Annotated in this window: 69 protein-coding genes and 1 tRNA gene (1 of these 70 cut by a window edge); 50 read left to right on the forward strand and 20 right to left on the reverse strand. The window is 59.9% G+C overall.

The annotated features are described in order from the left end of the window. The first annotated feature begins 53 nt into the window (after window positions 1-53). Window positions 54-1,280: a PBSX family phage terminase large subunit gene (locus P5689_RS01265; protein ID WP_285531814.1), complete on the forward strand. Its 1,227-nt coding sequence runs from the start codon at window positions 54-56 to the stop codon at window positions 1,278-1,280. Between the two features lie 92 nt (window positions 1,281-1,372). Here the strand turns inward: P5689_RS01265 and P5689_RS01270 are convergent, their stop codons facing one another. Then, entirely contained in the window at window positions 1,373-1,588 is a 216-nt protein-coding gene (locus P5689_RS01270) for a hypothetical protein (RefSeq protein WP_285531550.1), read from the reverse strand. Between the two features lie 86 nt (window positions 1,589-1,674). Between P5689_RS01270 and P5689_RS01275 the strand changes: the two genes are divergently transcribed. From P5689_RS01275 to P5689_RS01355, 17 genes are all read left to right on the forward strand, one after another. Beyond that, window positions 1,675-2,706 carry a DUF1073 domain-containing protein gene (locus P5689_RS01275; protein ID WP_285533779.1) on the forward strand — a complete coding sequence of 344 codons (1,032 nt, stop codon included), beginning with the start codon at window positions 1,675-1,677 and terminating at the stop codon, window positions 2,704-2,706. Further along, window positions 2,703-2,879, forward strand: coding sequence for a hypothetical protein (locus P5689_RS01280; RefSeq protein WP_285531815.1), 177 nt, complete (start codon window positions 2,703-2,705; stop codon window positions 2,877-2,879). The genes P5689_RS01275 and P5689_RS01280 overlap by 4 nt, the downstream gene beginning before the upstream one ends. Next, window positions 2,876-3,310 carry a hypothetical protein gene (locus P5689_RS01285; RefSeq protein WP_285531816.1) on the forward strand — a complete coding sequence of 145 codons (435 nt, stop codon included), beginning with the start codon at window positions 2,876-2,878 and terminating at the stop codon, window positions 3,308-3,310. The genes P5689_RS01280 and P5689_RS01285 overlap by 4 nt, the downstream gene beginning before the upstream one ends. Window positions 3,311-3,473: 163 nt before the next feature. Then, window positions 3,474-3,695 (forward strand): hypothetical protein, encoded by a 222-nt coding sequence (locus P5689_RS01290; RefSeq protein ID WP_285531817.1) that lies wholly within the window; start codon window positions 3,474-3,476, stop codon window positions 3,693-3,695. Further along, window positions 3,695-4,858 carry a DUF2213 domain-containing protein gene (locus tag P5689_RS01295; protein ID WP_285531548.1) on the forward strand — a complete coding sequence of 388 codons (1,164 nt, stop codon included), beginning with the start codon at window positions 3,695-3,697 and terminating at the stop codon, window positions 4,856-4,858. Before P5689_RS01290 ends, P5689_RS01295 begins: the two co-directional genes overlap by 1 nt. Before the next feature lie 12 nt (window positions 4,859-4,870). After that, window positions 4,871-5,383 (forward strand): hypothetical protein, encoded by a 513-nt coding sequence (locus tag P5689_RS01300; RefSeq protein WP_285531806.1) that lies wholly within the window; start codon window positions 4,871-4,873, stop codon window positions 5,381-5,383. Then, a complete protein-coding gene (locus P5689_RS01305) occupies window positions 5,383-6,027 on the forward strand; it encodes a hypothetical protein (protein ID WP_285531818.1) in 645 nt (214 codons plus the stop codon). Before P5689_RS01300 ends, P5689_RS01305 begins: the two co-directional genes overlap by 1 nt. Then, window positions 6,024-6,428, forward strand: coding sequence for a hypothetical protein (locus tag P5689_RS01310; protein WP_285531819.1), 405 nt, complete (start codon window positions 6,024-6,026; stop codon window positions 6,426-6,428). Before P5689_RS01305 ends, P5689_RS01310 begins: the two co-directional genes overlap by 4 nt. A gap of 2 nt (window positions 6,429-6,430) precedes the next feature. Beyond that, entirely contained in the window at window positions 6,431-6,856 is a 426-nt protein-coding gene (locus P5689_RS01315) for a hypothetical protein (protein ID WP_285531544.1), read from the forward strand. Next, entirely contained in the window at window positions 6,853-7,296 is a 444-nt protein-coding gene (locus P5689_RS01320; RefSeq protein ID WP_285531543.1) for a DUF4054 domain-containing protein, read from the forward strand. The genes P5689_RS01315 and P5689_RS01320 overlap by 4 nt, the downstream gene beginning before the upstream one ends. Before the next feature lie 154 nt (window positions 7,297-7,450). Next, window positions 7,451-7,798 carry a hypothetical protein gene (locus P5689_RS01325; RefSeq protein ID WP_285531820.1) on the forward strand — a complete coding sequence of 116 codons (348 nt, stop codon included), beginning with the start codon at window positions 7,451-7,453 and terminating at the stop codon, window positions 7,796-7,798. After that, on the forward strand, window positions 7,791-8,180 hold the full coding sequence (locus tag P5689_RS01330) for a hypothetical protein (protein WP_285531821.1): 390 nt from the start codon (window positions 7,791-7,793) through the stop codon (window positions 8,178-8,180). The genes P5689_RS01325 and P5689_RS01330 overlap by 8 nt, the downstream gene beginning before the upstream one ends. Continuing rightward, window positions 8,129-8,704 (forward strand): LIC_12616 family protein, encoded by a 576-nt coding sequence (locus P5689_RS01335; protein WP_285531822.1) that lies wholly within the window; start codon window positions 8,129-8,131, stop codon window positions 8,702-8,704. The genes P5689_RS01330 and P5689_RS01335 overlap by 52 nt, the downstream gene beginning before the upstream one ends. Window positions 8,705-8,710: 6 nt before the next feature. Next, window positions 8,711-9,862, forward strand: coding sequence for a DUF3383 family protein (locus P5689_RS01340; RefSeq protein ID WP_285531823.1), 1,152 nt, complete (start codon window positions 8,711-8,713; stop codon window positions 9,860-9,862). Beyond that, window positions 9,862-10,293: a phage tail fiber protein gene (locus P5689_RS01345; RefSeq protein ID WP_285531824.1), complete on the forward strand. Its 432-nt coding sequence runs from the start codon at window positions 9,862-9,864 to the stop codon at window positions 10,291-10,293. The genes P5689_RS01340 and P5689_RS01345 overlap by 1 nt, the downstream gene beginning before the upstream one ends. Then, complete coding sequence (locus P5689_RS01350; protein WP_285531826.1) at window positions 10,293-10,760, forward strand: phage tail assembly chaperone; 468 nt, start codon at window positions 10,293-10,295, stop codon at window positions 10,758-10,760. The genes P5689_RS01345 and P5689_RS01350 overlap by 1 nt, the downstream gene beginning before the upstream one ends. 2 nt (window positions 10,761-10,762) lie before the next feature. Further along, on the forward strand, window positions 10,763-10,894 hold the full coding sequence (locus tag P5689_RS01355; protein WP_285531827.1) for a hypothetical protein: 132 nt from the start codon (window positions 10,763-10,765) through the stop codon (window positions 10,892-10,894). A 30-nt stretch (window positions 10,895-10,924) separates the two neighbouring features. Here P5689_RS01355 and P5689_RS01360 read toward each other — a convergent pair whose 3' ends face one another. Beyond that, window positions 10,925-11,251 (reverse strand): hypothetical protein, encoded by a 327-nt coding sequence (locus tag P5689_RS01360; protein WP_285531828.1) that lies wholly within the window; start codon window positions 11,249-11,251, stop codon window positions 10,925-10,927. Between the two features lie 58 nt (window positions 11,252-11,309). Then, complete coding sequence (locus P5689_RS01365) at window positions 11,310-12,437, reverse strand: zinc ribbon domain-containing protein (protein WP_285531829.1); 1,128 nt, start codon at window positions 12,435-12,437, stop codon at window positions 11,310-11,312. Window positions 12,438-12,689: 252 nt separating this feature from the next. Between P5689_RS01365 and P5689_RS01370 the strand changes: the two genes are divergently transcribed. Together P5689_RS01370 and P5689_RS01375 are read left to right on the forward strand one after the other, a co-directional pair. Beyond that, a complete protein-coding gene (locus P5689_RS01370; RefSeq protein ID WP_285531830.1) occupies window positions 12,690-13,628 on the forward strand; it encodes a KilA-N domain-containing protein in 939 nt (312 codons plus the stop codon). Continuing rightward, entirely contained in the window at window positions 13,625-13,870 is a 246-nt protein-coding gene (locus tag P5689_RS01375) for a hypothetical protein (protein ID WP_285531831.1), read from the forward strand. The genes P5689_RS01370 and P5689_RS01375 overlap by 4 nt, the downstream gene beginning before the upstream one ends. A gap of 515 nt (window positions 13,871-14,385) precedes the next feature. On the opposite strand, the gene P5689_RS01380 is transcribed toward P5689_RS01375, so the two are convergent. Then, window positions 14,386-14,865 (reverse strand): hypothetical protein, encoded by a 480-nt coding sequence (locus tag P5689_RS01380; protein WP_285531832.1) that lies wholly within the window; start codon window positions 14,863-14,865, stop codon window positions 14,386-14,388. A 596-nt stretch (window positions 14,866-15,461) separates the two neighbouring features. After that, window positions 15,462-15,593, reverse strand: a complete 132-nt coding sequence (locus P5689_RS01385; RefSeq protein ID WP_255345446.1) for a hypothetical protein — start codon at window positions 15,591-15,593, stop codon at window positions 15,462-15,464. Window positions 15,594-15,895: 302 nt separating this feature from the next. On the opposite strand from P5689_RS01385, the gene P5689_RS01390 reads away from it, so the two are divergent. From P5689_RS01390 to P5689_RS01490, 21 genes are all read left to right on the forward strand, one after another. After that, window positions 15,896-16,408: a Panacea domain-containing protein gene (locus P5689_RS01390; RefSeq protein WP_285531833.1), complete on the forward strand. Its 513-nt coding sequence runs from the start codon at window positions 15,896-15,898 to the stop codon at window positions 16,406-16,408. A gap of 3 nt (window positions 16,409-16,411) precedes the next feature. Further along, window positions 16,412-16,798 carry a hypothetical protein gene (locus P5689_RS01395; RefSeq protein WP_285531834.1) on the forward strand — a complete coding sequence of 129 codons (387 nt, stop codon included), beginning with the start codon at window positions 16,412-16,414 and terminating at the stop codon, window positions 16,796-16,798. Between the two features lie 122 nt (window positions 16,799-16,920). Beyond that, window positions 16,921-19,074 (forward strand): hypothetical protein, encoded by a 2,154-nt coding sequence (locus tag P5689_RS01400; protein WP_285531835.1) that lies wholly within the window; start codon window positions 16,921-16,923, stop codon window positions 19,072-19,074. Beyond that, on the forward strand, window positions 19,074-19,829 hold the full coding sequence (locus tag P5689_RS01405) for a hypothetical protein (protein WP_285531836.1): 756 nt from the start codon (window positions 19,074-19,076) through the stop codon (window positions 19,827-19,829). The genes P5689_RS01400 and P5689_RS01405 overlap by 1 nt, the downstream gene beginning before the upstream one ends. Beyond that, on the forward strand, window positions 19,829-20,122 hold the full coding sequence (locus P5689_RS01410; protein WP_285531837.1) for a phage baseplate plug protein: 294 nt from the start codon (window positions 19,829-19,831) through the stop codon (window positions 20,120-20,122). Before P5689_RS01405 ends, P5689_RS01410 begins: the two co-directional genes overlap by 1 nt. Then, a complete protein-coding gene (locus P5689_RS01415) occupies window positions 20,122-21,156 on the forward strand; it encodes a hypothetical protein (protein WP_285531838.1) in 1,035 nt (344 codons plus the stop codon). The genes P5689_RS01410 and P5689_RS01415 overlap by 1 nt, the downstream gene beginning before the upstream one ends. Beyond that, the gene (locus tag P5689_RS01420; RefSeq protein ID WP_285531839.1) at window positions 21,153-21,791 is read left to right on the forward strand and encodes a Gp138 family membrane-puncturing spike protein; all 639 of its coding nucleotides are present in this window, start codon (window positions 21,153-21,155) and stop codon (window positions 21,789-21,791) included. Before P5689_RS01415 ends, P5689_RS01420 begins: the two co-directional genes overlap by 4 nt. An 84-nt stretch (window positions 21,792-21,875) precedes the next feature. Next, window positions 21,876-22,229, forward strand: coding sequence for a hypothetical protein (locus tag P5689_RS01425; RefSeq protein WP_285531840.1), 354 nt, complete (start codon window positions 21,876-21,878; stop codon window positions 22,227-22,229). After that, entirely contained in the window at window positions 22,216-23,442 is a 1,227-nt protein-coding gene (locus P5689_RS01430) for a baseplate J/gp47 family protein (RefSeq protein ID WP_285531842.1), read from the forward strand. Before P5689_RS01425 ends, P5689_RS01430 begins: the two co-directional genes overlap by 14 nt. Window positions 23,443-23,446: 4 nt before the next feature. After that, complete coding sequence (locus P5689_RS01435; RefSeq protein ID WP_285531843.1) at window positions 23,447-24,025, forward strand: DUF2612 domain-containing protein; 579 nt, start codon at window positions 23,447-23,449, stop codon at window positions 24,023-24,025. A gap of 24 nt (window positions 24,026-24,049) precedes the next feature. Beyond that, a complete protein-coding gene (locus tag P5689_RS01440; RefSeq protein WP_285531844.1) occupies window positions 24,050-25,885 on the forward strand; it encodes a hypothetical protein in 1,836 nt (611 codons plus the stop codon). Beyond that, window positions 25,882-26,106, forward strand: a complete 225-nt coding sequence (locus P5689_RS01445; RefSeq protein ID WP_285531845.1) for a hypothetical protein — start codon at window positions 25,882-25,884, stop codon at window positions 26,104-26,106. The genes P5689_RS01440 and P5689_RS01445 overlap by 4 nt, the downstream gene beginning before the upstream one ends. 6 nt (window positions 26,107-26,112) lie before the next feature. Further along, entirely contained in the window at window positions 26,113-26,628 is a 516-nt protein-coding gene (locus P5689_RS01450; protein ID WP_285531846.1) for a hypothetical protein, read from the forward strand. After that, on the forward strand, window positions 26,625-28,388 hold the full coding sequence (locus tag P5689_RS01455; RefSeq protein WP_285531847.1) for a hypothetical protein: 1,764 nt from the start codon (window positions 26,625-26,627) through the stop codon (window positions 28,386-28,388). The genes P5689_RS01450 and P5689_RS01455 overlap by 4 nt, the downstream gene beginning before the upstream one ends. Before the next feature lie 85 nt (window positions 28,389-28,473). Continuing rightward, window positions 28,474-28,764 carry a hypothetical protein gene (locus P5689_RS01460; protein WP_285531848.1) on the forward strand — a complete coding sequence of 97 codons (291 nt, stop codon included), beginning with the start codon at window positions 28,474-28,476 and terminating at the stop codon, window positions 28,762-28,764. Further along, window positions 28,761-29,252, forward strand: a complete 492-nt coding sequence (locus tag P5689_RS01465) for a lysozyme (protein ID WP_285531849.1) — start codon at window positions 28,761-28,763, stop codon at window positions 29,250-29,252. Before P5689_RS01460 ends, P5689_RS01465 begins: the two co-directional genes overlap by 4 nt. Further along, a complete protein-coding gene (locus tag P5689_RS01470; RefSeq protein WP_285531850.1) occupies window positions 29,249-29,479 on the forward strand; it encodes a hypothetical protein in 231 nt (76 codons plus the stop codon). The genes P5689_RS01465 and P5689_RS01470 overlap by 4 nt, the downstream gene beginning before the upstream one ends. Before the next feature lie 87 nt (window positions 29,480-29,566). Further along, a complete protein-coding gene (locus tag P5689_RS01475; RefSeq protein WP_285531851.1) occupies window positions 29,567-29,776 on the forward strand; it encodes a hypothetical protein in 210 nt (69 codons plus the stop codon). After that, window positions 29,769-30,101 (forward strand): hypothetical protein, encoded by a 333-nt coding sequence (locus P5689_RS01480; protein WP_285531852.1) that lies wholly within the window; start codon window positions 29,769-29,771, stop codon window positions 30,099-30,101. Before P5689_RS01475 ends, P5689_RS01480 begins: the two co-directional genes overlap by 8 nt. After that, entirely contained in the window at window positions 30,098-30,346 is a 249-nt protein-coding gene (locus P5689_RS01485; RefSeq protein WP_285531853.1) for a hypothetical protein, read from the forward strand. The genes P5689_RS01480 and P5689_RS01485 overlap by 4 nt, the downstream gene beginning before the upstream one ends. Then, on the forward strand, window positions 30,343-30,531 hold the full coding sequence (locus tag P5689_RS01490) for a hypothetical protein (protein ID WP_285531854.1): 189 nt from the start codon (window positions 30,343-30,345) through the stop codon (window positions 30,529-30,531). The genes P5689_RS01485 and P5689_RS01490 overlap by 4 nt, the downstream gene beginning before the upstream one ends. 56 nt (window positions 30,532-30,587) lie before the next feature. On the opposite strand, the gene P5689_RS01495 is transcribed toward P5689_RS01490, so the two are convergent. The 4 genes from P5689_RS01495 to P5689_RS01510 form a co-directional block, all read right to left on the reverse strand. After that, entirely contained in the window at window positions 30,588-31,094 is a 507-nt protein-coding gene (locus P5689_RS01495) for a hypothetical protein (RefSeq protein ID WP_285531855.1), read from the reverse strand. Window positions 31,095-31,594: 500 nt separating this feature from the next. Continuing rightward, window positions 31,595-31,669: transfer RNA gene (locus P5689_RS01500), tRNA-Val, on the reverse strand. Between the two features lie 66 nt (window positions 31,670-31,735). Further along, on the reverse strand, window positions 31,736-33,622 hold the full coding sequence (locus tag P5689_RS01505) for a hypothetical protein (RefSeq protein ID WP_285531856.1): 1,887 nt from the start codon (window positions 33,620-33,622) through the stop codon (window positions 31,736-31,738). Window positions 33,623-33,670: 48 nt separating this feature from the next. Further along, window positions 33,671-34,600 (reverse strand): mitochondrial fission ELM1 family protein, encoded by a 930-nt coding sequence (locus P5689_RS01510; RefSeq protein ID WP_285531857.1) that lies wholly within the window; start codon window positions 34,598-34,600, stop codon window positions 33,671-33,673. Between the two features lie 45 nt (window positions 34,601-34,645). Between P5689_RS01510 and P5689_RS01515 the strand changes: the two genes are divergently transcribed. Genes P5689_RS01515 through P5689_RS01525 form a run of 3 tightly spaced genes read left to right on the forward strand, consistent with a single transcriptional unit; the run spans window position 34,646 to window position 38,018 of the window. Then, window positions 34,646-35,770, forward strand: coding sequence for a DEAD/DEAH box helicase (locus P5689_RS01515; RefSeq protein WP_285531858.1), 1,125 nt, complete (start codon window positions 34,646-34,648; stop codon window positions 35,768-35,770). Window positions 35,771-35,817: 47 nt separating this feature from the next. Further along, complete coding sequence (argE, locus tag P5689_RS01520; RefSeq protein ID WP_285531859.1) at window positions 35,818-36,993, forward strand: acetylornithine deacetylase; 1,176 nt, start codon at window positions 35,818-35,820, stop codon at window positions 36,991-36,993. Further along, entirely contained in the window at window positions 36,990-38,018 is a 1,029-nt protein-coding gene (locus P5689_RS01525; RefSeq protein ID WP_035443851.1) for a succinylglutamate desuccinylase/aspartoacylase family protein, read from the forward strand. The genes argE and P5689_RS01525 overlap by 4 nt, the downstream gene beginning before the upstream one ends. A gap of 132 nt (window positions 38,019-38,150) precedes the next feature. Here the strand turns inward: P5689_RS01525 and glyA are convergent, their stop codons facing one another. Next, the gene (glyA, locus tag P5689_RS01530; protein WP_035443852.1) at window positions 38,151-39,458 is read right to left on the reverse strand and encodes a serine hydroxymethyltransferase; all 1,308 of its coding nucleotides are present in this window, start codon (window positions 39,456-39,458) and stop codon (window positions 38,151-38,153) included. A gap of 123 nt (window positions 39,459-39,581) precedes the next feature. Between glyA and P5689_RS01535 the strand changes: the two genes are divergently transcribed. The 3 genes from P5689_RS01535 to P5689_RS01545 are packed head-to-tail and all read left to right on the forward strand — an operon-like array spanning window position 39,582 to window position 42,411. Beyond that, window positions 39,582-41,045 carry an APC family permease gene (locus P5689_RS01535; protein WP_023979219.1) on the forward strand — a complete coding sequence of 488 codons (1,464 nt, stop codon included), beginning with the start codon at window positions 39,582-39,584 and terminating at the stop codon, window positions 41,043-41,045. After that, on the forward strand, window positions 41,042-42,040 hold the full coding sequence (hemB, locus tag P5689_RS01540) for a porphobilinogen synthase (RefSeq protein WP_285531860.1): 999 nt from the start codon (window positions 41,042-41,044) through the stop codon (window positions 42,038-42,040). Before P5689_RS01535 ends, hemB begins: the two co-directional genes overlap by 4 nt. Window positions 42,041-42,084: 44 nt before the next feature. Continuing rightward, window positions 42,085-42,411, forward strand: coding sequence for a YraN family protein (locus tag P5689_RS01545; RefSeq protein ID WP_023979217.1), 327 nt, complete (start codon window positions 42,085-42,087; stop codon window positions 42,409-42,411). A 256-nt stretch (window positions 42,412-42,667) separates the two neighbouring features. Here P5689_RS01545 and P5689_RS01550 read toward each other — a convergent pair whose 3' ends face one another. The 10 genes from P5689_RS01550 to purB form a co-directional block, all read right to left on the reverse strand. Beyond that, a complete protein-coding gene (locus P5689_RS01550) occupies window positions 42,668-42,976 on the reverse strand; it encodes a hypothetical protein (RefSeq protein WP_081866649.1) in 309 nt (102 codons plus the stop codon). Between the two features lie 165 nt (window positions 42,977-43,141). Beyond that, window positions 43,142-43,477 (reverse strand): Grx4 family monothiol glutaredoxin, encoded by a 336-nt coding sequence (grxD, locus tag P5689_RS01555; RefSeq protein WP_023979215.1) that lies wholly within the window; start codon window positions 43,475-43,477, stop codon window positions 43,142-43,144. Window positions 43,478-43,549: 72 nt separating this feature from the next. After that, a complete protein-coding gene (locus P5689_RS01560; RefSeq protein WP_031241086.1) occupies window positions 43,550-43,780 on the reverse strand; it encodes a BolA family protein in 231 nt (76 codons plus the stop codon). 3 nt (window positions 43,781-43,783) lie between these two features. After that, a complete protein-coding gene (gene purL, locus P5689_RS01565; RefSeq protein WP_122049954.1) occupies window positions 43,784-45,982 on the reverse strand; it encodes a phosphoribosylformylglycinamidine synthase subunit PurL in 2,199 nt (732 codons plus the stop codon). Further along, window positions 45,979-46,680 carry a phosphoribosylformylglycinamidine synthase subunit PurQ gene (gene purQ / locus P5689_RS01570; protein WP_285531862.1) on the reverse strand — a complete coding sequence of 234 codons (702 nt, stop codon included), beginning with the start codon at window positions 46,678-46,680 and terminating at the stop codon, window positions 45,979-45,981. Before purQ ends, purL begins: the two co-directional genes overlap by 4 nt. Then, a complete protein-coding gene (locus P5689_RS01575) occupies window positions 46,677-47,078 on the reverse strand; it encodes a Rap1a/Tai family immunity protein (protein ID WP_285531863.1) in 402 nt (133 codons plus the stop codon). The genes purQ and P5689_RS01575 overlap by 4 nt, the downstream gene beginning before the upstream one ends. Continuing rightward, window positions 47,075-47,317: a phosphoribosylformylglycinamidine synthase subunit PurS gene (gene purS / locus P5689_RS01580; RefSeq protein WP_122039588.1), complete on the reverse strand. Its 243-nt coding sequence runs from the start codon at window positions 47,315-47,317 to the stop codon at window positions 47,075-47,077. Before purS ends, P5689_RS01575 begins: the two co-directional genes overlap by 4 nt. Beyond that, on the reverse strand, window positions 47,314-48,078 hold the full coding sequence (gene purC / locus P5689_RS01585) for a phosphoribosylaminoimidazolesuccinocarboxamide synthase (protein WP_025886165.1): 765 nt from the start codon (window positions 48,076-48,078) through the stop codon (window positions 47,314-47,316). Before purC ends, purS begins: the two co-directional genes overlap by 4 nt. 110 nt (window positions 48,079-48,188) lie before the next feature. Then, the gene (locus tag P5689_RS01590) at window positions 48,189-49,577 is read right to left on the reverse strand and encodes a sugar porter family MFS transporter (RefSeq protein ID WP_023979207.1); all 1,389 of its coding nucleotides are present in this window, start codon (window positions 49,575-49,577) and stop codon (window positions 48,189-48,191) included. 98 nt (window positions 49,578-49,675) lie between these two features. Beyond that, window positions 49,676-51,007, reverse strand: coding sequence for an adenylosuccinate lyase (gene purB, locus P5689_RS01595; protein WP_285531864.1), 1,332 nt, complete (start codon window positions 51,005-51,007; stop codon window positions 49,676-49,678). A 182-nt stretch (window positions 51,008-51,189) separates the two neighbouring features. Here purB and P5689_RS01600 point away from each other — a divergent pair, with 182 nt between their 5' ends. The 3 genes in view from P5689_RS01600 to P5689_RS01610 are tightly spaced (each overlapping or abutting the next) and all read left to right on the forward strand, a layout consistent with a single transcriptional unit that may run on beyond the window. Then, window positions 51,190-51,786 (forward strand): TerC family protein, encoded by a 597-nt coding sequence (locus P5689_RS01600; protein WP_285531865.1) that lies wholly within the window; start codon window positions 51,190-51,192, stop codon window positions 51,784-51,786. Then, window positions 51,773-53,731 (forward strand): lytic transglycosylase domain-containing protein, encoded by a 1,959-nt coding sequence (locus tag P5689_RS01605; RefSeq protein ID WP_285531866.1) that lies wholly within the window; start codon window positions 51,773-51,775, stop codon window positions 53,729-53,731. The genes P5689_RS01600 and P5689_RS01605 overlap by 14 nt, the downstream gene beginning before the upstream one ends. Then, window positions 53,724-54,172 carry the 5' portion of a CinA family protein gene (locus P5689_RS01610; RefSeq protein ID WP_285531867.1) on the forward strand. The gene runs 61 nt beyond the window's last position, so only the first 449 of its 510 coding nucleotides appear in the window; its start codon is at window positions 53,724-53,726; the stop codon falls past the right edge of the window. The genes P5689_RS01605 and P5689_RS01610 overlap by 8 nt, the downstream gene beginning before the upstream one ends.

The raw sequence follows: 54,172 nt of genomic DNA on the forward strand, positions 1-54,172 counted from the left end.
TGGAGCGCCGTTGCAGATGCCGACGCTGGTGATTGCGCCTTTCCAATCAAGAGATGAGCCAGACGAGAATTGAAATCCCGCCTGCGTTCGGTGATTTTGGGCGCGGGTACCGTTACCGGGTCTGGTATGGTGGGCGCGGCTCTTCCAAATCCTGGACCGTTTCGCGTGTTCTTGTGGCGCCGGCTGCAACCCGACCGATCCGGGTGCTGTGCGTTCGCGAGTTTCAGAACTCCATCAATGATTTAGTCAAGCGGCTCTTGGCCGACCAGATCGAAGCTCTGGGACTGACGCCATGGTTCAAGGTGCAGGAAACAAGCATCTCATCCAAGGCGGGTGCAGAGTTTCTGTTCAAGGGCCTTGCCCGCAATATCCAGGGCATCAAGTCCACAGAAGGCGTAGATATCTGCTGGGTCGAGGAAGGTCAGACCGTCAGCCAGTCGTCGCTCGATATCCTGATCCCGACCATTCGTAAGGCCGGGTCCGAACTCTGGTTCACCTACAATCCAGAGCACGACGACGACCCCATGCACCGGCTTATGCTGATGCTGCAGGACGAGGGCGGCGCTCTGGTCCGCAAGGTCGGCTGGCAGGATAACCCGTGGTTTCCGCCTGAACTGAACGCCGAACGGCAACTGCTGCTCAGGCACGACCCGGAGGCTTACGAGCACGTCTGGGAAGGTGAATGCAGGACGATCAGCGAAGCGGTTGTGTTCCGGCACCGCGTGTCGTTTGAGGAATTTGAGACGCCGGATAACGCCCGGTTCTACTTCGGGGCTGACTGGGGATTTTCACAAGATCCAACGGCGCTCATCCGGGCATTCATCGATGATGACGTGCTCTATGTCGATCAGGAAGCGTTCGGCCTCGGTGTAGAGATGGATGAGTTGCCCACCTTGTTCGACCGGGTGCCGGGCTCGCGTGACTGGCCGATCCTGGCCGATTGCGCGAGGCCAGAGACGATCAGCTACATGGCGAACCGGCATCGCTTTCGCATCATGCCAGCCGAGAAATGGAAAGGCTGTGTTGAGGACGGCATCGAGCGCATCAAAGCGTTCCGCAAGATCGTGGTGCACCCACGCTGCGAGCAGATCGCCAAGGAATTCCGAATGTATTCCTACAAGGTCGACCCGCGAGATGCGCGCCTGATCCTGCCTAAGCTCGAAGACAAGTGGAACCACGGCATCGATGCCCTGCGCTATGCCCTCTCGCCCCTGATCCAGAACCGCCGCAAGGCTCCCGACTTCTCCGCATTTAACGCCCTACCCAACCGCAGACGATAGGCCCATCCATGGCAGCTTGGTTCACCCGCAAGGCCGCAACTCCGGCTGTGCGAGTAGAGCCGCGTCCTACCGATAGGAAAGAGCCACGCATTTCATTCGCAAGGTTTGCGCAGGATGCCGATCTTGCCGAACTGGCGCGGGTTGAGGCGGCCACGCGGTCGTTCCAGCCGTACCAGCCTCCGGCTGGCGTGCGTGGTGCTGCACTCGCGATGGATGACGCCATGTCCCTCCCCGCCGGGTTCGGCGCGTGGGCGGGCGAGAACATTGGCATCATTGAAGGCTACATTGCGGACGGCCTGAGTTTCCAAGGCTATCCGTATCTTGCCCAGATGATGCAGCGGGCCGAGTTCCGTAAGCCGGTCGATGTGCTGGCCAGGAGTGCACCCGCGAGTGGATCAGGTTCCGCAGCAAGAAGCAGACGGCCTCGCCGGGCGACGATAAAGCCGCAGCCAAGCGCATCTCCGAGATCGAGACGGCCTTCAAATCGTTCCACATCCGCGAGGTAATCCGCGAGCAGATCCGGCATGGCCTCGGCTACGGCATCGGCCACGTATGGGCTGACGTCGGAGATCTTGGTTACGGCGCGCTGGATCAGGAAAAGCCCCTGCGCGTCAACAAGAACGGCATGGCTCAGGGCGCTCTTCGCAGATTTGCGAACGTTGAGCCGATCTGGACGACCCCGGCCAATTACAACGCCGACACGCCGCTGCGTGATGACTTCTACAAGCCATCCGTCTGGTGGGTTCAGGGATCGCGGGTCCATTCGTCCCGCATGAAGAGCCTGGTTCCCTTCCCCGTTTCTCAGATGCTGGCGCCCGCCTTCAACTTCGGCGGCCTGTCGCTCACGCAGCAACTCAAAACCTACGTTCACAACTTCCTGCGCCTGCGCAACAGCGTGTCGAGCATTGCAGCCAACTTCTCGAAGCTGGTCCTACTGACGGACATGTTCGGGAACATGGCCACGCCGGAACGCTCCGACTTTGGCGATATCAACCCGAGTTCTGTGACGGGAAGAGCGAACTTCCTCCAAGGGGTATCGGATGGGCAGGATACGTTCGTCGCCGACAAGACCAGCGAGGACGTCAAGATCCTCGCCACCCCGCTTGGTGGCCTGAACGAACTACTTGCACAGGCCATGGAGGCCATGGCGTCGATCCCCGGCATCCCGCTGGTGAAGCTGTTCGGCATCCAGCCAACCGGCCTCAACGCCTCGTCTGACGGCGAAATCCGCGTCTTCTACGACGAGATAGCGGCATGGCAGGCGGACCAGATCGAGCCGACGCTGCGGTGGATGTTCAACCTCGTTCAGATCCATCTCTGGGCGATATCGATCCGGACATCGATTACGAGTTTGTCCACCTCTGGCAGATGGACGAGAAGCAGGCTGCCGAGGTCGAGAAGCTTAAGTCCGACACCGACGCCGTGAACATCGTCTCGGGCAAGATATCGCCTGACGAGGCCCGCGAACGCGAGGCGACGGACGACACCAGCATCTATCGCAACGTGAACCTGACCGGCCCTGCCCCAGAAAAGCCTGAAGACGATCTGGATGACGGCAGCATGTCGGGTCTGCTGAGCAAGGCGGAGGGCGAAGAGTGACGAAACTCCGGTGCGACAGCGCGAAAGGGCGAACACTCGCCCCGCAGCGCCCGAACGCCGGAGTGGAAGCCGCTTATCGCAAGGCCCTGACTGATCTGGTCGAGGAAATGGCGGCGAGCGTCGATTACTGGGTCAAGGCGAACTACCGCAAGATTGTGCCGCAGGTGGCGCAGGACGCCTCTCCTGCCTCGGTGCTTCAGGGCATCATGAACAAGCTCACAGCGCGGTGGCGGACCCGGTTTAACGAGGTCGCCGACGAACTGGCCCGTCGCTTCGTGAAGCAGGCTCAGAGCCACGCTGACCGGCAACTGAGCCTGGACCTGCAACGCAACGGGTTTGCGATCAAGTTCAAGCCGTCAGCAGGCTATGCGCCGAACAAGCGGCCGTTATCGGCGGCGGAAAATGTGGCTGCTGATCAAGTCGATTCCTGAGCAATACCTCGCCAGGACGTTGGCCAAGCCGTTTATAGCGATCGGCCTTGCGCTGGCGGCGATCTCGGCACCCTGACGGCGGATCTCGAAGCAGCGATACGGCATCACGCATCGACGCGCAGCCTTCATCGCCCGCGACCAGAACCGCAAGGTTGGCGAGGCCATGACCCGCACCCGTCAGATGGGGCTCGGCATCACAGAGGCTATCTGGCAGCACTCACACGGCGGCAAGCATCCGCGAGAGAGCCACGTCAAGGCCGGTCGCGACAAGCTGCGCTACCGGCTCGACAAGGGCGCCTACATTGACGGGCAGTGGATTTTCCCCGGCTCCGAGCCGAATTGCCGGTGTGTCTCCAAGCCGATCATCCCAGGATTTGATGACTGATGACAAAGCAGGTCATGGCCTTCGACCGATCCGTTCGACGGGTCGATGATGACGGCCATCTACACGTCGAGCGGTGCATCCTCAGTGCGGCTGTAGTCTCGCCCTACTGGGGCAGCGAGATCAAGGACGCCGAACGCCTCGGGCTCAAGCCTGACGTGCTGTATCAGGTCTATCGCGATGCCGATGCCCTGCGTGATGCCGCAGCGAGCATGAACGGCAAGCCACTGATCGAGATCCACCAGCCGATCAGTGCCGACGCTCACCCCCGCGAAATCACGGTGGGCGCAGTCAACAACGTCTCATTCAATGCCCCCGACCTGATCGGCGAACTGTCGATCTGGGACGGTGACGCAATCGCACGAATTCAGGACGGCTCGAAGCGCAGCGTATCCGCTGGATATGCCTACGATATCGTCCCTGAGAGCGGGACCATCAACGGGCAGGAATACAGCCTAAAGATGGTCAACATCCGCTTCAACCATCTCGCCCTGGTCGAGAAACCCCGCGTTGACACCGCCATCATTGGCGACAGCGCATCCCCAACATTGGAGAGAAAGAGCATGGCTGGACACAAGCCCATGTCACCGGCGGCGAAGGTTTCAGCCGCTCTGAAGGCCGGTCGCCTCGCACTCGATGCCTCGGAAGAGGATGTGAAGAAGTGCATGGACGAGGAAGAGGACGACCGCAAGGAAGCCGAGGACGAGGAAGAAGAGGACAAGGACCGCAAGGCCGAAGACTCTGACGACACGGACGATGACGACGACGATGCCATGGACGAGGAAGAGGACGACAAGGACGACCGCAAGGCCGCCGATGCTGCCCCTCGGATGATCTCGCTTGCCGACGCCCGCCGCATGGCTCGTGACGAAGCCGCCCGCGCCGTGGCCAAGCAGGAACAGAAGGCCGCAGCCCTGCGCGTGGCTCTCGATGCCGTTCGCCCGGTCGTTGGCGACGTGCATGGCATGGACAGCGCCGCTTCAGTCTATCGCTATGCGCTCGCCGATCAGGGCGTGGCCTTTGACGGCGTTTCCGATGCCTCTGGTCTGGCCGCGATCTGGCGTGTCGTCACGCAGCGTCAGGCATCCCCTCGCCGCATCGCCGCCGACAGCGCCGTTGCCACTGATTCCCCGATCGCGGGCAAGTCTGCTCGCATCAAGGCATAAGGAGCCTGACCGATGGGTTTCCCCAACAAGATCAATTACAACTGGGCGGTCGGCTTCCCTGGCGGGATCGCCTCGGCCAATCCCCGACGCTCGGCCATTCCCGGCTCGCTCGGTTTCCGCGCTGGTTCGGCTGGCGTAGCGGTCGGCGCGTTCGGATGGGTGCAGGCTGACGGTGTGACCGTGCTGAACAAGCCGGTCGGCTCCGAAGCTCCCACGGGCTTCGTTCTGCGCGATCAGCAGGCTCTCATCACAGCCTATCTGGCCGAGAGCACCATGCTCCTGCCGAGCGGCTTCAACGTGCAGCTCATGTCGGGTGGCGATTACTTCGCCGTTGCCTCCACCGCAGCCACAGCAGGTCAGGCCGTCTATGCCTCGACCACTGACGGCAGCCTTCAGACGGGCGCGGCTGGCACGGTTCCGAGCGGCACCGTCGCCACAGGCTTCGTCGTCACGCAGGGCGGCGCTGCTGGCGCAACCATCATCATCTCCGGCGCCGTTGCGCCGATCTCCGGGAGCAACGAATAATGGCATCGTTTCGCGCTGAGGCCCCTCGCCTTGCGATGGATTGGGGCATCAACCTTCGCGGCGTCACGCACTACACCGACGAGAAGGGCGTGGCGCTCGACGCTGCTCCCGTGTTCGGTGCCGTAACCGCCCCGAACAGCGGCATCCCGGCGATCCTGAACACGACCGTCGATCCGCAGCTTATCCGCCAGCTCATCACTCCGACCAAATCCGAAGAGATTTACGGTTCGGAAAAGAAGGGCGACCGGACCAACAAGACCGTCATGTTCCCGGTCATCGAGTCCTCGGGTTACGCCGTGGCCTATGGTGACTACGAGCAGGGCGGCGACAGCAGCGCGAACGCCAATTGGGTGTCGCGTCAGTCCTTCCACTTCCAGACCTGGGCCAAGTACGGCGACCTTGAGTCGGAGATGATGGGAACGGCAAGCATCCCGTGGGTGGCTGAGCAGCGCACGGCGGGCGTATCGGTTCTCGCCAAGCAGCAGAACCTCATCAACTTGTTCGGCGTCTCCGGCCTGGAGAACTACGGTGCGTTGAATGATCCGGCCCTGCCTGCGGCTATCACCGCATCGGTCAGAGAGCGGACAGCAACACGGCATGGACCAGCACGAGCGACCCGAACGCCGTCTATCAGGACTTCGTGAATCTGTTCGCGGCGCTCAACAAGGCGCTGATGGGCAACATCGACAATCAGACGCGGCTCAAGGTAGTTGTGCCGTCCGAATTGTCGCAGGTCATGAACTACGCCAACACCTACGGCGTCACCTTGGCTGCTCTCATCAAGCAGTCCTGGCCGAACATGGAGATCGTGTTCCTGCCGGAAGCAGGCGTCACCATGTCGGGCGGCTACACCAGCGCCAATGTCATGCAGATGTTCGCGCCCGAGATCGACGGGGTTGAAACGGTCTCGACCGCCTTCACCGAGAAGCTGACGATGCACCGTATCGAGCAGTATTCGACCAATGCACGCCAGAAGATGAGCCGTGGCGGATGGGGCACGATCTGGAAGCGTCCCATGGCTGTTGCACAGATGGTGGGGATCTGATCATGGCTGATACCGTCACTGTTCTCTGCCGCCTTCCCCATGGCCTGGAACTCCGCATTGCTCCTGATGGTGATGTGGAGCGGCGTGCCAAACTCAGCGCCGATGACAAGCCCGACCGCAGCCCGGTCGGCTACGTCCAGAGCGTCACCGTCAACGGCGCCAACCGTGCGCCGGACTACCATCCCAAGGACAATGTCCTGCTGGGTCGTGTCGGGCGCACGCAGGTCGAGAAATCCTTTTGGGATAAGTGGCTCGCCCAGCACAAGGACAGCGACCTTGTGAAGAACCATTGCGTCTTTGCGGAAGTGACCGAGCGTGCAGCCGATGCGAAGGCCCGCGAGTTTGCGACCGAAAAGACCGGGTTCGAGGGCGTCAGTCCTGAGGATCTGAAGCGCAAGGGCATGGAAGCGGAGACCGCGACCCGATGACCGACACCGTGCCGCAACCGGGCGTTGTCACGTTCGACTATGCGGCGTGGTCAGCGGCCTATCATGAGTTGGCATCCTCGGTAACAGAGGCAGCCGCTCAGGCCCGGTTCGATATGGCAACCGCCATTCTCGACAACAGCGCCTACAGCCCCGAGCCTGACGTAACCAAGCGAACGCGGCTGCTCTACCTGCTGACCGCGCATATCGCGTTCCTGTTCCTGCCCCAGTCTCAGGGCGGGCGCGGGGCCGATAGCGTCGGGCGGCTGGCCTCGGCCACCCGTGGCAGCGTCTCGGTCTCGTTCGATGCCGGTTCGACAGCAGCCAATCAGTCATGGTTCGCCCAGACGCAATATGGCCTCATGTTCTGGCAGGCGACCATCTATCTCCGACAGATGCGGTTCATCCCCGGACGCTCCGCACGCGCAAGGATCTGGCCCTGATGGCAAAGCAGGTACTCAGGGGCGGCGACAAGCTGCGCAAGGCGTTGGACGACCTAGCCAAGAAGGTGGCGCGTGGCGGTACTGTCGAGGCGGGGTTCATCGACGGTCGGACATACTCCGACGCCGCCAAAACCCCAGTCGCGCAGGTTGCGCAATGGAACGAGTTTGGAACCTCGACCTCACCCCCTCGTCCTTTCATGCGGCAAACGATCAACGATCACCAAGACGGCTGGGTAAGGCTCTCGCGACCTCGCTCAAAGCGACAGATTATGACGTGCATCGATCCTTGGATTTCGTGGGCGAAATAATCGATGACCAGATCAGGACCAGCATCAGAGAAGGTAGCTTCGCGCCGATCTCGGAGAGAACCCTTGAAGCCCGTCTGGCGTCCTCCAAACGCACAGGCACACTCAAGTCGGTGAACATGGAGACTGCATGCAAGCCGCTCGTGGACACGGGGCTCATGCTTGGCTCAGTCAGCCACGAGGTGTCTGATGATTGACGTGTTCGGCATCGCCTCTGGCGCGCTGGGGATCGTCAACCCGGCCACAACCGTCACGGTGAAGTGCTCGGACGGGAAAACGATTGAGCCTGATGGGTCGGTCACGCTCAAGACGTTCACCCTTGCCGTTGAGGCCGACATTCAGGCCGTCTCGGCGGGTGATCTTGAGCATGTGGCCAGCATCAACCAGCAGGCTGATATGCGCGCCGTCTATATCCGGGGCGGCCTCAAGGGGCTTTCCCGCCCGCTGCAAGTTGGCGGCGATCTTCTCAATTTCTACGGCTCTGACTGGCTCGTAACGCAGCCGGTCGAGGAATGGGGTTTCGGCGAATGGTCCAAAGTGATTGTGACCCGGCAGACAGCGGCCCCCTCTCCCATGTGACGCTCTCCCCGACCGATCGCGAGATAAACACCGCGCTCCGGTCCTGGCTCCTGACGGTCGTGCCGAATGGTGTGGAGGTCAGGCAGGGACAGCTTAACCGGGTGGCAGCCCCGCCCGGCCCCTTCATCGTTTTCACGCCTCTCTTTCGCCGGCGCATCGCCACCAACGCATCACGCTACACCAGCACGACGCGCGAAGTGGTCGAGCCGATGGAGTGCACGGTCCAGATATCGGCCTTCGGTTCGGTATCTGGCGAGGCCGTGCAGCGTGTCGTGGCCCTCTGGCGGGACATGTACGCTGCAGACTGGCTCCGCAACGCCACAGGCGGCGTCATGGCCCCTCTCTACGCCTCTGAGCCGCGTCAGACCGGCTTCATCAACAGCGACAAGCAATACGAGGACAACTGGACGGCAGACCTGAAATTCCAGGTCAATTTCACCGTCTCGATTCCTCAGCAATTTGCAGAGTCCATCACCGTCGATCTCCGCGAGGTCGATGCTTCTTTCCCCTCACCCAAGGAGTGAACGCCCGTGGCGGTCGGAACACCTATCTCCCTCGTCGTGTCGGTCGTGCCGGGCACAATCCCGGCGAACGGCACCCTCGATTTCCTCAATGGCCTCGTAATCACTGCCGACATAGCCGCAGTCCCTAACGGAACTACGAAGGTATTTCATGACCTTGCAAGCGTCGGCGTAACATTCGGCACCAGTTCGAATGAATACAAAATCGCTGAAGCGTATTTCGTGGGATACGATAATGCGTTCCAATTTCCTGCCACCCTCTACTTCGCAGGATATGGCCCGGACTCGACTCCGGCATCGTTCATGTCGTCCGACGCTATCATGTCTCTCCCCTGGACGGGGTTTACGACCGCTTACGAGCCAGACCTTGCGACGAAGCAGGCATTCGCTACATGGACGGGGGCTCAGAATGCCAAATACTGGTACGTCCCCTGGGACACGGATGCGACGGCAACGACGCAGGGCAGCACGGCGAGTTTTGGCGCGTGGCTGGTCGCGCAGGACCTCACCGGCACTTCTCCCGTTTACATGGACCCGGCTGCGGCGGGCGCTTTTCTGGGCTGGATGGCTGCCCTGAACTTCGATCAGGTGAACGGGCGTCAGAACCTCGCCTTTACCTCGAATGGCCAGGTCACGCCCGCCACCTACAGCGCGGCAACGGCGCAGATTCTGCTCGCCAACGGATACAACTGGTATGGCCAGTTCAGCGGGCGCGCCGGGTCGTTCAACTGGGTCTATAACGGCAGCGTCTCCGGTGCCTTCCTCTGGGCCGACAGCTACATCAACCAGATCTGGATCAATGCCCTACTCCAGTATGCCGACGCCTCGACCCTGACGAATTTCGGCAACGTGCCGTTCAATACGCAGGGCGATGCGATCATTTCTGCCGGCCGCAAGTCGGTCATCAGTCAGGCGCTCAGCTACGGTGCGATTCAGACCGGCGTTGCGATCAGCGACAGCCAGAAGCTCGCCATCAATCGGTTCTTCGGCGTGGATAGTGCCGCGGACTCAGTGGTGAACCAGGGCTATTACGAGCAGCCCGGCGCTTCCACGGCTACGTCTGTCAACCGTGCAGCACGCACCATTCCGGCGTCGAAATTCGCCTACGCGGACGGCCAGTCCGTCCAAATGATCACCCTTCTGTCCCGTGAGGTCATCTGATGTCCTTTATCACTTCGGCTGACGCCATCTTTATGCTCACGGTGCAGACGCTGTTCAACGCGCCGGTTCGTCTCGAAAACTGGTCGGCAGATCGTGCGTGGGAGGCCGCCGCGATCGAGCAGGCCGAAACCCGCATGTCGATCGACGGCAGGCTCAACGCTGGCTGGGTGCCGAACCCGGTCGAAATGACGCTGGGCCTTCAGCCGAATTCCGATAGCTGCATCATGTTCGAGGGCATCTCTACGTCTCAAGCTGGCGCGCGTACCCTTTACAGCCTAGGCGGCGAGATCACGCTTCCGGGGCTGGGGCGCAAATACACGCTCGTGACCGGCTACCTCGTGTCGGCCTCGCCCCTGCCGAGTGCCGGGCGCCTGCTCGAAGAGCGCCAGTTCACCATTCGTTGGGAGCGGGTCTATCCCGTTGGTATCTGATGGCTCTGCGCGAGACGACCTACACGATTCCTGACGGCGAAGATGCGGGCAAGGTGTTCGTGATCACCCGTATGCCCGCCATGCAGGCAGACAGATGGGCGCGGCATCTGGTCAAGGCACTGACGCGGGCGGGTATGGCCCTGCCCCCGGATGCGATGGAGATCGGGCTGTCAGGTCTGGGGGGCATGGCTCAGGCCATGTTCGGCCAGCTTGAGAACGAGGCCGCAGACAACGCGCTGGATGCCCTCATGGCGACTGTGAAGATCCAGCGCGACCCGGCAAACCCGGCCTCGCGTGGTCAGATCATCGATGCCGATCTGGATGATCCCGAGACGCTCCCCCGCCTGCAAGCGGAGGCGTTCCGGATGCACCTGGGTTTTTTCAAAGCCGCCGCGTACCTCATTTCCCCGCTCGTGCAAATGCTGGTGCCTCAGGCGGCAAGCGACAAACCCCAGCCCGCTGCGTGAACGTGTCCCGCCCGATCGCCTATGTGGTCGGGTCGGGCCTTGCCACGCTGCACGAACTCAGCACCATCTACGACACTGAGGGCATGCTTGACCTCATGGAGATCGGGATGGTGCGGGATTATAACGGAGGGTGAAGATGCAATCTGAGAAACGTCAGATCGGCGTCAATCCAAGCGCCGCGTTTTGGCAAGAGCTTGCCAGTCTATGTCCAGACTTTGCGCCGCTTTCTGAAGATCGACCGCAAGCTTTCCTGCTGCTGCCGGCGTTAGAGAAACCCGAACCACTGTTGCAAGGTCAGTGCCACCAAGAGCCCCGCAAGGGCAATCGAGCACTACTCCTCCTTCGGGGGTAAAGGCGACCTGCATTGTCTGGTCGAAATCGAACGCTATGACCGGTTGCCCAGATGCGGCCCGGTCGTAGATGTCTTGCAGCTTCTTCTCAGTTTCGTCGCTCATTTCCCGATGACAGCGCACCGGATCGAGTCCCGTCAATCACCCCTCAATTCAGATACTTCACCACCACGAAGGTCGAGGCGACCGTCTGCGCGACCTACTTGGCGTACACTATCAGTCTGAAGGTTGGTGCAGTTTCCATCGTACCTAATGCGCTTTGATACTGAGTAGGTTCATCGCCTATGAATACCCCTTGCCTGCCAAGTTGAAGATGCCCTGGGCTTTTCAGCACCACGCCTGTCGACCCGGGAAGTATGGGAAGGACAAGCACAGCTCCCTCATTCAACCACTGTATATGTGCGTTTGAGGCAACCTGCATTGCGTAACAATTCCCCTTGAATGCATATGGGTCATTTGTTGTGCTAAAATTTATTGGCTCACTTTCCCTGATGCCCGAAGAGCATATCTTACTCATAAAACCGCCTACGTCTGGGATTTTCTCGGATTGATACGAATTCCCGCCATCTGTTCGAATGAAATGCACTCCCTTTCCTGGATAGATTTTTCCAAACTTTCCGCCTGGCATGCATCTCACCCATGTCTCAACCTTGCCAACGCTCAGGCAGATACCTTTTGCTGACAGGGATCGAAGTGCCTTATTTGCCTCATTGCACGGCGCCATATCGGTAATATCATCAGGATCTTGTACCGTGCAGGCCCCGGAATTCTGCTCCACAGAGCGAATATTGTCGTGGTTTATAATATAATCGGCGCCACTTATGGGTTGACTGTCGGGCGACTGACGTTGGGCATTGTTGGATGATCCGCTCTCAGACGCTAATGCTGGTTGATTCCTGTCGGCATTGTCTGCGGGTGATTCATCCCGCTGCGGCGAAACAACGTTTCCAGAAGGAGCCAAGCTCCATAAGATCACTGCGATAATTGAGACGCATGAAGCGACTTCGAGGAAGCTGCCTCTTCCCGTTGAAAATCTCGTATTCTTGTGTCCGCACCCCGGGCAGTATCTGGCACCACTTGAAATGGGTCGATTGCAAGCCTCACAGGGGGTTAAATCGAAATGAGTTTTGCCGTTCAGATATTTCTTATTCTGGCTACTCAGCACTTCAAGGAAAAGGAGTGCTGGAGGTAGGAAAAAACAAAGTAAGGTCCATCCTCTCTGAGAACGGCCTTTTCTCAGCGCCGCCCTCCCTCCGGCCACACCCGCCAAGATGGCAACGAGCAACCCGATTATAGGTAGAACTGCGTAATTCCCAAAATCGCCCATCTTATCCCCATGTGCACGCTGAACCGTGGGGATGGGTTTATAACAGAATTCGGCTTTTAGTCTTGGGATTCCGCCTCAAGACCTCTCTGGATAAGGCGTCGTATCGCTTCTGGGCGACTGATCGCATTAGCCTCTGCCCACCGATCGACAAGATCGGATTGTTGGCGCTCCATCTTCAAATGCTGCGCAACCGTATCTTTCCGAGGTCTACCACGGCCCCTCGATTTTTCTGTATCTATTATTGACGCTGCCATGAATAAACTGTATCTAAAAATCAGGCCGGAGGGAAGCGGGAACTTCCAACCGGCCCTAACCACCAGCAAGGGGATGCATCCCATGTCGGCAGCTAAGAAGCTGATTAGCACAAATTCTACCTCGCTCACCATACTCACGACCGCCATCCGTCAGGACGCCCAAGGGCGCTACTGCCTGAACGACTGCCACAAGGCGTCGGGCAACGAAGCCTCGAAGCGCCCAGGCGTGTGGATGGATAACGCACAAACTAAGGCACTTATTACCGAACTGACCGATGCAGGAATTCCTGCATCGCCTTCCGAGACCGATGCGGGAATTCCCACATCGCCCGTTTCCTCGATCAAAGGCGGCACGAACCAAGGCACCTACGTCGCCAAGGAACTTGTCTACGCCTATGCGATGTGGATTAGCCCGGCGTTTCACCTGAAGGTCATCCGAGCATTCGACGCGATGATGCAGGTTTCTTCTACGGTGGAAGCAACCCCCGTCCTCCCCAAAACCTACGCCCAAGCCCTCCTTGCGGCGGCCCATGCTGAGCAGGAGCGTGAGCGCCTCGCGGGGGAGAACGCGGTTCTCGCACCAAAAGCTGAAGCCCTGGACAAGCTTGCAACACTCGATGGGGTGCATAACCTTCGCAGCGCGGCTCAACAGTGCGGCTGGCCTGAGAAGATCTTCATTTCTCGACTGATGGAGCTCAAGTGGCTCTACTCTCACACCGTCAGCGGTCGGAAGCTCGCTTATGCTGACAAGGTGAAGGCCGGACTGATCGAGGTGAAAAACGTCGAGGTCAAGCGGACCGGCTACGTCGAAGGCGTGGGACAACCGATGATCACGCAGAAAGGCCTCTCTCAGCTTCGCATTCTGCTCGGCACTTACATCGCGCCCGGCAAGAGTGCCCCCGTCCCTTTCTCCCGCCCGAAGGAGGCAGCGTCATGAGCGCGCTGACCTCTGAGAGCGGCGAGGACTTCGCCCGCATTTGGGGGAAGGTTATCACCTCGCTGCCGAACTGGATGGCCGGACTGGAAAGCGACCTCAGGGAAGTGCATCTGGCTCGCCAAGGCATCCCGACCAAGCGCAGGGCTCTTTCCGAGAACGCGATAAAAGCGCTGACCGCGCTCTATCAAGAGTATGGCGACGGGTCTGCGCGGGCGGATGGGGAGAGGCGCGCACTCGCCTAACGGTTGCCCCACCCCGTTCCTCACGCTATCGTGAGGCGTCTGTGGTAGACATTCGCCCCCGTGTCATCCGCGGGGGCGTCTTACTATGGCGCGGCGTGACCGAGGCAGTTCCCCAACAGCCTTGAGGTTTCTCCGCTAATTGGGAGCGTAGCCCGCTTTTCACCGCCCAGGCTTACTGCGACGCAGTGAAGAGTCACGGTGTGGCCACAAAAGGTTTTTCTCTCACCTGCGAACGCCGTGCACCATCCTCGATTCATAATCTCCGGAAGAGATGTCTCGACATCCCGTAAGGTGATCTTGGAGCTAAAATCGATCAGCGGCACAGCGCGCTCTGCAAATATCGAACCCGCGGTTTCTCCTGTGAGACGCGGGCCGTCATCTATCGTATCCCAACACAGGAAATATCCTTGACCACCCTGCGTGGGGGAACAAGCACGTACAGACACATCGCGCTCATCTAGTCTGTACTCGCGAGAAACAGTGTCCAGCAGGTTCAAATCGATTTCCTCAAAGGATTATGCGATTTCTCGCTGTAGGCGGACGTTCACGCTGCGGATCGTCTCAGCTTGCAGCAAATCCGAAGCAAGCATCTTACCGTTTTGCACCATCCATTTCGTAACGGCCGACCATTCCCATAGCGGCATCGACGATGTGACCCGAAAGGCCGGTGCTGGAAACCCCGATCCGCGCTTGTCAGCCGCATATAGGCTTATCGCCGCCTTGGTCATCCCTGACCGCTGCGCAATCTCGGTGAGACTGACCAAAGGGTCTGGTTCAACGCGGTTTATGGTAGCCCCTGCTGCTCTGACGTCCGCCATGGCGGATTCAATGGCTTGCTCAAGGCTCGGCGCTTCACGCGCAAAGTCTAGTATGATGTGGCCTTTTTGGAACGAAACGGTCGCGTCATCGCAGCCGCCGTCATAAAAGCGACTTTCAAAGTCCTCGGCGGTCCTATCGAGACCAGATGCGACGATGCTAAATTCAAACGTCTCCATCACTGACCTCCCTGCTTACATGCGGGCAGCGGTCAACCGCCCTTTTAATCTGTCTTGCATGTGCCTCAGCATTGCGTGGAGTGCCATTCACGCCAACCTGGCAGCCGTCACGATCTGCATGGGCACAGAACAGCCGTCCCCAGTGCCCTCTAGGGTGATCGCAACGCCAGCCCATAGCTTCCGCATACTGAACCGCAGCCTCGACTTCCTTTATCGAATGCCTCGGTCGCTTAGATGAGCAATTAGCATTACTCATCAGGCGTCGCCTTCTTTATCCGATGTGTAAACATCTGTCAACAGGATTGCACCATACATGACATCAAGGATGTATCATCCTGACAGGCGCGACAGCGTAGTCAATGGGGTGGAGGACCACCGCAGGAGACGATACGTGCTTCGACCGAAGATAAGACATGAGTGTTGAGGCTAAGGCAATCAAACATCAAGCGAAGCTATAGAGATGAGCTCACCAAATTGGGCGAGCTCAAACCCTCAGTTCGTCGGGTTCTCGGGCGCATCCGGAAGCGGCGCATTCTCGCCCGGCTTGGGCTCAGGTGCCGGATGGCTGGGGTCGTATGTCGGTGTTGGTTTCGAGGTCATTTGGGCTTTCCTCCGTCCTCGGGATGATCGGGGTGTTCAGGCGCGTCGTCCTGCTGCGGGCTCGTGTCGGGATACGGCTCAAACGGCTCGTCGCTCCCCGGCTTGGCTGGGTTCGGCTTGTTTGTCATCGTCGTTTTCCAGAGGTGAGATGACTCAAGGCAGGCGGGGCGCAGGAGTTGCGTAAATCGCGCCCCCAGAATCCCTTTGTTTCCAATGCGACCCCGATTTACCCAGGCCAGAGCAGCAAATTCATTTGCCAAAATGGAAACATACGCCCATATCAGCGATAGATCGGAAACAAGCGACGCGGCCCTCGACGTGCGAGGTGTGTTCGCGTTTGTGCGAACGCCGATCCCGTTTGAACCCTAGCCGGAGGAAAGAGCATGTCCAACGTGTTCAACCATAATCCCCGCGTGAAGGGGGGTGTGTGATGCCAAATTACAGTCCGATTGCAGTAGCCAATGCTTTCCTTGAGCGAAGCTTTGACGACGGCAAATCAATATCTCCGATGAAGCTTCAGAAATTAGTTTTTCTGGCTCATGGATATTACCTTGGCGCAAAGGGCGAGCCTCTTGTCGAGGAAGAATTTCAGGCATGGCCCTATGGTCCAGTGTCTCAATCTCTCTACCGTGAATTTAAGCAGTTCGGCGGCGGCCCGATCACGCAGCTTGGCACTGAAGTCTGTTTCACGGATGACGAAGAATTTGATTATAGACCTGTTGCCACGCCGGAGGATGAATTTGCCCAGCGCGTAATCGGCTTTGTTTGGGATAAATATAAGGACTGGAAAGCTACGGAACTCTCGGATCTTTCCCATCAAAGCGGCTGGGCATGGGAGCGGGTCAGGCGGCGTAATCCGGGGCAAAGAAGCATTGATATTCCCAACCCAGATATCAAGACTGATTTTGAGAGCCTTGTAACCAAGAAAGCCGGATCTGAATAAGGCATGGAAGACTTCGATTTCGTTGCTGCTGACAAGCCGAAGGCCACTTCAAAATCAGCGAAAGAGCGAAGTCTCTTCATGGCGGAGCATGACGAAGCCAATCATAAGAACCATCCTAATTCGGTGTACTTCCCCTTAGGTCGCTCATTCATATCATGGCATTCCGACAATGGTATCGCCGTCTTGGCGCTCATCATTCTCATAGTGCTCTGCATTCTGTCATTTTTTACCGAGCTCTTGGCGACGTGTACACCGAACAAGGAATGGGCCGATGGCTTTCTGAAGGTAATTGGTCAAGGCATTATAGCCACCGCAGGCGCGTTGGTGGGAGCCGGTGGCTCTGTATCGACTCAGATCCGTCCTAGTGCGCAGCGCAAACCGCCACGCTAAATTATACTCCCACCCTTCTCCTTGCCCCGCTTGACCAAACTCCCTACTGTGATCTGGTCTGATGCCAGACTGACGCCCCCATGGTTCGCCCTGGGGGCTTTTTTCGTTTTGGAGCCCTGAAAATGTCCATTATCGATCGCCTCGTCATTCAGCTTGGGATGGACACAAAGGGGTTCTCAGGCGAGGCGCGCAAATCGGTCGAGCAGTTGCGCGAGGTCGAGAAGCAGGCTCAGGCCACCGGGTCGGGCATGGAGCGCGATGGGGTCAAGGCCGCGTCGTTCTTCTCGGGCGTTCGGCGCGAGGCGCTGGCTATGTTCGCCGTGTTCACGGGCGGGAAGAGCCTGAAGGCTTTCGTGACCGATACTGCGCAGGCCAATGCGCAACTTGGCTACATGGCCCGCAATCTGAACATGGACCCATCGCAGCTTTACCGGCTTGAGGCGGCGGCAAAGGCGGCAGGGGGCAGCTTTGGAGAAGTGGCGCAGTCCTTTGGCTCTCTCCAGCAGCGTCTTACCGACCCTAAGCAATGGGGAGAAATCACTAACGCCTTCTCGCAGTTGGGCGTAACCGACTTTCTCGATAAAAAAGGGAACATCAACGCTGATCTCCCGGCCCTTCTAAACCGTGGCATCCGTGCGCAGCATGACTCCACCGCCAAGGCGATTGCCTTGATGGACCAACTGGGGCTTGGCTCAGGTATCAAAAACCAGGCCCTGATGGGAGAGGCAGAGTTCTCGAGGTTTCAAACCGATCAGCACAAAATGAGCACTCCCAGCTCAGGAGATCTCAAGAACCTCGCCGCGCTCAATCAGTCTATTTTAAAACTGAAGGAAGAGAACGACCAACTCGCGACCTCACTTGCGGGGCAGCTCTCACCTGAGCTTCAAAGGGTTATCGACCAGTTCACGAAGTGGGAGCAAGAGAACCCCGGGCCTGCAAAGTTTATCGCTGGTATTACGGCGGCTGTTGATGAGCTTGGGAAGTCATTTGGGGGGCTGGGGAATATCCTTACTGGCTTGGCGAGCTTGGCAATCGCCAGGAAGCTGTTTGGCGGTGACAAAAAGAAGCTTGCAGAACTCTTGGAGCAGGTAAAGAAACTCAAGGAAGAGATTGCGAAGGGCGCGCCTGCTGAAGCCGCAAAAAAAGGGATTCCGACTGGCAAGACTCAGCCGATGGGGTCAACCTACCTCGAGAAAGGTTGGCTCAGCAGATCTCTTCCAGAGGCACCGAAAGCCGCAACGCCTTGGGGTCTCGTCGCTGTAGCCGCCTCGGAAATCATGAAGCCGCAGTCCACCAACGATGGCGAGGCCAAGCTGCTGGAGCAAATGCGGGCAGAGGGCCGGACTGGCGTACATGCTCGCGGACTCGCCAGCCAATCACCCCTCTTCGATCTGTTCGCTCAGCGCGTGGCGCTCAGGGAAAGCGGGGGCGATTATAACAAGATTGGCGGCTACAACGATGCGTACTCTGGGAAATACCAGATGGGCACAAGCGCGATCAAAGACGCTGCTAACTGGCTGCGAGAGCCCGTGCCGACACGGGAAGCATTTCTTGCAGACCACGAGATGCAGGAGCGATTCTTCCGAGCATTTACCGATAGCAATAACGCCATTCTAAGCTCGAGCAGCGATGCCTACGGAAAACTTGGCGACCTCCAGCGATTTGCCGCGCTTGGATACGCGCACAACCAGGGTGCCGGCGGTGCTGCCGATTGGCTGAAGACTGGGGCAAGCCGCCGCGATGGCTTCGGGACTGACGCGCAAGAGTATGCGATAGATATTCTGAAAGCTGGCTCTGATAAGTTGGCGCAGGACGCTCCCCCAAACGGGGGGGCGCAGACCGTCCTGCGATATGACGCCCCCAAGGCCGAGCAGGAAACCGCGATTAAACGTCTCGCAGCCGGTGTGGATGCTCATCTGCGCGGCCAAAAGCCTGCCGTGAGTCTCGGCCGCGAAGATATAGCGATGCTCCTCCAGCGCCGCGACCAGCCGCAGAGCGTCAGTCCGCAAGCTGACGCGATCAAGGCTTGGCGTGATCAACAGGCGCAGGCAGTGCAGTCGATCGGGACGGGCGACGTGCCAAGAATGGCCGCCTCAGTTACCGCAGGTTCAAGTCCTGGCTCTGTTTCAAACACCACGACAACGAACCACAACGCCTCATTTAACGGGGACGTGGTGATCCACACCAACGCAACGGACGCTCAGGGCATGGCTCGCGATGCAGTGCCCCAGCTTCGCAAGCAGCTATCATCCAACAATATGGCGGGATTACAGTGATGGCGTTTCCAACAATTCCCCTGCCAGACGTGTGGGACGTGCCGGTTATGGTGGGCGTCCCTGCCCTGCTAGGTCAATCGATCGGAAATGGCGTCACTGCCTCAATTTCCAATCTGCTTGGCCAAGAGGTCGCGAATATCCAGATTGCGAACGCTTTCAAGGATTGGGGCATATTCAGGAGCAACGAAGCCGTTCTTACGGCGGCTCACGTTCTCGGCGTCGAATATGAGATGCGCTACCAAATTTCGACGGCACCGACCGAGGACGGTAATTTCACCTCATATAACAAGGCGAAGTTCCCCTATCTCAGCCGGATCTTGATGGTTTGCGATGGGAGCGAAAGCGGCAGCACGATAACGGGTGGCTTTGAAAACGGCCTCACGGCTGGCTTCAAGCAAATCCTCGGATCAATCACCGGAGCTGCGCCGCTACAGGTCCGCAAAAGCTTTTTCGACACGCTCGAACAGATCGTTGCAGATACCAATCTGTATGACATCCATATGCCAGAGCGCAGCTACACCAACGCGAATATCGTTGGATATCGCTTCCGGCGCACTGAACGTGATGGAGTCACGATGCCGGTGGTTGAGATCGAGTTGCAGGAGGTGCGTACCACTGCCACGCAGGGCTACAGAAACACGCAGGCGCGAACGGTTTCAGCGTCTGACCCCGTTCAGGCAGGACAGGTGCAAATTCAGAAGCTTCCGAGCGGCGCACCCGATCTCGTGGGGCTCATGAGCGGGATATCAGGCTGATGGCTGGAATCATACCTCTGGCCGCAACGCCAAGCCAGACGCTCAATGTCGTTCTCAGCGGGCAAAATATCAGGCTCGATGTGCAGCAGCGCCGCACCGGGATCTACCTCAACGTGTGGCAAAATGAGACGCAAGTCGTCTCCGGCACCCTCGCTTTGACCGGAACCTACATCGTCAGGGCAGCATATCTTGGCCTTCCCGGCGATTTCGCCTTTATCGATCTGCAAGGATCCGATGATCCGGATTACTCCGGCTTTGGGACGCGCTGGTTTCTCTTCTACTCGGGGGCGTAATGTCAGACACCGCAACGGCGCGTGCTGCGCGCCTACCTCGCAGTTTCACGCAAAAGAAGATCCGGGTGACTTTCACGGTCGCCAGGCGAGGTCTGGGCAACGGCTCTACCAGCGATGAGGTGACGCTCGAGGGATACCGCTGTCAGATAGAGGTTCTTAGCGCGGGCCTCCGTGTCGGGCAGTCCTGCAATCTGCGCATCTATGGGGTTAGCCTTCCTATCATGAACCGGCTTTCCATGCTGGCTTACCCGATCGATCCTGTTTACCTCGATGCCATCCGCACGACGTACAACACCGTTCGCGTTGAGGCCGGAGACGATGAAACCGGACTGGCCACGATCTATTACGGGATCATATCCGAGGCATTTGCCGACTTCAGTTCTATCCCAGAGCCCGCGTTTCAGGTCTACTCGCAAAGCGTACAAGGCCCGAATGTCGCGATTGTCCCGGCGCAGACCTACAAGGCTGGAACCTCGATCGCAGAGATTATCTCCAACCTGGCCGCACAGTCCGGATACACCTTCGTAAACTACGGACTGAATGCGCGTTTACCTGCTGATCAGTACCTACACGGCACGCTCGATCAACAGATTGGACAGCTTTATAAAGCCTTCAAATTCATCCACACGATCAGGAATGGCGAAGCGACCGCATCGGACACCGCTCCGAGATACCAGGTCACGGTTTGGTCCCGGAACCTTCAGGACATACAGGCGGCAGTCATTCCTAAGATCAGCGCCCGCACCGGCCTGATCGGATATCCCTCATACAACTCATCCGGCATCTATTTCACAACGCTGTTTGATCGACGCCTGCAATTCATGGCGCCGATCGAGGTGGATAGCTCTTATCTGCCTGAGGCTTGGGTCAACAATCAGTCGGGCCAAGTGGCTCCTATTCCCGTGAATGGGACTTGGATACCTTCCCTCGTAGCCCATGAACTTGATGCTGAAATACCCAATGGTCGTTGGTTCACGCGCGTTGAAGCAGTGCGAGCCGACAAGTTTGGCGCAGTAAAGGCCCCAACATCATGACAAATCCGATGACGCTCTCTTCCATCTTCGCCCACAATACGGATGCGGGCGCGATCGATGCGGCGATTGAGAGACATATCTCCGATCTGGGCACCCCCATCCTCGTTCAGGTCAAAGCCGTCCATGGCGGCGGCGTGTCGCTGGTGGGTCAGGTGGATGTTCAGCCCATGGTTCACATGCAGGACGGCCAGGGCAAGACGTACCCTCACGGCGTCATAACGGGCGTTCCCTATCTGCGTGTGCAGGGCGGCACCTCGGCGCTGATCATTGATCCCGTGGTGGGAGATATCGGCTTCGTCATGGTGTCCGGCCGCGATATTCAGAATGTCATCACGTCACGCAAACCCTCGGCTCCGGGCTCTTTCCGGATGCACTCCATGAGCGACTGCGTCTATGTGGGCGGGTTTCTCAACGGCCCGCCCAATCAGTTCATCATCATGAACGGTGACGGCATCCGCATCGTCTCACCGGGCACTGTTCGCATCGAAGCGAACGCCGCTGAAATCGCCTGCGGTCTCAAGGTTGACGGGCCTATCACGGCCACCGGAGACGTGACCGGCAACGGCATCTCCCTCGACAATCACACGCATATGGGTGTGCAGACTGGTAGTGGCTCGACTGGCAAGCCGCAGTGATCCTGTTTCTCTGTACTTTGACCAAACAGCGTGCCATAAACCGATAGCCTGCCGATAATCCGGCCAGTCCCAAGGAAATCAGCAATGCAATCCCTCCTGCTTGATCGCACGGAATGGGACCTCGTGCTTGATCGGTCGGGCAATATCGCGATCTGCTCCGAGCCCTATTCGGTGCTTCAGGACGTATCCAACGCCATCCGCGTGTTCCAGGGCGAATGCTACTACGACACGTCAAAAGGCTTGCCGTATCAGGCTCAGATCCTCGGCAAGTCGCAGTCCGTACCGATTTTCCAGCGCCTCGCTGAAGCCGCCGCCCGCACTGTTCCGCTGGTCCAGGACGCCTCGTGTGTCGTGTCCCGACTGGGCGGCGACCGGGGCCTTTCCGGTATTATGCAAATCACCCTGACGACAGGCGAAACGCTCGATGTCCAGTTCTAGCGGCACCACCTCGATTCCGGCGCTCACGATTACGAGCGCAGGCGTGGTTGCGCCTGATGAACTGGACGTTTTGGCGGGTGCGCTGACCGACATAAGCGCCGCGATGGGCGGGAACGTCAATCAGGATCTGTCCACGCCTCAGGGCCAGATTGCCACGTCAGAGGCAGCGGCAATTGGCAATTGCTATGACGCCATTCTGGCGGTTGCAAACGGCGTTGATCCCAAGATTGCCTCTGGCCGGATGCAGGACGCAATCGGCAACATCTATTTCATGACCCGCGTTCCAGCGACGGCCACAACCGTTGCTGTGTCGATCGTGGGTACGGCTGGGCAGGTTGTGTCCTCGGGTAGCATCATCGCAACGGATGGCGTCTATCAATACGCCCTTACGGCTGACGTGACGATCCCGGCTGGCGGCACGGCCTCGGCCACGGTGGAGAACACCGAGACAGGCCCCCTCGCCTGCTCTGCCAATTCCCTGTCGCTCTACCAATACACGGCTGGCGTCTCGTCAGTGTCCAACGCCTCACCCGGCGTTCTCGGATCTGACGCAGAAGGCCGGATTGCGTTCGAGGAGCGGCGGAACAACTCGGTTTCTGCCAACTCGACCAGCCAAACCGCCTCGATCCTTGGGCAGGTCCTCAAGCTGAGCAGCGTCACAGATGCCTATGCATACAGTAACGGGACAGCAGCGGCGGTCACTTATAACGGTGTAAGTGTGCCGGCCAACAGCGTGTATTGCTGCGTAGCGGGTGGTGCGCCTGCTGATATTGGCCTCGCGATCATGCAGAAGAAAAGCCCCGGTTGCGGCACAGCGGGCGGAACGAGCGTGCAGGTTCAGGACCCGGCAGCCGTCTATAATGGCAACGGGCCAACCTACACGATCAACTATGCAGTGGCACAGGCCACGCCAGTCTATCTGGCCGTGACCATCAAGAACGGTGTCGATGTGCCTTCCGATGCCCTGACCCAGATCCAGGCAGCCGTTCTGGCGCAGTTCGCGTCTGGCGGGAGTTCGGGCCTGCGTCCGACAATCGCCAGCACGATCTATGCGAGCCAGTTTGGCTGCGCGATCATGTCCCTTGGAACCTGGGCGCGGCTGGTGACGCTGCAAATCGGCACTACAGCCCCGGCCAGTCAGAACCTGGTCACGATGACCATGGCTCAGGTGCCGACCATGGCAGCCGGGAACATCTCTCTGACGCTGGTGTGATGCGATGGATATCTATGACACCATCCTCTCGCAGTATTCCAATTCGCCCCGGCTCTGCACGATCATTCAATCCTTTGCTGGGGCAGTCGATCCCGAGGCGTTCTTCGACCTCTGGTACGATCAGGTCTGGAACCCCTCAACCGCGACAGGCTGGGGCTTGGACGTGTGGGGCCGCATCGTCGGTGTCGGGCGAGTGCTGCAGGTCACGGAGAGCGGATATATCGGCTTCGATGAAGCGGCCGCCAACGGCACATCGACAGCGATCCGCGAATTCAACGCAGGCATTTGGTACAGTGGGCAGCCGACGACTACGAACGTCGCACTTACTGATGATGCCTATCGCAAGCTGATCTTCGCCAAAGCAGCCGCAAATATCACCGACTGTTCGATCACGTCGCTGAACAATATTCTCATGACGCTCTTCGGTGATTCTGGCCGCTGCTACGTCATCGACAATCAGAACATGACGATGACCTATCGCTTCGACTTCGTGCCGACGCCGGTGCAGTTATCGATCATCTATCGTTCCGGGGTTCTGCCCCAGCCTTCGGGCGTGAACGTCTCCTACTCCTTCGAGGAATGACGGCAGCAGCCGGGCAGGAAAATCATGAAAAAGACTGACTTCTCGCCGCAGTTCCCTACTGTATGGGGGGCCGGGGCCGATAGCGCACACCTTCAATATCCCATCCCCGGATCTTCCTCAGATCTAGGAAGGGCTTCCCTTATCCTAGGCTTCCCTCCGGCGACGTTCGTTCCGCCTGAAGCCGGAGGGTCATTCATGTTCGGAGAGGACATGAACGGCGCGCTCCGGATGCTTGCAACAGCAGCTCAGAACTACGAAAGCGGCGTGTTTCCGCCCTTCTCTGCGTCTTTTGCCCAATCCGTTGGCGGCTATCCCCAAGGCTGCGTCGTTGCCGACCCCACCACCACCGGCCTCTTCTGGGTCTCCACCGCCGACAACAACCTGACTACGCCCGGTGCGCAGGGTGCGTCGTGGGCCAATCTGTTCGCGGGGCTTATTAGCGAGAAAGAGGCGGAGGCTACCTACTTCCCCCTGACAGGCGGAAACATACTAGGCCAAACGTTCGTCACAGCATCGTTCAGTCAGGGCGATGAAACTACGACCCAGCCAATCGGGGTTGCTTTAGGTGGCCTGCAATTCTATCTGCAACTCACCAATAACGGCGCAGCAAGTGCCACCTACGGGCGTCTAGTTCTTCGTGACGGTGCCGGGGGCTACCACATTGGTATCCAGATCGATAATGCCGGCAATGTGACGGATAGCCAGGGAAGGCCTTTCTTAAGTGCCCCGGAGGCTGCAGCTACATATATCAGGCAAGGAGGCGGGAGTACCGACTTCTCTGTCCTGGCAGCAGGCGTCAACGAGAAAACAACGACCCCCTGGGTCTCGTACGTGGATGGCAGCGGCACTACCCAGTACCTATTCATGCAACCGTCAGGGAGCTATGTAACCAATCCCGGAGGTACTAACGGCGGTATTAAAGCCGCTGCCATAGACCAGCCTACTGGTGCTCCATCATTCCAAGATGGGAACGGAAACTGGCATACCGTCCAGCCCGCCGGGAGCTACCAGGCCGCCGGGAACTACCTGGAGACGGACGAGACGAGCCAGCAGAGCGTAGCGGGGCCGGTCTCCTTTACGCGGAACCCGACTGGAACGACTGCGGCTTTTGGGGCGAGCGATAAGTCTTTTGCTACGACTGAATTTGCCACCCGGCTGAATTCGGGGCGCTTGCGCGGCAAGTCTGTGTTCACTTCGTCCGGAAATTACTATCCGCCTCGACAGGACGCCTCACTCGTATTCCGCGTGCGCTTGGTCGGCGCGGGCGGTGGTGGGGCTACTGCAGTGCCCCAGGATGCATACGCTTGTAACGCAGGCGCTGGTGGTACAGCGGGGGCGTATGTTGATGTCTGGTTCACCTATGCACAGCTTTTCTCGGGCGTCGATAACACGTCTGTGCAGGTCATCATAGGCAATGGTGGCGCCGCTAATTCTACTGGGGGAGCGAGCTCCATCGGCAACGCCGTGACATGCCCAGGCGGGTACGGCGCACCTTTCGCGAACGCGGGGGGGTTCTCAACCATAAGCCCGGCAGCGCCCTACAGTGCGAGCCCTTCATTTCCTAATGGGGTCTTATTCCAAGATATCGCCGTGCCGGGGCCAAGCGGCACAATGGGTGTGGTTCTGGACCCGCAGAATGGTGGAAATTTCTTCGCATTCTCAGGCAACGGCGGCGCTTCGCCGATGGGCTCAAGCGGTTACGGGGTCGGAAATGGTACACCGGGAGTTGCTGGCACCCTTGGTGGTGGCGGAGGTGGCGCGTGCGGCGCCCGATCAACCAGTGGAACTTCCGCGCAGTACACAGGCGGCTTCGGCGGCAATGGAACCGCGATCATAGAGTGTTATGAGGGTATCACATGATCGATACGGCAATGAACAGCGTCCAGAGCGCGGCGGACCCCGCGACCCACGCCTACGCGATTATCGACGCCTCCGGTGAGGTCGTAAATCGCATCGTCTGGGATGGCCAGGGCAACCTGATACTGCCGACCGGCCAGTATTGGGTAGAGGATGACGCATCGGCCTACCCCATTGGAAGCACCTATAAGGCACCCACTTCCACATCCGGCACAGCAGGATAACCACCCATGACCTGGCGCCCATCAGCGCGGATCGTGCGCCCTGGCGGGTGCGCGACTGCGAACCTGCGTGGTATGACCTTGCAACCTCTGCTTGCATGGCCTGACAGCAACATCAACGGCGGCGCTGATTACAGCGTCGATTTCTCGCGGCTTCTCGCGCCCGGTGAAACGATCAAGGCATTGGCCTTCGATACGGATGGTGCCGGGACGCAGGCATGGACCTCGCTGACCGATACGATCTGCACAGCCTGGATCTCATGGGCGCAGGCTGGAACGCTAGCCGTCACGGTTTGCGTGCTTGGCAGTTCGGGCGCGACCTATCAGGTGGTCGTTGCGATTACGGTCAGTGCTTCCCCTGCTCTCGTTCCGGCCTCGCCACCCACGGCACCCGGCGTCGATATCAACAGCGTGAACGATGCCACCATGTCGGCATGGCTGGCGTCTCTGCCGACCTCGGCACCGACCGCTGGGGGCTGGTGGAACAATGCCAATATCCCGACCTATGCAGGAACCCCGCCATGAAGCGCCTTGCGGCTTTAATTGCCCTCCTGCCGTCTCTCGCCTTTGGTCAATCTTCAGGCAGGCAGTTCGTACCGCCAAACGGCCTGCCAATGGATACCCCGCTTGGTACGGCGCGCAATGCGGACGGGTCGGGCGTCGTTACCTTTGCCACCCTGCAGGCCGGGATCTCGTCGGCGGTCACTTCCGCCCAGATGCAGAGCGCCCTGGCGGACTACCTGACGACCTCGGCGGCCGCCTCGACCTATGCGACACCCGCCAATGTATTGGCAGCGGTTCGGATAGAGGCAACGAGGGCGACAAACGCGGAGACGGCCAATGCTGCCTCGATCAGTGCTCTGCAGTCGAGTGCACTCAGCAGGACGGATGCCGCAGCTTCTTACCTTGCGCTGTCTGGTGGCTCTCTGACCGGAAGCGTGACAGCATCAGGCGACCCGACCAAGGGAGGCTTTATTGTCTCTGATCCCCTGCAATCCGGGATGGCCACAAGCCTTTGGTATGATGCCAACAAGGGTGAATTTACGATCGAGAACAGCACTGGGCTGAATAACGCGCTCGCCCTCAAGACGACGAATGCGAACGGCTTTGCTGCGTTGGCTTTCGATGGGCCGGATATGGCCTATGGCGGCAATTTCGAGCATGGAGCGGTCGGCTGGGGTCCGGGCCTGAAATATGGCCCCGATGTCGGATATGATTACTTCGAGATCAGCCGGTTTACCTATGACGCCACGTTCAACCGGCAGCCTGTCCCTTTCATTTGGCAGACAACGGGCACAGAACTCGTACCCTGGGGCATGACCACGGCTTATGGCATCGTAACCAAGGGAAGCGCCTCGATCACATGCGCAGGTGGGTGCACATTCCCCGGCGGGGCGGGACAGATCCTCGATACCCCTGCGGAATATGGCCTGTTCCCTGCTGGCACGACCATCGTTTCCGGCGCGGGCACACAGACGATAACGCTGAGCAACGCAGCTCTCGCATCGTCTGCCAGCACCTCAACGGGCACATACTTCCGGTTTGGCAATGCTGAAGGGTCTCAGCACGACTTCCTCGTTTATACGCCGATGGGGAACGCTGACTATTACCGTTTCGGTGATGCCAAATGGGGCAATTTCACAAACGCGCCGTTCTTCTCCATCGACCGGGTGAACGGCCGCCTTGGCGTGGGTAACCCGCTGCCTGCAACACCGCTCGATGTGTCCGGCGCGATCCTGTCCAACGTTTCGGGCGTGACCAGCCTCAATGCCTACTCTGGCACCGGGGCACTGAATGCCCAGGTCTCACCCGGCGTGGCAGGGCAAAAGAATATCCTGCACGCCTATGCGGTCAGCACCAATCAGTTCAACCTGAATTGGGAAGCCAACCCGCAGCGCATCGCCATGCAGGATGTAAACGCCGGTGCCAATATTTTCGAGTTTCGTATGGATGGTAGCTGGCAGAGCCAGCAATACGCCCACCCTGTCACTACGGTCACTGCGAACACAACCCTGAGCAACACGGCGCAGTGCGGGCAGACCGTCGCTGTAAACTCAAGCTCGGCAGTCACGGTCACGGTGGCAAATTACACACTCGTTGGATGTCGTATCACAGTGACTCAACTCGGCACCGGGGCCGTTATCATCGCACCTGCATCGGGCCTGACGCTGGGCAGTTACGGCACGCAGGCTCAGACAGGGCCTTACACCGTGCCCGGCCAATATGCTTCGGCAGTCATTGAAGCGAAAGCGCCCACCCTCGCGACAGTCGAGCGGGGCCAATGAGTGCCCGGCCTGTTCCATCTTCTCAAGCCGCCCCTCACCGGGCGGCTTTTTTATTGGAGGCGACATGAGCGCCCAGAGTGATGCCATGCCCATCGATCAAATCGCCGACCATGACAGGCGGCTGACGATCCTTGAGAGATCCGTGGCCGAAATCCGCGCCGAATATCGCTCGCTCTCCGACAAGCTGATGCAGATGCACGGCGAGAACAAGGCCAGTGCCGCGGCGCGGGAAAAGGCAACCCTGAGCGCGATCGGCGCCGTGGCGGCCAAGGTCGAAAGGCTCGGCGATCTCAGGGGGTGGGCGAAATGGGCGCTCGTCGTCACGGGGATCGCGTTCGGCTATGCGAGCGCTCATTTCGCGGGGTGGGTGCAATGACCGGCATCGACATCGCAATCGCGCTGATCTCGCGTGACGACTTCGAGGGGCTGAGCCTCAAGCCCTATCTCTGCCCGGCCAATTACTGGACCATCGGCTACGGCAATCGCTTCCTCGGTGACGGCACGCCTGTCACAGCGACGACGAAGCCGATCACCCAGGCGCAAGCCCTCGACCTGCTGCGGAACACGGTCATGACCCTGCAGGAGAAGCTCCGCTCGTTCGTGACCGTCCCGCTGACGGATTACCAGGAGGGCGCCTTGCTCTCATGGCAGTTCAATGTCGGCACCAACGCGGCCAAGGGATCGACCCTCGTACGACGCCTGAACCAGCGCCTCTACAACTCGGCCGCACAGCAATTCCTCGTCTGGGACAAGGCCACGGTAAACGGACAGCTTATCGTCCTGCCCGGCCTTCAGCGCCGCCGCAAGATTGAGAGCGGCGTGTTCCTCGGGCGCGGTATCCCCACAACTGGAGTATCCGCATGAACTTCGACTGGCAGACGATCTATCAGACCGTCTTTCCCTTCCTGCCCGCCTCCCTTGCCGGCGACGCGACAACGATCCTCACCTTCATCGTGGCCCTGGCCGCCGTGATCGCCCGCTTCTGGCCGCGCCCGGCTGACGGCTCGAAGTGGCTCCCCCTTTACCTGCTCGTCAACAGCGTCGGCATGAACGGCAAGCACGCCACCAACGCCGACGACGCCAAGCCCTGACTGACGACACCGGCAATCGGGCCGGGATCAGTTCTTTCTATTTCACAGCAGCGGCCAGTTCGGGCCGCGCATCCATCGGAGGCCATCATGGCTGACACTGACAGCGCCCTCACCGTCATTGAGGGTATCGGCGCGAACATCGTTCCTGAACTCGTGGGCACCCTGCTCACCAAGTATGAGCCGAACTGCGATATCGCCGGGGCCAAGGTGGCCGTCTCTGGCCTCGTGGCCAATGCGATCGCCCTGCAGAAGGCGCTCGACAGCAAGCCTGCAACGGAGGCCGCCCCCAATGCGTAAGCTCTTCGCCATTCTCAGCGTCTTCTGCCTCATCGGGCTCACGGCCTGCGATGCCAGCCAGACGAACCTTCGCAAGGCCGGGTACGCCACGATCCAGGCGTACAATGCCACGGCCCCACTTGCCCTCGCCTACGCCCAGCAGCCGAGCGCAGACCCCGACATCAAGGCATCGATCAAGACGGCCAGTGCTGACGCGATGAAAGTCATCACGCCGCTCGGGACCGATCTTCAGTCGTCCACCCCCCTCACCGCGCTTGAGGTATCGGCCGCAACTGCTGCCGTTGCCGCGCTTCAGGCACAGATTGCCACGGAGACCGTGAAGTGAATCACACATTCAAAGGAACACCAGATAGCCGTCAGTCTGATGATGCCGCCATTCCAACATCACGCTTTCGTCCGCGTTATCGTGCGCTGACGGACGATGAGAAGGCGTTGCATGACGCGCTCAAGGACAAAGCTTCCGAACTCGAGGCGCTGATCGAAAAGGTCAAGGCTGGTCGGTATCGGGCGCTCGCTCTGACTTCTCTCGAAGAGTCGATCATGTGGACCGTGAAGGAATTGACGTCATGAACGCAGCACTCATTGCCGCGATCGTGCAGGGCGTCGTCGCCGCTGTCGAGGAAGTGCCGAACATCATCCAGGTGATCGAGGACGCCATCTCCGCCAGCAAGTCGGGTGATGGCCCGACGACTGACCAAATCGCCGCCGCGCTGAAGCAGGCGCAGGCTACGGATGCCGCCATTCAGGCTTCGTGAGGAAAAAGTATCCCGCGGGGCTCAGCACACATGTCTGGCCCCGCCCCAACACCAGTTTATACAGGCGCGCTGGGGGGCAAGACTACTTTGGCGTCTATCCCTCGCTCTATGAGGCGGTCTGCCCATTCTCCGGGCAATTGATAATAATCGATGTATCCGTTCTCGGGTCTGTTCGTGACGAAGAGAGGATGGCTCTTGCCGAACTGCCCAGGCGCGCTCTCAGCGCTGAACAGCTCGCTCATGATATTCTCGGCCTGACGCTGATATGCATCAGCTATTCTGATTGTAGCCATATCTGTCTCTCTGATCGCGGTGAATCGCTCAATGCAAGACTGTCGCAGGTCAATTGATTCATCATCAGCTCGCCGCCATGCAACAGAATAATCCGGCGCCTGATGCGCGGGCGTTCCTGGCCCGCGATGCGGCCACATGTTCGAGCGCTTCAACTGCTCGGTGATCTTCTGGGCCAGCGCGTCCATCTCCGCCCCGGTCATCTTGGCGTTCACACGCCTCGGCTTGCCTCGGTAGTCGAGCGAGATCGACATGCGGATGGCGAAGGTCACGTCTTCTTCGGAGGCTGGGGTTAGGTCTGTCATGATAGAGAACAGAACGCGAACAAGAGCGGGAGTCAATTAAAACCGCCCGCACAAGCAAAGGGCGGCCCGAAAGCCGCCCCTGCCTATCACCACCACGATGATCGCTGCGTGCCGGGCTTGATACCGGCTATCGCTGACGGACGCTCACGCGCTGATGGAGCCTTTCCACCGATTAACCGTCTGACATGCTTGCTCTGGGCTGGTGAGCCGCATGATCTCGCTTAGGGAGAGCCCTCTCCCGCGTGTCCATCCATGCCGCCGCAGCCCACGTAGAATCGCACGATCTGGCGGGGCAGTACAAGGGGAAAGCGACTCGCGCCCAATGAGAACAGGGCGCGAACAAACTGCACGGATTTTGCACGGATCGGGCCGGACGACTCTAGACCGCAGTAGATCGGGATAGATCGAGAAGATGGGTGGGTTAGACCCTACAATCTTCAAAAAACGCTGATTTCTGCGGGTGAGGATGGTGGGTGCGACAGGGATTGAACCTGTGACCCCTGCCGTGTGAAGGCAGTGCTCTACCGCTGAGCTACGCACCCATCCTGCGGTGCCGCGTCTCTAGCAAAGGCCCGATGACGCGGCAATACGGAAAATGAAAAAAAGGATCAGAACCCGAACATATGGTCGAGCGAGAACCCTGCCGAAGCATCGCGCTGCCCATGATAGCCGAACAGACGGCAGCTCAGATCACGGATCAGCACATAGCCGCCAATCCCTGCCTCAGCCAGTTTTTCGGCACCAAAGATCTCATGCGGCCAAACCATATAGGAGCCCGATGGATTGATGCTAATCTTGCGGCGCTCCAGCTCGACGCCATCATTCGAATAGAGATGCAGAATCGTCTCTGAGGGCGCTGTTCCCTCCACCGAGGCCGGATGAATCAGGCAGGAGAAGCTTTCATGGCCCTCCTGACCGAGCTTGAGAAAGAGACGTGTCGTCAGACCCGGCGGGGGACCGGCGTAGGATTGTGGCTCGCTACGCCATGTCATCAGCGTGTTGAAGATATGCCCACCGAAGCTGGTCTCGGCCGCATGGCCATTCTCGCGGTTCTCGTAGCGCATCAGGGCGTGCATCCAGCCGTCGCCCTCGCCACCGTCGCGGAAATCATACACGAGGTCGGCATGGCCAGCGCAGTCAGTCAGCTCATGCAGGGCAATCGCTGTCTCATGATTGCGCGGCAGATTGCCTAGAAACTTCTGTCTGATGAGCGTCCCTTCATCATCGAAAACATCGAGACGCAGCGGGAGGCTGGTGATCTTTTCCGACATCGGGTTCGGCTGCACCACGCTGGTGAAGCGCTTGGGGTCGAGAATGGGGAAAGGCAACACAAACCCACGGCCCATCGAAGGCGGCAGCTTGCGCAACGCTGGTTCGGGTGCGAGGTCACGGCGCTCCACGTTCAGATGGGCAATACGGGTCAGGGCCCCTTCTGTAATCTCGTAGCGTGGCCGTACGATGTGGTTACCCGAACGCAACTCAAGCTGGGCCGGCCAGGCGATATCCTTCACAAGCGCGCCCACATCGAGCGCATAGGTGGAGAATGGGCCAACCTCGACCGCAACCGGGAAATGCGTTTCCTCGCCCATCTGATTGAGCGTGATGGCACCCGCCGGAATGGGCGTTGCATGGCTGTTCTGGATCCAGAGGACCAGCGTCTCACCAGGGCGCGGTGCCGGCAGCGTTGCGAAACGTGGAGATGGCCAGGCATTGGCGTCATGCGTGACCGAGAGGCTGGGCTCGCCATTCTTGCCATAGGTGTCGAGCGCATATTTCACGACATCATGCCCACGCGCACCGAGCACATGAACGAAAAGCTGACCGCAGAAAGCCGGCAGATCGTAACGCGCCCGTACCACGGCACTGTCCACAACAATACCGGCAGGCGCGTCGGGAATTTCCTCTTCCCATTCAGCCAGGATCTCGCCCTTGTCGTCATAAAGGCGGAACCAGTAACGCACATCGGTCGCGTCGTAATTGCACCAATAATTCGCCGTGACGAGCCGTGTGCTGAAGCGCTCATCATCACGGAAGAACGCAAAGTTCGTCGCGAAATTAAGCTTGTCGAGATAGTTGCGCGGATTGCTCAGCATGGAGTCCGGCAATTTTGCAGGCTCCAGAGAGAAAATCTGCTGATCGGCATGGGTGACGCGCGCGAGGCGCGACAACATCTTTTCATGCTCGAAGGAGAGGGCAAGCACCTGCCTGGCCTCGGAGGATGAAAGGTCCGTCAGGGCCAGCTTCTCGCCGCCCAGCCCATCATCCTTTCCCACCTGCTCGCTGTCATGCGTGTAGACACCGCAGGAAGGCGTGAGTCCGGGGTACAGGGCGACCAGCGTACGCAGCACATTGCCCGGGTCATAAATCGCAAAGCCACCTCCAGCCGCTAGTGTCGCTTCCAGTCGCCTCAGAGCCTCGCTCGCCAAGGGATGCGCAAGCGCCTTGTAGAGGATGTTTCCGCCGCCCTGAGCGTCGAAGGTGATGATATCGAGCATGGTCGTCCTGTACCCGTTTTCTTTATTACGGACCCCGCCACTCCTTGTTCAGAGAGCGAGACGCCGACGCATTTCATCGGCTGCTCTGCCGGTATCGTCAAGCGGCGTTATAGCCCACGGCTCCCACGCCCCCGTGAACGGACGGACGCGCCCGGCCTCGGCCAGTGTCTCGACAAAGGTCCGGATGCGCCGTGAACGCCCCGGCAGATCAATGATCAAGACCGGCGCTGTCGTGGCGGCGGCCTCCGAGATCATCGACACGCTGTCCGTCGTCACGGCAATCATATCGGCGCAGGCAAGCATACCCAGATAGGGATTATCGCCCTGCCCGTCCCATATCATGGCGCGTGACGGATCCAGCGCCTCGCGCAACACCGCCAAAGCTGCCGGATCGGTTCGGCGTGAGGGTGTAAGGGCAATCGTCACATCCTGCGTCCGGACGATCCCGGCAAGCTGTGCGCCAAGTGTTGCGGCTTCATTCACGCCAAAACTGAACCGGCCATTCGCGCCGCCAATCAGAACGGACAAAAGGGCCTTTTTGCCTGTTCGCAGCCTGCTCTCCCACAGGGTCCGGGCTTCGGACAGCTTGGCAGGGGTCACGCCATGCAGGGCGGTTCGGGCCGCCACGACATTGGGTCCAGCCATGCGATCATGAACATTGGCCACAATCAGGTCAAAGCGTGCCGCATCCATGCGGGGGTTCTGTATCTGCACCAGCGGCAGGCCGGTGCGCTTTTTCAGCGCTGCCCCGACTGCCCCGCCTGTCCCGCCAACGCTGACAAGCAGGCGGGTGTCGCCCGGCAGCACGATCGGTGCCGTAGCACGCAGCGGATCGGGGCAGAATCTCGTGGGGATACGGCGCCAGACTCCCCCGATCCGCACAGGATGAAAATGCCATTCCAGCCCCGCACGCTCGACAAGACCGCTTGCCTGGGCGCGCATTCCAGCAAAATCTTCAGCAATGATGGCTACACTCATAACTCGGTAATTCCTTCACCGGCAGAACTTTGGCAAGAAGCATCCATGAGTGATGTTCAAGATCCTGCCGCCTTTCCATTCGACCCGCTGGTCAGCGCGGGCCTCAAGCAAGTAGGCATAGAGAAACCCAATGAGGTGCAGACCCGCGTCTGGCCCGAACTGAATGACAGGCGCGATGTGCTTCTTGTGGCACAGACCGGCTCTGGAAAGACCGCGGCTTATGCAGCGCCCGCCTTCCAGCGCCTTCTGTCGCTCTCCGCAGAACGGCAACCCGGCGCACCCCGTGTGCTGATTCTGGCCCCGACCCGTGAGCTGGTGACCCAGATCGCCGGTGTATGCCGCCAGATCGGCAGACGCCTGCCCTTTCGCACGCGTCTGCTCTGCGGCGGCCTCCCCAAGGATGCGCAGATCGAGGCGCTCGCAGAGGGCGTGGATATTGCGGTTGCCACCCCTGGCCGCCTGATCGATCTCCTCGCCAGCGGCGCCTGCAGGCTCGATCTTGTCAGCATGCTGATCGTGGATGAAGTTGATCAGATGCTCGACGAGGACTTCCTTGCAGCAATGGATGATATCATCCTGCATTTGCCGCAGGAACGCCAGGCCATGCTGTGCTCTGCCACGCTGCCGCCCACGGGCCGCGCCCTGGCCAGTCGCCTGCTTCACAAACCCGTCACGCTTGAATTCGAAAGCCAGACCGTCACGCCGCGTCGTATCAAGCAGCGCGCCATGTTTGTTGAGGCCGAGGAAAAGCTGGCCACCCTCACCCGCCTGTGTACCGAAACCGAGGGACGCCAGATCGTGTTCCTGCGCACAAAGGCTTCGGTGGACCAGATTGGAAAGCACCTCCGCAAGGCAGGTCTGCCCGTCACAACGCTGCATGGTGATCTGGCACAGGGCGCACGACAGAAGGCGGTAGAGGCCCTGCGCAGCGGGCGATCCATGATCCTGCTCACAACGGATGTCGCAGCCCGAGGGCTCGACATTGATGATGTGGCGCTCGTCCTCAATTACGATCTGCCCGAGAAGGCCGAAACCTATGTGCACCGCATTGGCCGCACGGCGCGGGCAGGCAAGCGCGGCGCGGCCCTGTCCTTCTGCACGCGTGATGAGCGGCTTTTGCTGAGGGCGATTGAAAAGGAGATCGGCTACCGTATCAGCATCGTTTCCTGAGTTACACGGCCTTGAGGTTTTTGACAGGCAGGGTCTAAACTCTCCTCATGACCGCTCCCAAGGCCCAGACGATGGATATCATTGCGATTCTGGAAAAGCTTGTCTCGTTCGATACGACAAGCCGTCATGCCAATGCGCCCCTCATCGACTGGATTACTGCGCTGCTCGATGAGCAGGATGTGGCCTATACGCGCAATCGTGGGCCAGAAGACGGCAAATGGAACCTGCATGCCATTATCGGCCCGGTAGCGCCCGGTGGTCTGGCCTTGTCTGGCCATGTCGATTGTGTGCCCGTCGAGGGACAGGACTGGTCTCGTGATCCTTTCAGCCTCACCCGGCAGGATGAGAAACTCTACGCGCGCGGCGCCACCGACATGAAGGGGTTTGTGGCCGCCATGCTGGCTGCCATACCCCGGATCCGAAGCCTGCCCCTGCGCAAGCCTGTCCATCTCTTCTTCACCTTCGACGAGGAAATCACCTGCAACGGTGCCCGCTATCTGATCGAGGATGTCATCTCACGCGGCCTGATGCCCGATCTGTGCGTGATTGGTGAGCCCACCATGCTCGCGCCGATCATCGCCCATAAAGGGCGATTCACGGCGCGCGTGGATATCCGGGGCCGCCCCGCCCATTCCTCCCAGCCTGCGCTGGGCGTCAACGCGCTTCACGCCATGGGGCGTGCCATCGCAGCACTCGCAGATATGAGCGACGCTTTCGAACGCGATGGCCCCCATGTCAGCGGTTTCCTGCCCGATCACACGACCATGCAGGTCGGGCTCGCCTGTGGTGGCAGCATTCTGAATATCGTGCCCGAACAAGCCAGTTTCGAGCTCGAATGGCGTGCCGTACCGGGTGACGACAACGCCGCAATTTTCCAGTCCATCACAGAGCGCCTTGCGCCAATCGACGCAGCCCTGCGCATGGCCGATCCGTCCTGCGGGCTGACACTGACGCCCCTTGTCGACCTCTCGCCCCTGAACCTCTCACCCACATCGCCCCTCGTCTCGCTTTTGCAGCAGATTACGGGGCGCAACAGCGCGGGCTATGTCTCTTACGGGACGGAAGCCGGTATCTATCAGCAGGCCGGGCTCGAGACGATCGTGTGTGGCCCCGGTGATATCGCCCAGGCGCACAAACCCGATGAATGGATCACAATAGACCAGCTGGCGCGATGTGAAACCATGATCGACCGCCTTGTCAGACAGGTCTGTCTTGCCGCATGAGTTGCGGGGCATCACCGCGTGATCATCACCCTGTCCGCAGGCGGCGGCAGCGCCTCCTGCCCAGCCTGGCGCTGCCGCGTCGCCTTCCGGAATTCCCAATCCTGATCGACCCACCTGATCTCTCACCGTGGCGGGCCGGCAATAACGGGATAGCCGGTGTCATCGAGCGCGAGAGCCCCGTACCAGGGCCGGAAATCGCGGTGATTTCCCTCATCCACGGCAATGAGTTCGCTGGCGCCGCCGCTGCCGACCGTCTGCTCAGGGAGGATATCAGGCCCCTTTGCGGAACACTGCGCATCGTATTTGCCAATATGGCCGCCTTCGAACGTTTCGACCCGTCAAACCCGACCGCTTCGCGCTTCATCGGTGAAGACCTCAACCGTGTCTGGTCCAATGACAGGCTGAACCAGAAGCCTGGTTCGATTGAAATGGAGCGGGCACAGGAGTTGCTGCCCGTCATCCAGCGCAGCGACATGCTGCTCGATCTCCATTCCATGTTATGGGATTCGTCACCTCTTTTCATCTCGCCGCAGACAGAACGCTCCATCACACTGGCGGGTCTCCTCTCGTCGCAGGCCGACACGCCCTTTTTGACCTTAACCGATCTCGGGCATGTTGGAGGCGCAAGGCTGATTGAGCAGGAGCGTTTCATGGCACCCGGCGGCACAGGGCGCAGCGTGCTGCTTGAGGCAGGTCAGCACTGGCGACCGGAAACGGTCGAGACCAGCGCACGCGTCATTCGTCACTTTGTTGAGAATGCGGGGTTTGTGCATTGGAGCAGCCGGAGCGAGCCGGTTGCCGTTTCACGTCAGGCAATGGTGACCGACAATGTCGTCGCCAGAAGCGCCAGTTTCGGGTTTACCGAGAGTTATATTGGTGGCCAGATGATCGAAAAGGCGGGCACGGTTATCGCGCTGGACGGTGATGATGAAATCTGTACGCCCTACGACCAATGCGTGCTCATCATGCCCAATCTGTGTGTGCGCAGAGGGCAACTCGCGGTGAGGCTCGCGCGCAGGCTATAGGCACGATCCGGTCGCGACAACCAGACGACACTCTGGACACGATCGCGGCGCGATCCAGTCAAACGATCCGCCGTAATCGCCCCGTATGGGCAAAAAAGAGGGGGGCTCATCGCCCCCCTCCTTTTTCGATCCTCAGGCGCCGGGATAGGCGACGTCATAGATGGGGAAGCGACGGCAGAGCGCCTTTACCTCGTCATGAACGCGCTGCTCGACGCTGTCCTGCTCCGGCGTTCCGTAGGCACTCAGCACTTCATCGATCATGCGAGCGATCGTGCGGAATTCCTCAACGCCAAAACCGCGTGACGTCGCGGCCGGGCTGCCCAGACGGATACCGGAGGTAACAAACGGCTTTTCAGGGTCGAACGGGATTGCATTCTTGTTGGCCGTGATCCCGGCGCGCTCAAGAGCCGCTTCGGCAATCTTGCCCGTTACCTTCTTGGGACGCAGATCGACCAGAACGAGATGGCAATCCGTACCACCGGTCACGATGTCGAAGCCGCGCGCCACGAGTTCCTCAGCCAGAACGCGGGCGTTCTCGGCCACAGCGCCCTGATACGCCTTGAACTTCTCGCCAAGGGCCTCGCCAAAGGCCACAGCCTTGCCAGCAATGACATGCATGAGCGGACCACCCTGAAGGCCCGGGAATACGGCGGAATTGACCTTCTTAGCGATGTCCGGATCATTCGTAAGCACAATGCCACCGCGCGGGCCACGCAGCGTCTTGTGCGTGGTGCTGGTCACGATATGCGCGTGGGGCACGGGGCTCGGGAAAAGACCCGCTGCAACGAGACCGGCGAAATGCGCCATGTCCACCATCAGATAGGCGCCCACCTCATCTGCGATACGACGGAAGCGCGCAAAATCGATATGACGGGGATAAGCCGAGCCACCTGCGACAATGATCGTCGGCTTGTGCTCACGTGCAAGGCGCTCCATTTCCTCGTAGTCGAGGGTTCCGTCCTCGGCACGCACACCGTACTGCACCGCGTTGAACCACTTCCCCGAGTAGTTCGGCGCGGCACCATGCGTCAGGTGTCCACCAGCGGCGAGGCTCATGCCCAGCACGGTGTCACCCGGCTTGCCGAGCGCCATGAAGGCGGCCTGATTGGCGTTCGCGCCAGAATGGGGCTGCACGTTGGCAAACTCGACGCCAAACAGCGCCTTGATACGCTCGATCGCCAGATTTTCCACGCGGTCGACATCGACACACCCGCCGTAATACCGCTTGCCGGGCACTCCTTCGGCGTATTTGTTGGTCAGGACCGAGCCCTGCGCCTCAAGAACGGCGAAAGAGGTGATGTTCTCGGATGCGATCAGTTCAATGCCATCCTGCTGACGGATCAGTTCGGCGTTGATGATTTCTGCCACCTCGGGGTCTGCTTCATTCAGACCGCGATGATAGAAATCGTGCTGGGGGGACATGTTCTCGCGAGTAGTCATTCTTTTCTCTCCCGGAGGGGGCGCACAGACGCGGAAAATGGCGTATCACGATGGGCAATATCCCAGATTTCCCCCCGCCGCCAACCCGTTTAGCGCGGGAGAGTTGTTTTAGAGGAAGACTGAATGGCCCAGCCCCTCGCCGCCCTGTGGCGGCGCAAACCGATTGACGTGGCAACCGACGAAAAAGGCGAACACGGGCTGCACCGCGTTATCGGACCGTTTTCACTGATTGCCCTTGGGGTGGGCACGACCGTCGGGGCTGGCCTGTTTTCATTGACAGGCATTGCTGCGGCCCAGAATGCGGGGCCAGCAGTCATACTTGCTTTCGTGGTGGCCGCTATTGCCTGCGGGTTTGCTGCCTTCTGTTATGCCGAACTGGCCAGCATGATCCCCTCTGCCGGCTCGGCCTATTCCTACAGCTATGCGGTGCTTGGCGAGCTGGTCGCGTGGGTTATCGGTTGGGATCTTGTGCTGGAATACACCGTAGGGGCAGCGGCCGTAGCCTCGAGCTGGTCAAGCTATCTGGCCTCGATTCTGGGCCAGTGGAACCTGCATCCGGACCCGCGCTGGATGGCATCCCCCATGAGCATGGTGAAGCTGCCGGATGGCAGCATGGCTCATGGCTGGATCAACCTTCCCGCCATGGCCGCAATCGTGTTCATCGTCATGCTTCTGCTGCGCGGCATTTCCGAGTCCACGCGCATCAATGCTGTGGTCGTGGTGCTCAAGCTCGGAGTGGTCGGCGCCTTCATCATATTCTGCTCGCCCTTCATCAAGCCCGAGCATTTCACCCCTTTCATTCCGCCCAACACAGGCGAATTCGGTCATTTTGGCGTCTCGGGCATCATGCGGGCTGCTGGCATGATCTTCTTTGCCTATCTGGGCTTCGACATCATCGCCACCACCGCGCAGGAGGCCCGTAATCCAGAACGAACCATGCCTATCGGCATATTGGGCAGCCTGCTCATTTGCACCATCATCTATATCGCCTTCGCCTTCGTGCTGACCGGTGTCGTTGATTATCGCCAGCTCGAGGGCGATGGCAGCCCTGTGGCCACCGCCATCGATATCACCCATCTGTTCTGGCTGCAGGGCGCTCTCAAGTTCAGCATCCTGTTTGGCTATATCTCGGTGCTGATGGGGCTCATGATGGGTCAGGTGCGCGTGTTCTACGCCATGTCGCATGATGGCCTGCTACCGGCGATATTTGGCCGCCTCAGCCCACGCACGCGGGCACCATCCGTGTCTCACCTGATCTTTCTCGTGGTGACCTGCCTGCTGGCAGGGCTGGTGCCGATCTCCGTGCTCGGCAACATGACCTCAATCGGCACCCTGCTCGCCTTCGTGCTGGTCTGTGTGGGTGTCCTGATCCTGCGCATTCGTGAGCCAAACCGCCCCCGCGCGTTTCGCGCACCTGGCGGGCTGTTCACCCCGGTCTGCGGTATCCTGAGCTGCCTCGCGGTCATGGTGTCGCTGGATGCGCTCACCTGGCTACGCATGGTGGTCTGGCTGATCGCCGGACTGGTCGTTTATGCGCTTTATGGTATCAAAAAGAGCAAGCTTACTGCCGAGGGAACAACGCGATGATCACCGGATCCTTTCCACTCAGCCGTCCAAGACGTAACCGTTTCGACGGTTTCACGCGCCGCCTTGTGGCCGAAACGACGCTGACGATCGACAATCTGATCTGGCCGATCTTCGTCTGTGATGGCAAAGGGCAGCGCAGCAGTGTCGCCTCCATGCCGGGCGTCGAACGCGTGAGCGTGGATCTGCTTGAGGCTCATCTGGCCGAGGCCATCGGTCTCGGTATCCCCGCCGTGGCCCTCTTCCCGATCACCCCGACAGACATCAGGGATGCGACGGGCCGTGAGGCCACCAATCCGGACAATCTGATCTGCAAGGCAGCGCGTGAAATCAAGCGCCTGTATCCTGACCTTGGGCTGATCGGTGATGTGGCGCTCGACCCCTACACCGATCATGGCCATGACGGTCTTATCGAGGGCAATTACGTCGTCAATGACGCATCGGTAGAGATTCTGGCGCTACAGGCCATCAATCAGGCCGCAGCCGGGATCGACATCATTGCCCCGTCTGACATGATGGATGGACGCATTGGCGCGATACGCACGGCCCTGGACAAGGCGGGGCACGACAACGTGCGCATCATGTCCTATGCGGCCAAATATGCCTCTGCCTTCTATGGCCCGTTCCGTGACGCTCTGGGGTCCGGGGGGCTGCTCAAAGGCGACAAGAAGACCTATCAGATGGACCCTTCCAATTCCGATGAAGCGCTGCGCGAGGTCGCGCTCGACATCCAGGAAGGCGCAGATATGGTCATGGTCAAACCCGGCATGCCCTATCTGGACATCATTCACCGGGTGCGCGAAACCTTCGCCGTTCCGACGTTCGCGTATCAGGTGTCGGGCGAATACGCGATGCTGATGGCGGCTATCCAGAATGGCTGGCTCGACCGCGATCGCGCCATACTTGAGAGCCTGCTTGCGTTCAGGCGTGCCGGTTGTAATGGCGTCCTCACCTATTTTGCTGTCGAGGCTGCAAGGTTGCTCCGCAGCAGACTGTGACGACCGCGCGCCAAAGGCGCGGCAGCAGGGCTTTCGCCGCCGGAATGGCGGCAGAGGCTCACGCGCGCGAAACGCTCGAAAATGCGGGCTTCGTGCTTCTTGCCGAGCGATGCCGCACCCCATATGGCGAGATCGATCTCATAGCGGCGAATGACAGTCTCATCCTATTCGTTGAGGTCAAGCAGCGCCGCACACTGGATGAGGCCGCCTACGCCCTTAGGCTCCCCCAACAGCGCCGTCTTCTGGCCGCTGCGGAGTATCTTCTTCAGACACAGCCGTCATGGCAACGCGAAAACACCCGGTGTGACCTCATGATATATGACGTCGCTGGGGATGTGGCATGGATCGAGGATATTCTGAGGGACGGTTAGACCAACCGTCGAACAGCGCTGTTGCCCCTGCCCCGGACCGGCCTTGGATCAGAGACAGAGCCCCTCAAGAAGGGATCGACCGCAGTTGCGCAGCATGGCGGTCGAGTATGGTCGTCGGGAGATGCTGGCATAACGGTCTGATTGACTGCCGAAATTCAATAGCGCTGACCGGCACCGATAAATGCCTTGCCGGGGAGATCAGATATCACCCGCGCAGGAAGGCCGTTTTGGCGGGGCGCAGTAGCGCCCCAGTCGATCAGCCGTGACGGCGGGCGTGATGCTTGCTGTTTACCGGTGCCTTGGCGTGATAAACCACGGTGTGGACAAGGGCGCGACGCGACTGCGCTGATACGTGACGGGCGGCCACCTGATGAACGGCTGCGCCGTGGTGATGCGTGTAGGTGGTGACTGGGCGGTGATAGACGGGCGTAGCGGTCAGCGCATCAAGCGTCAGCTTGGAGGCTTCCCAATCAGTGATCTCTCTTGCGCTTGCACCATGAGAGGCGAAGGCTGCCCCAACGGCGACGACTGAAGCTGCAAGTTTAAGACCCGATAGACGCCGCATTTTTTCTTCCCTCTGAATGACTTCCGCCACGTTAGTCAGGACTGCGAAAGTACAACAAGAGGCCTCGGGAAGAATTTTTTACAAGAAGATTTACCGTTGCAATACTGCCACAGTTTAAGACGAAACCGTGGCAGTGTGCAGAGTTTATGGCTTAATCAAGGCAGATCAGGACACCTTTTTGGCGATCTGCTTTTCTTCCAGCAGAGACTCCAGTTCGCCGCTCTGGAACATGTCGGTCACGATATCGCAGCCGCCGATGAACTCACCCTTGATGTAAAGCTGCGGCACTGTCGGCCACTGCGAAAAGTCCTTGATGCCCTGGCGCAGTTCCGGGCTGGCAAGCACATTGGCCGTCTCGAAATCGACGCCCATGTGCCCGAGGATCTGCACGACGCGTGCGGAAAAGCCGCATTGAGGGAACAGCTTGTCACCCTTCATGAAAAGCATGACGGGATTGTTGTCGATAAGCTGCTGAATCTGCTGGAAAGTAGCTTCGGCCATGGATCGCTCCTGTGCGCGAGATGCGCGTTGGGTCAATAATCGCTTAATTATAGACCCAACTGGTCTCGATTGTCAGGGGGTTTGTGTTTTGAGGGCCAGAGCGTGCAGCTCTGTCCCCATACGACCACCAAACGCGTCATAGACGAGCTTGTGCTGGCGGACCCGTGGCAGCCCCGCGAAAGCGGTGCTGGTCACGGTTGCAGCATAATGGTCCCCATCACCCGCGAGATCATGAATCTCAATCACGGCATCAGGTAGGGCAGCCTTGATGGTGCGTTCGATTTCTTCGGCGCTCATTGGCATGGCTCAGCGCTCCATCAGCTTGGGGAAGAACTCGGCATTGACCTTGCGCATACGCTCGGCCGACAGGCTCATACCGTCGGTCAGAACCAGTGAATCACCCCCTGAACGTCCGAGATGGCGCACTGGCACATGAGCCTTTTCAGCTGCGTCGATCAGCGCGGTAGCATGCTTGGTGGCCACCACGTAGCAGGCCTGATCCTCGCCGAAATAGTAGGCATGAAGGCTGGTGCCGTGATGCGGCTTGTCAAGATGGCAGCCAACGCCGCTCGCCATGACCATCTCCGCCACGGCCACAAGCAATCCGCCATCGGCGATGTCGTGGCAGGCCTCGATGCGCCCTTCCCCGATCATCTTGCGCACGAAGTCACCGTTGCGACGCTCGGCGTGAAGATCGATGATCGGCGGGGCACCATCTTCGCGATGGCAGATCTCACGCAGCCATAGCGACTGGCCGAGCTCACCACGGATTTCACCGATCAGCACGAGCTCGCACTGCTCAGGCATGCCAAGACCAATCGCCTTGGTCACATCGTCGATCACACCGATAGCGCCGATGGCTGGCGTCGGCAGGATCGGCTGGCTCAGACCGCTGGGATGGCTCGTCTGATTGTACAGCGAGACATTCCCGCTCACGACCGGGAAATCCAGCGCACGGCAGGCCTCACCCATGCCTTTGATGGCATCGGCGAACTGACCCATGATCTCCGGCTTTTCCGGATTGCCGAAGTTCAGGTTATCGGTCACGGCCAGCGGCAGCGCACCCGTTGCCGTAATATTGCGCCAGGCTTCTGCAACCGCCTGAGCCCCACCCGCATGCGGGTCAGCCTGACAATAGCGCGGCGTACAATCGGTCGTCATGGCAAGACCGCGCTTCGTGCCCTCGACACGAACGATGGCAGCATCGGCCGCACCGGGGCGACGGGCCGTCTGGCCACCGACACCGCTGTCATACTGGTTCCAGACCCAGGCGCGCGAGGCGAGATCCGGGCAGGCCAGAAGGGTCAGCAGCGCATGTTCGACACCCGCAGGATCGGCCACCGTGCCCAGACGCGCCGGCTTTGCAGCGTGCGTCATGGGACGATGGTAGAGCGGTGCCTCATCAGCCAGTGGCGCAAGCGGAATATCCGCTTCCGTCTTGCCAAGATGCTTGACCGTGATATGCGCCGTGTCGGTCAGCACGCCGACGATCGCGAAATCGAGGTCCCATTTTTCGAAAATGGCGCGGGCCACGTCAGTGCGCTCAGGCTTGAGCACCATGAGCATACGCTCCTGGCTCTCCGACAGCATCATCTCATAGGCCGTCATGCCGGTCTCGCGCTGCGGCACCTTATCGAGGTCGAGCTCGATACCGACACCGCCCTTGCCCGCCATCTCGACAGCAGAGGATGTGAGGCCAGCCGCACCCATATCCTGAATCGCCACGATAGCGTCGGTCGCCATCAGTTCGAGACAGGCCTCGATCAGCAGCTTTTCGGTGAACGGGTCACCCACCTGCACCGTCGGGCGCTTGGACGCCGCATGCTCGTCGAATTCAGCAGAGGACATGGTGGCACCATGGATGCCATCGCGCCCTGTCTTGGAGCCGACATAGACCACCGGATTGCCGATACCCGCAGCAGCCGAGAGGAAAATGCGATCCTGACGGGCAATACCAACGGTCATGGCGTTGACGAGCGGATTGCCATTATAGGCCGGGTGGAAGTTGATCTCACCGCCTACCGTGGGCACACCAACACAGTTACCGTAGCCACCAATGCCACGAACCACGCCATCAATCACGCGCTGCGTCACAGGAAGCGACGGGTCACCGAAGCGAAGTGCGTTCAGATTGGCAACGGGGCGCGCGCCCATCGTGAAGACGTCGCGCAGGATGCCACCCACGCCAGTCGCCGCGCCCTGATAGGGCTCGATGAACGACGGATGGTTGTGGCTCTCCATCTTGAAGACAGCCGCAAGACCGTCTCCAATATCCACAACACCGGCGTTTTCACCGGGGCCATGAATGACCCAGGGGGCCGTGGTGGGCAGGGTCTTGAGATGCACGCGTGATGATTTGTAGGAGCAATGCTCCGACCACATGACCGAGAAGATACCAAGTTCGGTCAGGCTGGGCACGCGGCCCATGATGTCCAGAACCTTCTGGTACTCCTCGGCAGAGAGACCGAAGCGGGCGGCAAGTTCAGCGTTGACGATCATGCTCATGCGACGAGACTCTTCACCAGACCCGAGAACAGAGGCACGCCATCTGTCGCGCCAAGATCGGGATCGACCAGGTTTTCAGGGTGGGGCATCAGGCCGCAGACGCGCTTGTTGGCGCTCAGGATGCCTGCGATGGAGCGCTGGCTCCCATTGGGGTTGCTCACGCGGTTCGCGGCATCAAGCGTGCCCTTGGCGCAAACATAGCGGAAAGCCACGCGATCTTCACCCTCGAGGCGATCGAGCTCGGCTTCCGAGGCCGTGTAGTTGCCGTCACCATGAGCCAGCGGCGCACGGAAGACATCGCCCTTGATCCAGTCACGCGTGAAGGCCGTATCCTGCGTCTCGACGCGCAGGAACCCGTCCTGCGAAAGGAAACGCATCCCCGCATTACGCAGGAGCGCCCCTGGCAGAAGCTGGGCTTCGGTCAGGATCTGGAACCCGTTGCACACGCCCAGTACATACCCGCCGCGCTCGGCAAAGGCACGCACCTCGCGCAGGATCGGCGAATGGGCGCCCATGGCACCCGAACGCAGATAGTCGCCAAAGCTGAACCCGCCCGGAAGGACAATCAGGTCCAGATCGGGAAGGCTCGTATCACGATGCCAGAGCATGGTGGGTGCCTTGCCGCTGACGAGACGAAGCGCCTGCTCCATGTCGCGCTCACGGTTCGTGCCAGGGAAAACGACGATACCGGCCTTCATGGCTTCCCTCCCTGACCCGAACACGGATAGGCTTCGTGCAGAGCCGCAAAAACGGATTTGCCAACAGGGAATTTCAGGACGTCCTGATGAGCCTTGAGCCAGGACAGCACCTTGCCGCGCATGGCATCGGTTGTTTCGGCGTCAGGAACGCAGAAACCGACCACCGTGCCGCCATCGCCATTGCTCTTGGCGTTCAGGGCCGAAAGCGCACCTGAATCAGCCATGCCGGCAATGTAGGCATCACAGACGGCCTTGCCCTGAGGCTTGGAGCAGATGGCGCCAAAGCGACCCGCCTGCATGGAAGAGAGACGATGCTCATCAGCCTGAGCCACACCGGCCAGGCCGCCTGCTGGCAGTGCAAGCGCAACTGCCGCCAGAAGAGCCAGCTTGCGGGTCATCCAACAACCTCGACAGCGAAATCTTCGATCACGAGGTTCGCCAGAAGCTCACGGGCCATTGCCTCGCCCTGGGCGAGTGCCTTTTGACGGTCTTCGGTCGCGATCTCGAGTTCCATGGTCTTGCCCACGCGCACTTCGCCGACATTGGCAAAGCCCAGCACCTCAAGGGCGTGCCCAATGGCCTTGCCCTGCGGATCGAGCACGCCTTCCTTCAGCATGACATTGACGCGAATTTTCATTGCATGACCTCCGGTCCTTTGAGATCGCCGTTGCCGGCCTCGGGCAGAATGCCAAGGCGGCGGGCGACTTCCTGATAAGCTTCCTCGACACGGCCCATATCCCGACGGAAACGGTCCTTGTCGAGCTTCTCGCTCGTCTTGGTGTCCCACAGGCGGCAGTTATCGGGAGAAATTTCGTCGGCGAGCACAATACGCATCTCGTCGTTTTCCCACAGGCGACCGAATTCGAGCTTGAAATCGACAAGCTGGATGCCGATGCCCTGGAACATGCCCGTGAGAAAATCATTGGTGCGCAGCGCATAGGCATTGATCTCATCGAGATCCTGCGCATTGGCCCAGCCAAAGGCGGTGACATGCTCTTCCGACACCATCGGGTCGTTGAGCGCATCGTTCTTGTAGTAATATTCGAGAATCGACCGGGGCAGACGCGTACCTTCGGCAAGGCCGAGGCGCTTGGCAATCGAGCCCGCAGCCACGTTGCGCACAACAACTTCGAGGGGGATGATCTCGACTTCGCGGATCAGCTGCTCGCGCATGTTCAGGCGACGAACGAAATGAGTCGGAATACCGATTTCGTGCAGGCGAAGCATGAGGTGTTCGCTGATGCGGTTGTTCAGCACGCCCTTGCCGGTGATGATCCCTTTTTTCACGCCATTGCCGGCGGAGGCATCATCCTTGAAATACTGAACGAGTGTGCCGGGCTCTGGCCCCTCGAACAGGATCTTGGCTTTTCCTTCATAGAGCTGACGACGGCGTGCCATGACGATCTTTCAAAAACGGTGAACGGCGTTGTCCCGCATATAGCAGCGGAGCAACGCCGTTCATACCCATGATCGTCCCCTGTCGCCATGACAGGAGAGCGCCTGTCGTCTTATTCGGCCGCAGCAGCCTTGGCGCGAGCGATGGGCGCGAAGGTGCCGTCACGCAGGGATGCCTCGAGCTGCTCCAGCGAACGGCCCCGTGTCTCGGGCACATAACGCAGCACGAAGAAGAACGAGACGGCATTCACGGCCGCGAAGAGCCAGAACGTCCCGCCAGCGCCGAGCGCCTTCACCATGCTGAGCGTCGTGAGAGAGATGATCAGATCTGCACCCCAGTGGCTGGCAGCAACAAGGCTCATGCCTGTGCCACGGCAGGACAGCGGGAACACCTCGGCACCCACCAGCCAGATCGCCACGGAAAGACTGCCGACGTTGAACACGACATAGCCCACCACGGCAGCGGCAGTCACAAATGCACCCCAGCCATGGGTCTGGCCGGTGAAGAACATGAAGCCCAGCAGAACGAGCGAAACGACAGCACCGGGGATCATGCGGAGCATCAGGGTACGACGCCCCCAGGCATCGACAGCCCAGCCGCCGAACGCGACCGTGCCAACCATCGAAACACCGACCGCAACCGAGGTCAGCAGAGCGGATGACTGACCAAAGCCGGCATCGGCAAAAATGGTCGGCGCGTAATACATGACCGCGTTGATGCCGGTAAGCTGGCACAGCAGTGCAATACCGACGGCCGCGATGGTAGCCGGACGAACCCAGGGCTTGAACACTTCGGAAAGCGGGGCCTTCTCGTCGTGCTGATCCTGGATTTCCTGCAGTTCGCGGTCAGCTTCGGCATCGGTGCGACGCACGCTACGCAGCACAGTGCGAGCGCGCTCGAATTCACCCTGCATGGCCAGCCAGCGCGGGCTGTTGGGCAGGAAAAGCATACCGACAAAAAGGATGACCGCCGGGATGACACCCAGGCCGAACATCAGGCGCCAGGAGTAATCCTGAAGCAGATAGCCGGTGATGAAGGAGATGAGCTGACCAAAGGCAATGGCAAACTGGAACGCAACCACGAGCGAACCGCGACGCTCGGGCGGCGCGATCTCGGCAATATAGATCGGCACGATCTGCGATGATGCGCCAATGGCCAGACCAAGGATCAGACGGGCAAAGGTCAGGATGGCAACCGTATGCGCGAAGGTCACGATCACCGTTCCGATGAGGAACAGCGTCGCCGCAGCGATGATCGTACGACGACGACCCAGACGATCCGAAAGCGGTGCTGCCGAGATACAACCGATCAGCGCACCGAGGATAACGGCCGAGGTAACGATCTCGGCGCTTTCCGTGGTTAGCTGGAATTGCGGGGTGAGCTGAAGCAGGGCGGCTGAGATGATACCTGTATCATACCCGAAAAGGAGGCCGCCCGTCGCCGCGATAACGGCGATGAAGTTCGTTAGTGCATGCCCTCGTGGGCGCGATGTGGAAGCCATTGGTCAGCTTTCGTCTTGGTCCGGATGAACGTGCTTGAGATTACAAACACGTTACTTCCACAATAAGACACCACAAGGTCAACACACAATGTGGGAAGTTAACCAAAAACCTTGTCATAAATGCGGTCTACCGCAACAAGATGTCGTGTGCTGTCCATCGCCTCGTCCAAGACGCGGGAGTCGACGCGGCCAGCAACCTCGGGATCCGCATCCAGATTCTCACGGAAGCTGCGACCTTCGGGTGTTCCGAGTTTCGTCCAGGTCTCCATCGCATTGCGCTGAACAATACGATAGGCGTCCTCTCGCGAAATGCCCGAGCGGGCAAGAGCCAGCAGGACCTCGCCCGAATGGACGACACCGCCCAGCGATTCGAGATTGGCCATCATGCGCTCGGGATACACCACCAGCTTGTCCATCATGCCTGCCAGGCGCATCAGTGCGAAATCGAGGCCAATCGTGGCATCGGGGCCGATGTTGCGCTCGACAGAGGAGTGGCTGATATCGCGCTCATGCCAAAGGGCCACGTTTTCAAGCGCCGGGATAACGTGCGAGCGGATCAGACGCGCCAGACCGGTAAGGTTCTCTGAAAGCACCGGATTACGCTTGTGGGGCATGGCCGAGCTGCCCTTCTGCCCGGGATGGAAGAATTCTTCCGCCTCGCGCACTTCCGAACGCTGAAGATGACGCACCTCGACAGCCAGACGCTCGATACCGCTCGAAATCACGCCAAGTGCACAGAAGAATGCGGCATGACGGTCGCGCGGGATGACCTGCGTCGAAACATCTTCGGCGGCAAGGCCGAGGCGCGCTGCCACGAATTCTTCCACACGGGGGTCGATATGGGCGTAGGTGCCTACAGCGCCAGAAATCGCGCAGATGGCAATTTCCTTGCGGGCCGTCTGCAGGCGCTCACGGTTGCGGGCGAATTCGGCGTAATGGCCAGCGAGCTTGAGCCCGAAGCTGGTCGGCTCGGCATGGATGGCATGCGAGCGGCCGATGGTGACGGTGTTCTTGTGGGCGAAAGCCTGCTTCTTCAGTGCGGCCAGTACGGCATCGAGATCTTCAAGCAGCAGGTCGGTTGCCTGAACGAGCTGGACCGAAAAGCACGTGTCCAGAACGTCGGAGGACGTCATGCCAAGATGCACGAAGCGGCTCTCAGGGCCGATCTTTTCGGCCAGCCATGTCAGGAACGCGATCACATCATGACGCGTCACGGCCTCGATCTCGTCGATACGGGCCAGATCCTCGTCCGAGAACGCTGCCATGGCGGCGTCACCACGCTTGCGAATGACCTGCGCCGCTTCCTTCGGCATGTCGCCCAGCTCTGCCATCGCCTCACAGGCCAGCGCCTCGATCTCGAACCAGATACGATAGCGGTTGGCAGGCGACCAGATGGCGGTCATTTCAGGGCGGCTATAGCGTGGCACCATGACGGTAAGGCTCCTTCGGGAAGAAAACGCTGCGAGAGCGGAGAGTCCGGATCGGGCCCTCTTACCGCAATACGCACGCCACGAACACCTTCCAGGCGAACACCCTGCGTTGGGGTGCGAATAATTGCGCGCACCCCGTCTGGCCGCTAGGCTTCGGGCCCTGAAGATATGTGGAGGATAATGTGGCGCCTGATCTCACCTGGCACGCCCTGATCGCGCTTGCCCAGGTTGTCATGATCGACATCACCCTGGCAGGCGATAATGCCGTCGTTATTGGCATGGTGGTGCGCGGCTTGCCCGCAGCCCAGCGACGCAAGGCCATCATCGTGGGGGTCGCGAGTGCGGCGCTCATGCGTATCGTGCTTGCCCTTGTGGCGTCGCAACTGCTGGCCGTTATTGGCCTTACCCTTGCGGGCGGGCTGTTGCTGCTCTGGGTTTGCTGGAAAATGTACCAGGAGATGCGCCACCCCGAACCCGACGAGGGGGAAACGCGCAGCGGCACGCTGGGTCAGGCAATCTTCCGGATCATCCTCGCCGATCTGTCAATGAGCCTCGACAACGTGCTGGCTGTTGCGGGTGCCTCGCTGGGTCATCCCTACGTGCTTGTGACTGGTCTCGCTTTCTCTGTCGTGCTCATGGGTGTAGCGGCGACGCTCGTGGCAAACCTGCTCGAACGCTATCGCTGGATTGCATGGCTGGGGCTCGCCATCGTGGCCTTTGTCGCCTGTGAGCTGATCTATAAGGGGAGTATCGAGGTGGTGCATCATGTCGCGGGTTAAATCCCTCCTTCTGACCAGCACGCTTCTTCTGCTTGGCGGCTGCAGCACCCACGCTCAGGAGCCCGCCCCACCGGTTGCCGAGGCCGCAGCCCCGGATGAGACCGGGGACGGCTCAGCAACATCCTCGATAGTGCCCCCCGTTACCAGCGCACCGGGGGATGTCGCCTCACGGCTCGACTCCTGGCTTGCCCTGATCCAGCCTGATCCCGGGATTTCGGCGCGCGCCTATGCAGATTTTCTGGATATCACCCCCGCGTGGCCCGAGCGCTCCGTCATGTTGTCGCGCTATCAACAGGCGCTGGCAACGCGCACGAGCGACAGCGAACTGGCGTCACTCTGCCCACGCGAGCCGCTTACTGGTGCCCAGGCCTTCATGCGTTGCGCGACCCTTCTGCCCGACGCTGCCAGCCAGGCGCGGCGCATCTGGCGTAACGGCGCGGATCGGGAGACCGATTCCAGCCTCATCCTTGCGGAATACGCAACGAGCCTGACACCTGATGATCACTGGGCGCGTTTCCAGCGCCAACTGCGCACACGCCAGTTCACAGCAGCAGGGCGACAGATCCCGCTGCTGGCTCCTTCCCGGCAGGGAACAGCGCGTGTGCTGATCGCGCTGCTTTCCAACGCCCCGGATTCAGCCGCGCAATTCGCATCCCTGACTGACGCACAACGCGCTGAGCCACAGATCATGCTGACGCGCCTGCGGCAGCTTCGTCGCTATGAGACGCCGGATGTCGCTTTCGCCCTCTGGCAAAGCAACGGCTTTGCCGTCCAGAAGCATGCGCCGTCAAGCGACTGGACCAATGAGCGCCTTGGTCTGGCGCGCGCTTTCCTCATGCAGGGCAACGTACCGCAAGCGCGTATCCTGGCCGACGATACGACATTACCCCTCAGTGCTGCCCCGGCGCTCGAGGCCCGCTTCCTGCGCGGCTGGATCGACCTGCGTTTTGTCAAAAACCCAGCCCAGGCACGGGAGGCGTTTTCTCCCCTCACCCGTCAGACGAGCCTGATCACCAAAAGCCGGGGCTATTACTGGCTTGGACGCGCCTACGCTGCGGAGGACGCACAGAGCGAGGCCAATGCCGCGTGGCGACAGGCGGCTACAATGCCCACGACATTTTATGGGCAATTGGCACAGGCCGCGTTGTCAGGGAAAAGCGATACACTGCTCCCCGATGGCGGCGACGTGCCCGGTCTGGCTCAGGCCCTCGCACGCGTGCCGTCGCTCTCCAGCGGCCCGGTCTCGCGCGGCGACCTGATAGAAGCTGCCCGCCTGCTTCATGAGCGCGGTGACGATGACCACGCCCGTGAATTCCTGATGATGGGCTATGCCCAGGTGCAGGATGCCGCCGGTCAGGCGGCACTTGCCCGGTTCAGCCTCTCCATCGATGTGCTCGAACCTGCTGTGTTCGCCGCGCGTCGCACAGGTCGTCTGGGCGCCGCCCTCTATCCCGAAGGCTGGCCCGTTCTCAATGGCGTTCAGGCCGAAGGGGACGGCCTGCCACATGGGCTCGCCCTTGCCGTGGCGCGTCAGGAAAGCAGTTTCGACGCGCATGTTTCGAGCCCGGCCAAGGCCATCGGCCTGATGCAGCTTCAGACAGGCACAGCACGGGATGTCGCCCGCCGCGCGGGGCTTGCCGGGGTCGATACGAGCGCCAGTGGCCTACGCGACCCTTCAACAAACCTCACACTGGGGCGCGCCTATCTGGCGCAGCTTTTGCAGCGCTTCGGCAATGTCGTGCCTGTTGTTCTCTCCGCCTATAATGCGGGGCCGCATCGTACCGATCAATGGCTGGCCAGCCTCCCCCTGCCCCAGCCCCTTACTCAGGAGGGAATGGTCGACTGGATCGAGAGCCTGCCCTACGAGGAGACACGCTCCTATATCCAGCGCGTCGAGGAAAACATGGCGCTCTATCGTGTTCTGGAGGTCAATCATCGTGGCTGAATCAGCTCTCGTTCCAACCAGCCTGACAGAAAAGGCGCAAGCCGTTCTTGATTTCCTGCGTCAGCGTGGGGTCCGCCTTGTGACAGCGGAAAGCTGCACAGGGGGACTGATTGCGGCAACACTTACATCGCTTGCAGGATCGTCAGACGTGATCGAGGGCGGGATCGTCAGCTATTCCAATACCATGAAAATGGATGCTCTGGATGTTGCGGAGCGTACCCTCGAACGTCACGGTGCCGTCAGTGAGGCTGTCGCAACAGAGATGGCCATTGGAGCCCTCGACCGCGCTGAGAACGCGACCATCGCTGTTGCCGTCACCGGTATAGCCGGTCCGGCGGGCGGCACGGCGGACAAGCCCGTCGGCACGGTCTGCCTGTGTGTTATGGAAGGGACCAGAAATCCCGTTCTGGAAACGGCTCATTTCTCCGGTGACCGCAATGA

Origin of the sequence: Asaia sp. HumB (assembly GCF_030263835.1) — a bacterium.
GTDB lineage: Bacteria > Pseudomonadota > Alphaproteobacteria > Acetobacterales > Acetobacteraceae > Asaia > Asaia bogorensis.

Coding starts and splice junctions, on each gene's coding strand:
- P5689_RS01265 (WP_285531814.1), top strand. CDS start 54: ATGAGCCAGACGAGAATTGAAATCCCGCCTGCGTTCGGTGATTTTGGG.
- P5689_RS01290 (WP_285531817.1), top strand. CDS start 3,474: ATGACCCGCACCCGTCAGATGGGGCTCGGCATCACAGAGGCTATCTGG.
- P5689_RS01295 (WP_285531548.1), top strand. CDS start 3,695: ATGACAAAGCAGGTCATGGCCTTCGACCGATCCGTTCGACGGGTCGAT.
- P5689_RS01300 (WP_285531806.1), top strand. CDS start 4,871: ATGGGTTTCCCCAACAAGATCAATTACAACTGGGCGGTCGGCTTCCCT.
- P5689_RS01305 (WP_285531818.1), top strand. CDS start 5,383: ATGGCATCGTTTCGCGCTGAGGCCCCTCGCCTTGCGATGGATTGGGGC.
- P5689_RS01315 (WP_285531544.1), top strand. CDS start 6,431: ATGGCTGATACCGTCACTGTTCTCTGCCGCCTTCCCCATGGCCTGGAA.
- P5689_RS01320 (WP_285531543.1), top strand. CDS start 6,853: ATGACCGACACCGTGCCGCAACCGGGCGTTGTCACGTTCGACTATGCG.
- P5689_RS01325 (WP_285531820.1), top strand. CDS start 7,451: ATGGAACGAGTTTGGAACCTCGACCTCACCCCCTCGTCCTTTCATGCG.
- P5689_RS01330 (WP_285531821.1), top strand. CDS start 7,791: ATGATTGACGTGTTCGGCATCGCCTCTGGCGCGCTGGGGATCGTCAAC.
- P5689_RS01335 (WP_285531822.1), top strand. CDS start 8,129: ATGGTCCAAAGTGATTGTGACCCGGCAGACAGCGGCCCCCTCTCCCAT.
- P5689_RS01345 (WP_285531824.1), top strand. CDS start 9,862: ATGTCCTTTATCACTTCGGCTGACGCCATCTTTATGCTCACGGTGCAG.
- P5689_RS01350 (WP_285531826.1), top strand. CDS start 10,293: ATGGCTCTGCGCGAGACGACCTACACGATTCCTGACGGCGAAGATGCG.
- P5689_RS01365 (WP_285531829.1), bottom strand. CDS start 12,437: ATGGGCGATTTTGGGAATTACGCAGTTCTACCTATAATCGGGTTGCTC.
- P5689_RS01370 (WP_285531830.1), top strand. CDS start 12,690: ATGAATAAACTGTATCTAAAAATCAGGCCGGAGGGAAGCGGGAACTTC.
- P5689_RS01375 (WP_285531831.1), top strand. CDS start 13,625: ATGAGCGCGCTGACCTCTGAGAGCGGCGAGGACTTCGCCCGCATTTGG.
- P5689_RS01380 (WP_285531832.1), bottom strand. CDS start 14,865: ATGGAGACGTTTGAATTTAGCATCGTCGCATCTGGTCTCGATAGGACC.
- P5689_RS01385 (WP_255345446.1), bottom strand. CDS start 15,593: ATGACAAACAAGCCGAACCCAGCCAAGCCGGGGAGCGACGAGCCGTTT.
- P5689_RS01390 (WP_285531833.1), top strand. CDS start 15,896: ATGCCAAATTACAGTCCGATTGCAGTAGCCAATGCTTTCCTTGAGCGA.
- P5689_RS01395 (WP_285531834.1), top strand. CDS start 16,412: ATGGAAGACTTCGATTTCGTTGCTGCTGACAAGCCGAAGGCCACTTCA.
- P5689_RS01400 (WP_285531835.1), top strand. CDS start 16,921: ATGTCCATTATCGATCGCCTCGTCATTCAGCTTGGGATGGACACAAAG.
- P5689_RS01405 (WP_285531836.1), top strand. CDS start 19,074: ATGGCGTTTCCAACAATTCCCCTGCCAGACGTGTGGGACGTGCCGGTT.
- P5689_RS01410 (WP_285531837.1), top strand. CDS start 19,829: ATGGCTGGAATCATACCTCTGGCCGCAACGCCAAGCCAGACGCTCAAT.
- P5689_RS01415 (WP_285531838.1), top strand. CDS start 20,122: ATGTCAGACACCGCAACGGCGCGTGCTGCGCGCCTACCTCGCAGTTTC.
- P5689_RS01420 (WP_285531839.1), top strand. CDS start 21,153: ATGACAAATCCGATGACGCTCTCTTCCATCTTCGCCCACAATACGGAT.
- P5689_RS01425 (WP_285531840.1), top strand. CDS start 21,876: ATGCAATCCCTCCTGCTTGATCGCACGGAATGGGACCTCGTGCTTGAT.
- P5689_RS01430 (WP_285531842.1), top strand. CDS start 22,216: ATGTCCAGTTCTAGCGGCACCACCTCGATTCCGGCGCTCACGATTACG.
- P5689_RS01435 (WP_285531843.1), top strand. CDS start 23,447: ATGGATATCTATGACACCATCCTCTCGCAGTATTCCAATTCGCCCCGG.
- P5689_RS01440 (WP_285531844.1), top strand. CDS start 24,050: ATGAAAAAGACTGACTTCTCGCCGCAGTTCCCTACTGTATGGGGGGCC.
- P5689_RS01445 (WP_285531845.1), top strand. CDS start 25,882: ATGATCGATACGGCAATGAACAGCGTCCAGAGCGCGGCGGACCCCGCG.
- P5689_RS01450 (WP_285531846.1), top strand. CDS start 26,113: ATGACCTGGCGCCCATCAGCGCGGATCGTGCGCCCTGGCGGGTGCGCG.
- P5689_RS01455 (WP_285531847.1), top strand. CDS start 26,625: ATGAAGCGCCTTGCGGCTTTAATTGCCCTCCTGCCGTCTCTCGCCTTT.
- P5689_RS01460 (WP_285531848.1), top strand. CDS start 28,474: ATGCCCATCGATCAAATCGCCGACCATGACAGGCGGCTGACGATCCTT.
- P5689_RS01465 (WP_285531849.1), top strand. CDS start 28,761: ATGACCGGCATCGACATCGCAATCGCGCTGATCTCGCGTGACGACTTC.
- P5689_RS01470 (WP_285531850.1), top strand. CDS start 29,249: ATGAACTTCGACTGGCAGACGATCTATCAGACCGTCTTTCCCTTCCTG.
- P5689_RS01475 (WP_285531851.1), top strand. CDS start 29,567: ATGGCTGACACTGACAGCGCCCTCACCGTCATTGAGGGTATCGGCGCG.
- P5689_RS01480 (WP_285531852.1), top strand. CDS start 29,769: ATGCGTAAGCTCTTCGCCATTCTCAGCGTCTTCTGCCTCATCGGGCTC.
- P5689_RS01490 (WP_285531854.1), top strand. CDS start 30,343: ATGAACGCAGCACTCATTGCCGCGATCGTGCAGGGCGTCGTCGCCGCT.
- P5689_RS01505 (WP_285531856.1), bottom strand. CDS start 33,622: ATGCTCGATATCATCACCTTCGACGCTCAGGGCGGCGGAAACATCCTC.
- P5689_RS01510 (WP_285531857.1), bottom strand. CDS start 34,600: ATGAGTGTAGCCATCATTGCTGAAGATTTTGCTGGAATGCGCGCCCAG.
- P5689_RS01515 (WP_285531858.1), top strand. CDS start 34,646: ATGAGTGATGTTCAAGATCCTGCCGCCTTTCCATTCGACCCGCTGGTC.
- argE (WP_285531859.1), top strand. CDS start 35,818: ATGACCGCTCCCAAGGCCCAGACGATGGATATCATTGCGATTCTGGAA.
- P5689_RS01525 (WP_035443851.1), top strand. CDS start 36,990: ATGAGTTGCGGGGCATCACCGCGTGATCATCACCCTGTCCGCAGGCGG.
- glyA (WP_035443852.1), bottom strand. CDS start 39,458: ATGACTACTCGCGAGAACATGTCCCCCCAGCACGATTTCTATCATCGC.
- P5689_RS01535 (WP_023979219.1), top strand. CDS start 39,582: ATGGCCCAGCCCCTCGCCGCCCTGTGGCGGCGCAAACCGATTGACGTG.
- hemB (WP_285531860.1), top strand. CDS start 41,042: ATGATCACCGGATCCTTTCCACTCAGCCGTCCAAGACGTAACCGTTTC.
- P5689_RS01545 (WP_023979217.1), top strand. CDS start 42,085: ATGGCGGCAGAGGCTCACGCGCGCGAAACGCTCGAAAATGCGGGCTTC.
- P5689_RS01550 (WP_081866649.1), bottom strand. CDS start 42,976: ATGCGGCGTCTATCGGGTCTTAAACTTGCAGCTTCAGTCGTCGCCGTT.
- grxD (WP_023979215.1), bottom strand. CDS start 43,477: ATGGCCGAAGCTACTTTCCAGCAGATTCAGCAGCTTATCGACAACAAT.
- P5689_RS01560 (WP_031241086.1), bottom strand. CDS start 43,780: ATGCCAATGAGCGCCGAAGAAATCGAACGCACCATCAAGGCTGCCCTA.
- purL (WP_122049954.1), bottom strand. CDS start 45,982: ATGAGCATGATCGTCAACGCTGAACTTGCCGCCCGCTTCGGTCTCTCT.
- purQ (WP_285531862.1), bottom strand. CDS start 46,680: ATGAAGGCCGGTATCGTCGTTTTCCCTGGCACGAACCGTGAGCGCGAC.
- P5689_RS01575 (WP_285531863.1), bottom strand. CDS start 47,078: ATGACCCGCAAGCTGGCTCTTCTGGCGGCAGTTGCGCTTGCACTGCCA.
- purS (WP_122039588.1), bottom strand. CDS start 47,317: ATGAAAATTCGCGTCAATGTCATGCTGAAGGAAGGCGTGCTCGATCCG.
- purC (WP_025886165.1), bottom strand. CDS start 48,078: ATGGCACGCCGTCGTCAGCTCTATGAAGGAAAAGCCAAGATCCTGTTC.
- P5689_RS01590 (WP_023979207.1), bottom strand. CDS start 49,577: ATGGCTTCCACATCGCGCCCACGAGGGCATGCACTAACGAACTTCATC.
- purB (WP_285531864.1), bottom strand. CDS start 51,007: ATGGTGCCACGCTATAGCCGCCCTGAAATGACCGCCATCTGGTCGCCT.
- P5689_RS01605 (WP_285531866.1), top strand. CDS start 51,773: ATGTCGCGGGTTAAATCCCTCCTTCTGACCAGCACGCTTCTTCTGCTT.